This window comes from Ruegeria sp. (assembly GCF_965199275.1).
GTDB lineage: Bacteria > Pseudomonadota > Alphaproteobacteria > Rhodobacterales > Rhodobacteraceae > Ruegeria.
In genome coordinates, this window is the sequence record NZ_CBDAQX010000023.1 from 348,285 (window position 1) to 405,955 (window position 57,671).

The window sequence follows — 57,671 nt, forward strand, 5'->3', positions numbered from 1 at the left end:
ATCCGGGAGAATGCCTTGTTGAACTTTCTTTCCTTGCCCGACAGGATCGCATCGACGGCGGTCGTCATGTTATCGTAGATCCCGTTGATGCAGCCTCCACCAAAGAATTTGAAGGCCTCGTCGTGGGCATCAAAGACCATCTCCTGCGTCTCGCGCGGATAGGCAATGGAGAATGGCATGCGGCTATGGCAAAGTTTGAAATGGGCAACCTTCACGGTCGTGAGTGCACCGTCCATCAAAACCGTCTCCACACTCCAGTCGAACTGGTACGCCTCCCCAGGATCAAAGATCAGCGGGATGAACGCCTGCGCCTGTTGTCGGCCGTGCGCAATGCGCCAATTCTTTGTGTAGCGTCGAACACTGTCATACCCGCCGCCAAAACCATCATCGGAGAGTTCCTTCCAGATTTTGGTCATCCGCTTGCGGTGTTTCTTCGGAAGCGCCTCGTTCTCCTCAAGCGTTTCATCCAGACGCGCGCGCCAAGGCCCGAGCACCGGGTATGGCTGCGATTTGCGCTCATATTTGAACTCCGTCACTCCCGATCGGATTATCTTTCGAACCGTTGCACGGCTCAAATTGAGCGAACGGCAAATTTCCTTGATGCTCTTTTTTTCGATCAGGTGTAAGCGACGCACTTTTCTAATAGTTTCCACGCAAATCATCCCGCTTGCCTCTCCATCGACTGCTCAATGAAAAGGATGTCTACAACCATAGGGAGGGGTCAAATTTGGACGCCGATTTCCCCGCTTAGGGGGTCAAAATTGCACGCTTTTCTACACTCGAATGGTCTGCGCAGTCGATATTCTTTCTATTTGAAGCTGTGTTTGCGGCAAAAGCGCAGACCACAATGCAGAACAAACTGTATGTCTTCCAAGCCCATGAACCGAACGCTGTGTGCAAGGTGCGATGAGCAATAGTTGTATGCACTAAACAGTCTCGCCTACCCAAGTCGCTCTCTTTTTGATTGGCCCTAAGGGAGATCAACGCCGACTGGTCAAAGAGACAGTGTGCCTTCTTAGAAAGTTGAGTAGGTCCCGTGGATTGCCGGCCCGTTTTTCAATCTCGTCTCTCTCGATAGGGTCACCGACGATCGGGCGCTGGGGTTTATCCAAGGCATGCCGCACTTCGTACAAAAGCAACCCTTGGCGCAGCGTGGCGGAGACATTGCTGGCGATTTGATATGCGCGACTGTTGCGTCCGGGAAAGTGAATGGGGACAACTGTGGCCCCAGAGCGCTGGATCAACTTGGCTGTAAAGGGATTCCATTCGCGTTCGACCGCAGGCCCCCACCAACTGTCCGACGAGGCAACAACCCCGGAAGGGAACAATGCGATTAACCCTCCGTTCGCAAGATGCTCCATAGCTTTTCGGCGCATTTCCAGGCTCTTTTCAAGAGCGTCGGGTTCATGATCAAAGGGGACCGGGATCATGAACTGGTCAATCTCAACGACACCCGTCAGCAGAGATCGCGTTAGAATTTTATAGTCGGTTCGGACCTGACCGATCAGTTCGGCCAGGATCATGCCGTCGACAAGTCCGTGCGGGTGATTGGCGACAACCACCACGGTCCCTTTGCTCGGGATTTGACGAATTTCTTCATCGGGTGTTTGCAGCGCGATGCCCATCACCTCAAGGGCCTGCCCCCAGAAGGGTTGCCCAACGGGCACGCCCATTGCCTCGAATTTTCGGATGCGACGCAACAAATGGAATTTGCTTGTAGTCAGCTCAATAGCTTTGATCGCCCATCGCTGAATGTGGACGCATAAGACAAGCGGCGCCGATCATAGGGCTGCTCGCTCAGGTTTGTTCCGTCGCTCTGGCCAAGCAACAGCCGAGTCTCTTTGTCCGGGCGGCCAGTACCGGGTCTTTTGAGGGTCTCCTGACTTCCGACATTTTTTCGTATAAGTCATTGATATTATTATGCCTTGGTTGCCAAAAGGCACTACACGGACTTTTTTCGCCAGCGATTGTTTCGGAGTGTTGAGGGAGCTCAGGCTTTGGTCTGGCCAGTTTTTCGGGTGCGCCCGGGGGGTATCTTGAAAGGGGCTTCGTTCCAGGTCAGGCCGACGCAGGTGAGGATGCGTCTGGCATCGACCGTGGCATGGCTTGGCATGCCGTAGCGGTCAGGGGTGCCTTTGTGGCGCAGGATCGAGAGCTGCAATGCGTTCAACTCGTTGCGGATACGAGCCGGGCTCATCGGGTGTCCGAGCAGGTCCAGATGCTTGCGCAGGTGCTGCAGGCAGCAGAAGGCCATGTAGCAGATGGCGATATGGGCCCGGACCCGACGCGGCGACCAGTGATAGATGGGCCGGATTTTCAGATCGTGCTTGTTGGTGCGGAAGCAGGCTTCGATCTCCCACAACTGGTGATAGCGGGCAATGACGTCCTGTGCCTCCAGTTCGTCCGCACCATGAACAACAATGGCATGCAGCCCGTCCCATTGTGCCGCTGCCTTGATCTTTGCATCATCCAGCGTGACGTCCCCGCTGTCGGGGAAGGCCAGGAAGCGGCCATATCCCCGGCTGCTGAAGCTGCCGGGTTTGCGAGAGCGCTTGAGCTTCTTGTGCAGCTTTTCGATTGCCTTGTCGCGCTTGTGGGCATCATTGCGTGCCCGGGTGGGTGACCAGGTCACAATGACCCGCGCTCCCTCCTGGTCGATCACCTTGTACCAGCCCTTCTCGGTTGCCTCTTCAGAACCGTGTCCAGCCCAAGGCTGGCGTCCCTCCGGGCTCAAAATGTTCGCCTTCACGGCGGCCGGGGCGGACTTCATGCGATAGCCGAGGATGTAGGGCAGACCCTTGTTCTGCAACATCTGCTGGTTGTCCTTGCTGAGCATGGCGGCATCGGCCACGAACGTGACCCTGGCCACGTCGAAGCGTCCCTCCAACGCCTTCAGCGCAGCTTCCAGCGTATGACCTTCCCAGGTGTTTCCCGGGAAGAGTTCATAGCCCACAGGCAGCCCATCGGAGGTGACGATCAGCGCCAGCATGACCTGAGCGCGGTGATGCTTGCCATCCTTGCTGAAGCCCTTGGCCAGAAGATGATCCTGCTCGACCCCGTCCGCATCCTCGGCCGGGTCCTCGCGCTCGGTGTCAAAGGCCAGGGTCGTGCAATCGTAGAACAGCACGGTCACTGGCCCGCCCAGCAACTTCTCTGCCGCCGCGTGAGAGGTTTTGCAAATCCCGTCTATCACCGGCGTATTGATGTAATCCATGCTCCGATAGACCACGTCCAGATTGAGCGTGATGCCTGCCTGGTTCTCCAACGCCTCCACGGTCGCGCGCTTGCTCTCGGGCTGTGCGATCCGCGCCATAACCAGCTCTTTCACAATGCGATTGGCACTTTTACGCGCCGCCCCCAGAAGGGCCCCCCAACCCAGTTGGTCATACATCGTCCCCATGACATCCCGCAGACCCAGAGAGACCCGCGCCTCCTCACGGCACTCGGCAAGATCAACGCCAAGCTTGTCCGGCCGCGGAGCGCGGCGCACCAGCGCCTGCAGATCGGCATATTCCGTGGGCGTGAACAGTTCCATTTGCGGCGAGCGATCAATGCGTAATTGCTCCATCAAGCGGCCCGCCAGACGCTTGATATCCTCAATCTCGCTGTCGTTATGGGCCACACCCACATGGCGCAGGATCTTCTGGCGTACCTTGGAGCCGGTGCGGACGGATTCAACGATCTGGATCCGTGTGCGGTTGAGCTTTGCGTCATGTTTGGTGCGGATGAACATGGGCGAAGAGGTTAGCCATCTGAAGGCCCATGGCAATACTTTTTATAATAATGGGGCACTACAACGCGCCTCTGAGCAACCACACCTGAAAACAAACCAAAAACCCAGTCAGATCAACAAAAAGGTCGGAAGTCAGGAACTTGGCTGTAAAGGGATTCCATTCGCGTTCGACCGCAGGCCCCCACCAACTGTCCGACGAGGCAACAACCCCGGAAGGGAACAATGCGATTAACCCTCCGTTCGCAAGATGCTCCATAGCTTTTCGGCGCATTTCCAGGCTCTTTTCAAGAGCGTCGGGTTCATGATCAAAGGGGACCGGGATCATGAACTGGTCAATCTCAACGACACCCGTCAGCAGAGATCGCGTTAGAATTTTATAGTCGGTTCGGACCTGACCGATCAGTTCGGCCAGGATCATGCCGTCGACAAGTCCGTGCGGGTGATTGGCGACAACCACCACGGTCCCTTTGCTCGGGATTTGACGAATTTCTTCATCGGGTGTTTGCAGCGCGATGCCCATCACCTCAAGGGCCTGCCCCCAGAAGGGTTGCCCAACGGGCACGCCCATTGCCTCGAATTTTCGGATGCGACGCAACAAATGGAATTTGCTTGTAGTCAGCTCAATAGCTTTGATCGCCCATCGCTGTACCGGGTTGCTGAATGTGGACGCATAAGACAAGCGGCGCCGATCATAGGGCTGCTCGCTCAGGTTTGTTCCGTCGCTCTGGCCAAGCAACAGCCGAGTCTCTTTGTCCGGGCGGCCAGTACCGGGTCTTTTGAGGGTCTGAGGCCCCTTGCCTCTCATCGAAGGATGAAGACGGAACACGGCGCGCGGCGCGAAATACGCGACGCCGTTGAGCCCAGAAGATAATCCCGAACGCCAGGCTTGTGAGATCCGACAATAACCAAATCAACATTGCTTTCGCGGGCATACTCCGCGACCTTCAGGCCCGGCTTGCCAGTGATAACTTCGGTCGAGATGTCGTCCGCGCCGCTCGCAAGGCGATCCAGTTCGTCCTTGATACGTGCTGTCAGGTGGTTCTCGGGTTTCGACTCCACGAATTCGGCGACGAAACCGGGTATGTCTTCCAGCACTGTCAACAAGGTCATCCGACCCTCTTCGGCAAGCAAACGCCGGCCAGCGGCGATTTTGTTGGCGACGACGCCTTCATGGTCCAGAGCGACCGGGATGAGAATGTGCTTGTACATAGTCAGTTCCTTTGTCGATTTAGGGGGCGTTTGTGGCGACCGTGCCGCGGGAAACGATCATCTTGGCGGCCTCAGACATTTGCACGCGCGAACTCGCGAGCCAGATCAAGATATTGAGCGTGAACCGTTATACCGTGCACCTGCGCGTGGCTGATCAAGTTTGCCCTCCGATCCCCCGGAAGCCGCGCGCCTTCGAGGCTGTCGATGGCCGTCAGCACCATTTCGAGACGTTCCGTGAAGGCGTCCAGATTGCTTGGGCTCATGGCAATCAGGAACTGCCCGGATCCCGGAGAAGGCCCCTCTGCGTCAAAAAAAGAAGCCACGCCATAGCTGGGGTTTGCACCGGTGAAAACCGACGCGAGAACCTCAACCATCAAGGCAAGCGCGGTACCCTTTGCCCCTCCGGCTGGGGCCATGGAACCAGCCAATGCGGCGGCTGGGTCGGTCGTGGGCTTGCCGTCTTTGTCAAAGGCCCAGTCCGGAGGGATGGGCTGGCCTGTCTTTTTAGCATGCATGACCTTGCCGCGCGCAACATTCGAAAGCGCCAGATCAATCACCAGTGGCGGCGCATTGCGCCGCGGAGCTGCAAAGGCGATGGGGTTGGTGCCAAAAACCGGGCTCGCGGCGCCCCAGGGTGCGATTGCCGGAGGGGCATTGGCAAACATCAAGCCGACAAGACCCTCAGCAGCGAGCCTTTCGACCTGCACCGACAACGTCCCCGCATGATGTGAATTTTTGACCGACATCGTGGCCGTGCCGTATGAACGGGCCACGCTGATGCCCTGTGAAATCGCATGATCCAGTGCCGGGTATGCAAAACCAAAATCGGCGTCCGTGGAAATCGCAGTTTGACTGGTCAGGAGAGAAGTAATGTTTGCGTCCCGGTTTATCTTTCCGCTACGTACCTGCGCGACATAGTCCCCAAGGCGCGACAACCCGTGACCTGCCTGGCCTTCGGCTTCTGCGGCCACCAGTGCATTGGCGACGGATTCAGAGTGTTCCTTGGAAACCCCCTGAGCCATCAATGCACCTGAAATGAGGGCCTTAGCCTCGGAAAGGCTGATGTTTTCCGCGTGTTCCATGGTGTTGTTTTTGTGGCGGGGCGGCACCTTTGGGCCGCCCCTGTCCGACTTAGGCGCTGCGATAGAGCTTGGTCATCGAAAACTCGCGATGGCCAAGCGCTTCGGCGGCTGTGTTGCGGCCGTTGGCAGTGCGGCGGATCATGTCGATCAGTACATCGCCCGCTTCGTCAATGGTCTGTTCCCTGCGCAGGATACCCGACACGTCGACGTCCACGTGCTCGCCCATCGTACGCACGGTCCGAGGGTTCGCGGTGATCTTGATAACCGGAACAATCGGGTTGCCCACCACATTGCCTTGACCCGTGGGGAAGGTGTGGATGACAGCGCCACCGGCCGCCATTAGAGTCACACACTCCGCCGCGGCCGAGGAACTGTCCATGAAGTACAGCCCCGCGCCTGAGCTTGGCGCTTCGGCGGCATCGAGGATGTCGATGTATTGCGAGGTCCGACCGATCTTCTCGAGGTTGCCCAAGGCTTTTTCCTCAATCGTGGTCAGGCCGCCTTCGATGTTACCTTTGGTCGGCTGGGAGTCCGAAAGGTCATCAGTTTGATGCGCGAAGATCACGTCGTCCTGATAGGCTTTCCACATCTTGTACCAACGCTCACCCACTTCTTCGTTAATTGCGCGTTTCTGGCAGATGTGCTCAGCGCCCGTAATCTCCGAAGTCTCACCGAAAAAGCCGGTGATGCCCTCGGGCAGCAGCTTGTCGTACATATTGCCAACCGTCGGGCAGGACCCCAAGCCAGTGGTGGTGTCGGACTCACCGCATTTGGTTGAGATCCATAGTTCGTTCAGCGCGCATTCTTCGCGCTGGTATTCCGAGGTCAGATGCACGAATTCCTTCGCGGCCCAGCTGGCTTGGCGTATGGTTTCAAAATCCCCTTTCTGCTCAATCGAGAATTCGGCCACCGGTTTACCGGTTTCGCGAATGCCATCGGCAATCCGTTTGGTCCAACCGGGCTCAATGCCGATCACGACAACTGCCGCCACATTGGGGTTCGCCCCGGTGCCAATCATGGTTCGGAAGTGAAGCTCTAGATCCGCGCCAAACTGCAGGCGGCCATAGGCATGCGGGATCGCGAGTGTGCCTTTGACATTGTTCGCAACGGCTTCGCACGCCGCGTTCGAGATATCGTCGACCGGCAGGATAACCACGTGGTTTCGAACGCCGACACGGCCATTCTCACGACGGTAAGCATGCACAGACATATTTTTGAAATCGAGTGCCATGAAGAGGACTCCTTACCAGCGCTTTGTTTTGCAGTTGTGAGTGTGGACGTGACCGCCCTTGGGGATGTCGGCGATGATCTTGCCGATGTCCTCGCCGTATTTGATCGCGGTATCGCCGTCCTTGAAGTCTTTCAGCGCGATCTTGTGGCCGATCGGCACATCAGCGCCCGATGTCAGACGGAAGGTCGAATTGTCATGGGTTACGCAGACCAGCATATCGGTGCCGGCCGTCAGGCCCTCGACCACGACAACACCGACATTGTCAGCATGTTCGTGGACGAGCAAGTGGGGGATTTCAGCCATTTGTAGTCTCCTATGATGATTGTCAAGCAGGGCATTGATTTTGTTTGATTTTAAATTCGGCAAAATCGTCGAAGACCCAGCCGTTCTTGAGCGTGTCATAGATGATCTTGAGCAGCTTGCGGGCCGTGGCTATGATCGCCTTGCCCGCGCCACGGCGTTCCTTGATGCGCCGATAATAACTGTTGAGATATCCCGAATAGCGGATCGCGATGAGCGTACATTGCACCAGCGTGGTGCGCATGAGCTTGTTGCCGCGCTTCGTGATCCGCCCGTGATGTTCGGTTTCGTTCGAGTTACTCACCTTGGGCACGATGCCGACATAGGCGGCCAGCTTGTCCGCGTCGGAGAAGTCTTCAACCCTGCCGATCCCCGCCAGCAGGACCGCGGCAGATCGCGCACCGATCCCCTTGATGCTGGTGAGCCCCTCAAAGCCTTTCATGGCCGAGGCGGCCTCCTCGATGGCCTTGTAGATACGGTTCAGGGTCTCGGTCAGGCCGAGCGCCTGGTCCCGCAATGCCGCCAGTTCGACCTGCTCAAGCGGTGTGAAGCGGCTGAGATCCAGGTCGCGCAGGCGCTTCTTGCTGGACAACCCTTCCTTCTTCAGCTTCATGCCGTGACGGACAAACATCGCGTGGATGCCGTTCAGCAGCATGGTGCGCTGTTTGACCAGCATGTCACGCGTCCGGGTCAGCGAGGCCAGTTCGCTTTCCTGAGTGGACTTGAGCCGGGTTTCCGGCAGCATGTCCTTCGACAGGAAGAAGGCCAAAGCGCGCGCATCGTTCTTGTCGGTCTTTTTCACCGATGTGCGGATCACTTTAAACTGGCGCGGGTTGACCACAACGATCCGGCCGACACAGGGTTCCACCTCACCGCAGAACCAGGCCGTGTTGCCGGTGGCCTCGACCGCCAGTTCGTCATCCGCATCAAGGCTCTGACAGAACCGCTCAAGCGCCTGCGCGGACAGATGAAAGGTTTGGAATGTTTCCGATCCGTCCGTCTCACGCCGACAGATCGTGAAGGAATTCGTATGAAGATCGACACCTATGTAAGCCATGGCTATACTCCCTGCTCAAGGAGGCGGAGCCCCCAATGGGGCGTGAACGGCCAAACCAAGCTCCTATGCAGGATCACCGGCCAAAACCGGGCCCTATGGGGGCTGTTCGGAAACAGGCGAAAGCTAAGCTCCTCAACAGGGTCACAATGCCCTAAGACACAATTCAGCCTGAGACCTATCCGCCTCCCCGAATCCTCTAACAGATTCAGGGCGTTTGGCCGATCACAAATCATTCATACCCCCTCCTCAGGCATCAGGTTTTAGAATGATTTTCGGGGCCGCAACGTGCCCTGCCAGAATGTCCTCGAAAGCATGCGCGCCATCTGACAACGGACGGCTTTCCACCCAGTCCAGCGCGCCCAGCCTGCCCTCGAACATGGCTGCGGCGGTGTCGCGGAAATCCTGTGCGGTATAGGTGTAGGTGCCGATGAAGGTGATTTCCTGCAGCGTCATGCGACGAACATCCAAACCGCCTGTGTCTTCACCCAGGCCGATGTGCAGAACCACACCTCCGGGCTTGGCAGCTGCAGAAGCAGCCGCTCTTGTCGCCGCAAATCCGACAGCGTCGACAACAACAGGGAATTCGCCCTGAACCTCTTTGGCGACCTGCATTCCGCAGGTGGCGGCGAGGTATTCTCGGCGGAGGTCATTTCTCTCGACGATTACAACTTCCTCAAAGTCCATCGCTTGAAGAGACAAAGCGGCGGCCACTCCAATTGCGCCGCCACCAATGACAAGCGCTTGGCGCGGTTCCGATGGATGCAGCGCCTCAACGCCAAGCCGGGCCGCATGCCAGCCGACGGCGATGGGTTCGGCCAGTGCCGCTTTGGCCAGTGAAACATCGTCAGGCACTGTGACCAGATTGGCTTCGGGGATCCGCACAAGCTCGGCGAAAGCGCCCTCGCGCGGGGGCATCGAGATGATCTGCCGCGTCGGACACAGGTTTTCACGTCCGGAAACACAGGCCGGACAGGCACCGCAATTGACCAGAGGGTTGATCGTCACACGCTCACCTGCGCGGGGTCCGTCAACGATGATGCCAGCCGCCTCGTGCCCAAGGATAAGAGGGGCCGGGCGGCGGTTGTCGTGACCCAGATAGGCATGCATGTCAGAGCCACAGATGCCCACGCTTTCCACCCGGATCAGCGCCTCGCCCAGCTGTGGGGTTGGGTCCCTGGTCTCTTCGTAAGACAGGGCCTGAACGTCGGTATAAACAAGAGCTTTCATTTGGCGGTGAACCCTCCATCCAGCATCAGGAGTTGGCCGGTCACGTAGCGAGAGGCTTCTGAACACAGAAAGAGCAAAGGCCCATCGAGATCTCCGAGCGCCCCGTTGCGGCCAATGCAAGTTTGAGCCGCGTTTCGTTCGGCACGTTCGGGATCAGCAAAGACCGCCGCAGTCAGTTCGGTCTCAAAAAAGCCCGGGCCAATCGCATTTGTGTTGATCCCCGCAGACGACCACGCCTCGGCCATGTCGCGGGTCATCTGGGCCACGCCACCCTTTGAAGCGCCATAGGGAAGTCCGTTTGGAAAGGCGCGGAAGGATTGTAGCGAGGCAAAGTTGACGATCCGCCCCCAGCCTTCTTCCTTCATGGCCGGAACAAAAGCCTGGCTCAGGAAGAAGGGGGCAGACAAGTTGACCGCGAGGGTCGCGTTCCAAATTTCTGGTGACAGGTCCTCGGCTGGCAATCTTGGGTTGAGACCCGCAGCATGAACAAGAATATCCGGCGCGCCGAACGGAGCAGCTATTTCGCGCACCAGCTCCGGTTGGTTTTCAAGATCGGCCACATCGCCAGCGAGGACGGCAACGTTTCCGCCCATCTGGTCCGCCCAGCTTGCCAAGGCTTCGGCGCGGCGGGCGACGCCCACCACCTTTGCACCGGATTTCGCCAAGATCGTTGCCGCTTGTTGACCGAGGCCTGAACTGGCCCCGGTCACAACGGCCACGTGGCCATCAACGCTGAATAATCGAGAGGAAGACAAGTGTTCTAGCCTTGCGCCGTCAGGTTGAATTCTTCGTCCGGGAAGTATTTCTTCAGGCGGATGTCGGCGGTGCGTGCGTGGCCCTCCATGCCCTCGAGTCGTGCAATCCGTGCGGTCGCTTCAGCGACGGGCTTGGCACCTTCACGGGTCGCGCGCTGCCAGGTCACGATTTTCATGTACTTGTGCACACTCAGGCCACCTGTGTAGCTGGCCGCCCCAGAGGTCGGAAGCACATGGTTCGTTCCCGCCGCCTTGTCGCCAAAGGCCACGGTGGTTTCCTCGCCCAAGAACAGCGAGCCATAGCAACTGAGGCGATCCAGCCACCACTCCAGATCTTCCGCCTGAACCGTCAGGTGTTCGGGTGCATAAGCATCGGAAGTTGCGGCCATTTCCTCACGATCCGCGCAAAGGATTACCTCTGCGTAATCGCGCCAGGCGGCGGTGGCATTGTCGCGGTTCACTTCCGGTAGATCGGCAATCAGCTCTGGCACCAGGCGCATGACTTCTTCGGCCAGGGCACGGTCATCGGTGACCAGCCAGACCGGCGAGTTATAACCATGCTCGGCCTGACCCACGAGATCGGCTGCAACCACCATCGGATCGGCTGTTTTGTCGGCCAGGATCAGGCTGTCGGTCGGGCCAGCAATCATGTCGATGCCGACACGGCCGAACAGCATCCGCTTCGCCTCAGCCACAAACTGGTTTCCCGGACCCACGAGAATATTGGCCTTGGGTAAGCCGAATAGGCCAAACGTCATCGCCGCAACGCCCTGAACACCGCCCATGGCCAAGATTTTATCTGCACCACAGGTATGCGCCGCATAGATGATGGCAGGCGCGATACCTACGTCGGGGCGTGGTGGAGAACACGCGACGATGTGCTTACACCCAGCGACTTTTGCCGTGGTGACGGTCATGATCGCGCTTGCGATATGGCTATACCGCCCGCCGGGCACATAGCAGCCTGCGGCATCCACCGGGATCGCCTTCTGACCGGCGATAAAGCCCGGCACGACCTCGGTTTCAAAGTCCTTGACCGTGCCCAACTGCGCCTCAGCGAACTTCTTAACGTTGGCGTGGCTGAACTGTATGTCCTGCTTCAGCTTTTCGGGCACGAGGGCCGACGCAGCCTCGATGGCCTCAGGTGACAACAGGATTTCACCATCGTAATTGTCAAACTTCCGGGCGTAGGCCATGGCTGCCTCATCCCCGCCGGCCTCGATTTCATCAAGAATGTTGCGGACGATTTTCTTGGTTTCCGAAGCATCGCTTTTCGAGGTCAGCGTCGCTTTTTTGAGATATTCTCTCGGCATTGATTGCTTCCTATTTGTAAATATCTGGCAGAAGAACGGTCGAGATCGTCGGCACGTAAGCGATGAACAGGGTGACGATCAGCATGAACAGGACGAACGGAATGGCGCGATAAGCGATCTTCAGGATCGACTCGCCCGTTATCCCTGCGACCACGAAAAGGTTTAGCCCCAAGGGTGGCGTGATAAAACCAACGCCCAAAGCTGTGATCATCATGATGCAGAACTGGATCTCGTTCATGCCGATGTCATCTGCCAGAGGCTTAAGGATCGGCGCGAGGATCACGATGTTCGGCGTCGTCTCCATCACGCAGCCCGCTGCGATCAGGATGCCGACCATCATCAGGATAAGGACAAGCGGTTCGTCACTGACAGAGGTGGCGGCTGCCACAAAGCCTTGCGGGACGCCAATGATGGCCAGTGCTTCGGCCAAGGGAGCCGAAAAGGCGATGATCGGCAGAATGACCCCGTTCACCTTGGCTGAACTAACCAGCATCGCTGGAAAATCGCTCAGGCTCAGAGTGCGCAGGATGAACCCCATGACGATCGTCACCACCACGGCTGTAGCGCCTGCTTCGGTCGGCGTCAATCGACCCGAAAAGATGCCGTAGAAGATGATGCCGGGCACCAGGAAGGCATACCAACCTGACTTCAGGGCTTTGCCTAGCCGCGAGAAGTATTCTCCCATGCTGATGTTGCCGCCACCTTCCCAGCCCTTGAGGCGGTTCATGATGATGTTGGTGGCAAGAATGGACAGAAGGATCGCGATGCCGGGGATCAGAGCGGCCAGGAACAGTGTCGAGGCAGAAATGCCCAGAACAAGGCCGATGATGATATAGGCGATCGATGGCGGGATCAGGATGCCGGTACAGGCACCCGCCGCAACTAGTGCGCAAGCATATGGCCGGGGATAGCCGGATTCGACCAGTCGGTCGATCGTCATGCGGCCAACAGCTGCTGCCCCTGCGGCGTCCGAGCCCGAAATCGCGGCGAACATACCGCAGACAAGCACCGTGGCTGATCCAAAGCCGCCCTTGGCGAATTGTGTTAGAGCCTCAGCCACATCAAGAAATTTTCGACTGAGCCCCGTTCTGACTAGGACGTCGCCCGTTAAGATAAACAGCGGCACAGCCGTCAGCGCGAAAAAGTCGATGCCAGAGAACAACTTTTCCCCGACGAGGCTCAAAGGCAGAGCCCCTGACCAGACAAGCATCAGGATCGCGGCGGAACCGATGGCGGCCCAGACGGGAACGGCAAGTGCGACAAGGACGACGAACAGGATGACCGGGCCATAAAAATCCCAGCCGAGGATAACGGATTGATCGAGTTGGTTCCAAAGCATGTCCAGCCCCCTCAGTCGAACAGTTTGTCACCTTCGTAGACGGGGCGACCCGCACGAAGGTCCGCGATGTCGCGGAGGATGGATTGGAAGAGGCGAAGCAGAACCAGTGCGAAACCAATTGGAACGGCCATCAGGAACCAGACGCGGCTGATGCGCAGACCGTCTGTCACAGATCCAAATTTTGCGGAAACGTGGACTGTTTCATACGAGTAGTAGAGCGCCACGACTGACACAGCGACCATCACAAAATCGCCAAAGAGATAGAGGAGCGCCTTAATCCGCGGGCTGACGTAGTGCATGATCACGTCAATGCGGATATGTCCGCGTTCACGAACCGCAGCGGCCGCGCCGATCCAGGCGAGGTAGATGAACGAGTAACGGACGATTTCCTCACCCCAGATCGAGGAATAGGACAACAACTCGCGCCGAAGCACTTCGATGAACATCGTCGCCACCAGCATCGTGTAGAACACGAGCAGCAGCCAGCGCTCGGCATTCCGGTTCAGTTCTTGCAGTATTCGTTGCATGCAATCCTCCCGTTCACCGGCACCTCAAGGGCAGCCGGCAGCCGGATTTCCAAGTTGTCGTCAGATTTTTGGGGCGGCCAGTCACCATGCCGCCCCTGAAACGCGACGAGGCGTATCAAGCATCGTGGACGTAGTAGCGCCCTTTTGTGCCAGCCGCTTCTTCCAGCTTGGCAAAGTTGTCCATGGAACCGGCGAGCTCGACCTTGAACTCGTCCCAATCGGACAATTGGTACCCACCAGCGGCTTTCCATTCCGCCAGCTGATCCTCGCTGAGGCTGTGGAACTCGACACCCGCTTTGCGCAATTCCGCCATTGCGTAGGTGCGCGCAGATGGAACTTTGGCCAGGTTCTGATGCGAGGTCAGCTCGCCCGCGAACTCGATGCCTTCCTGCACATCTGCCGGTAGCGAGTTGAACCATTCCAGATTCATCGAGTAAATCTGGCTGTCCGGCACCGCCTGTGTAAAGGTGACATGGCTCAGGATGTCCTTGAAACCAAACACAAAGAGCGCACCAACCGACGGGTCGAGAGCATCCGCAACGCCCTGTTTGATCGCCGAAGGCGTTTCGCCCCAAGCCACCGGCGTCGGGTTCGCGCCGACCATGCGATAGTATTGCTGCAGCATCTTCGAGCCGGGCACGCGGAACTTGACCCCTGCCATGTCGCCGGGCGTGATCACGGCGTTTCCGCCCTTGCGCACGGCCACAACACGTGGGTCGATATTGATGTAGAAAAGCGCCTTGAAACCTGCGGCTTCGATCTTGGGGTGAACTTCGGCTTTCCACGCATCCGAGGTCACAAGGTTGGTGAAGCGCTGGTTCGAGCCGCAGAAATAGGGCATGTTGATCAGGTCAGCCGCGCTCGCATAGGGCGCGAAATTCGACAGGGAATGCTGCGCGCATTGGATGGTGCCAGCCTGCACCGCCTGCACCAAGGCGCCACCGGCCCCGAGCTGACCACCCGGTGCCAGCTTGACATAGACCTTGCCATTGGTGGCGTTCTGGATGTTTTCCTTCAGGTCCAGCTGCATAATCGGATAGCTGCGCGACGCACCCAGGACATAGGCTGTCGCAAGGGTCATCGTGAATTCCGCTGCATCCTCGCGTTCACGCTCTTCCTTGGCGGTTTGTGCCGCAGCCTCGCTAGACCACAAGGTCCCCGCAGCCCCTGCAACCAACGCTGCGGTAAAGCTACCGCTTCCAGCCAGCTTCAAGAAGTTCCGGCGTGAAGCCGAAGCCAATTCCTGCTTTTCACGATCCATGTTTTCCTCCCTATGGGTCATGTCATTTATTGTTTTTTTGATTGTGCAGCCGCCTCTTTCCTTAGCGTGACGACAACGAATGCGAGCGATGCCGCGAAGAGCAACACCATCTCTCCTACGTCGCCCAGGAACTGGCCGTAGCCAAATGCGCCCGCGACGACGTTGATCAGGAACGCCAGAAAAAGCGCAATGGCCGCAAATATGAACATTGCCAAACCCCCTCCTCTCCGATTCGAAGCCACTGTAAGCGCTTACATTTTGCATTGCAAGCGCTTACACTGTACCTAGAAGGGCACGCCAGTTGACCCCGCATTCCGAAGGGCGCAAATGGAGCGCCAAGACCACGAGTGTATTTAAGTAGATGACGAAGGCACCTTTTCCAGACGAGCCAAGCCGGACGTCACCAACGCTGGAAGACGTTGCGCAACGTGCAGGCGTTTCGACGGCCACGGTTTCGAGGTGCCTCAACAATCCCAAAATGGTATCCGAGAAAACGCGCGAGCGGGTCCTCAGCGCGGTTAAAACACTTGGCTATACACCGAATTTCGGGGCTCAAGCCCTTGCCGCCAAGCGCACCAGAACCTTTGGCGCAATTATCCCGACGATGGAAAACGCCATCTTCGCACGTGGCCTCCAAGCGTTTCAGGAAGAGCTTCAGAGGCATGGCATAACCCTCCTTGTCGCCAGCTCTTCATATAACCCTGAGCTTGAGGAAGAGCAGATCCGCAGCCTTGTGGCACGCGGTGCGGATGCGCTTTTGCTGATTGGCTTTGACCGGACCCCACAGGTTTACGAGTTCCTTAAGAAACAACGGATCCCGTGTGTGGTCGCCTGGGTTTATGATCCCAGCCAATCGCACCTGTCCATCGGGTTCGACAACCGAAGCGCCATGCGCGCGCTGACCGAACAGGTACTCGACCTGGGACATCGCGCCATTGCCTTTGTCACAGCCGAGCGGGACGGCAATGACCGGGCTCGGTTGCGCTGTGAGGGCGTGGAACAAGCGATGTTGTCTCGGAACCTTGATGTCGGCAATTTGCACGTCATCGAAGCGCCCTACTCGATCGACAACGGAGCCCGCGCCCTAGAGGCGGCGATGGAATTGGACCCAAGACCGACTGCGATCCTGTGTGGCAACGATGTGCTTGCCGCTGGTGCTCTCAGGCAGGCCCGGAAAATGGGCCTTGAAGTGCCGCGAGATGTGTCCATCACCGGGTTTGATGACATTGAAATAGCCGAGATCGTAACACCAGCTCTAACAACGGTTCATGTTCCGCATCGCAATATGGGTAAAGGGGCCGCTCGTATGCTGGTCGCCTTGCGCAAGGGTGAGGATGCGGGGTCAAGTGTACAGCTCGAAGCCACGACAAAGATACGCGAGTCACTCGGACCTGCGCCTTAGGCCTAGGACACATGGCCACTAGTTGACCCGACCTATCTCTAAAGCATCCGGCCCACCCAGTAAGGGCAGGCCGGACAGGTCGTCGTGAGTGGATGGTCTTAGTCGTACAGAACCGCCGAGATTTTCGGGTCGTCGATATTCGAGGCATCGTAGTAGTAGAAGCCCGTGTCGATCAGGGTCGGTACTTCTTCACCGTTCAGGGCCGAAACGGCGGCTTTTACGGTTTCATAGCCAATGCCAACGGGGTTCTGCGTGATCGCACCCGCCATCAGGCCGCTTTTGATCGCGTCTTTCTGTGCTTTGCCACTGTCATAGCCGATGATGACCAGACCTTCGGTGCCCAGTTCCTGAACGCCATTCACAACACCGATGGCCGAGCCTTCGTTGGTGCCGAAGATACCATTCAGATCCGGGTTTGCAGTCAGGATTGCCTTGGTCACCTCGGTCGATTTCAGGTGATCGCCCTGACCGTATTGAACCGTGACAACTTCGATGTCCGGATATTTCTCGGCGATACGGTTGACGAACCCGTCGCGGCGGTCGATCCCCGTACGGCTGGTCTGGTCATGCGCCACAACAGCGACTTTGCCCTTGCCCCCGATCTTCTCGGCCATCTTGTCCGCAGCCAGACCGGCCGCTGCTAGGTTATCCGTGGTTGCGGTCGAAAGCGGGATGTCGCTGTCGACGCCGCTGTCGAAGGCAATGATCGGAATGCCTTTGTCATTGGCCTGTTTCAGCAGCGGGATCGCCGCCTGGCTGTCCAGCGCGGCAAAGCCGATGGCCTTGGGGTTGTTGGCCAGGGCTGCAGCCAGCATGTCGATCTGACGGTCCACCATTGTTTCGTTGTCAGGGCCTTCGAAGGTGATGGTGACGTCAAACTCATCCGCTGCCTGCTCGGCCCCGGACTTCACCGCCTGCCAGAACTGGTGCTGGAAGCCTTTGGACACCAGCGGGATATAGATTTCTTCGGCAGCCGCCATCGAGGCGGGACCTGCCAGGGTGGCCGCACTCAGCGCCCCCAGAATGAAACGACGTGAAAACATGTTTTCTCCTATGATGATTGTCAAGCATGACATTGATTTTGTTTGATTTTAAATTCGACAAAATCGTCGAAGACCCAGCCGTTCTTGAGCGTGTCATAGATGATCTTGAGCAGCTTGCGGGCAGTGGCTATGATCGCCTTGCCCGCGCCACGGCGTTCCTTGATGCGCCGATAATGGCTGTTGAGATATCCCGAATAGCGGATCGCGATGAGCGTACATTGCACCAGCGTGGTGCGCATGAGCTTGTTGCCGCGCTTCGTGATCCGCCCGTGATGTTCGGTTTCGTTTGAGTTGCTCACCTTGGGCACGATGCCGACATAGGCGGCCAGCTTGTCCGCGTCGGAGAAGTCTTCAACCCTGCCGATCCCCGCCAGCAGGACCGCGGCAGATCGCGCACCGATCCCCTTGATGCTGGTGAGCCCCTCAAAGCCTTTCATGGCCGAGGCGGCCTCCTCGATGGCCTTGTCGAGACGGCTCAGGGTTTCGGTCAGGCCGAGCGCCTGGTCCCGCAATGCCGCCAGTTCGACCTGCTCAAGCGGTGTGAAGCGGCTGAGATCCAGGTCGCGCAGGCGCTTCTTGCTGGACAACCCTTCCTTCTTCAGCTTCATGCCGTGGCGGACAAACATCGCGTGGATGCCGTTCAGCAGCATGGTGCGCTGTTTGACCAGCATGTCACGCGTCCGGGTCAGCGAGGCCAGTTCGCTTTCCTGAGTGGACTTGAGCCGGGTTTCCGGCAGCATGTCCTTCGACAGGAAAAACGCCAGGGCGCGGGCATCGTTGCGATCGGTTTTCTTCACCGATGTGCGGATCACTTTAAACTGGCGCGGGTTGACCACAACGATCCGGCCGACACAGGGTTCCACCTCACCGCAGAACCAGGCCGTGTTGCCGGTGGCCTCGACCGCCAGTTCGTCATCCGCATCAAGGCTCTGACAGAACTGCTCAAGCGCCTGCGCGGACAGTTGAAAGGTTTGGAATGTTTCCGATCCGTCCGTCTCACGCCGACAGATCGTGAAGGAATTCGTATGAAGATCGACACCTATGTAAGCCATGGCTATACTCCCTGCTCAAGGAGGCGGAGCCCCCAATGGGGCGTGAACGGCCAAACCAAGCTCCTATGCAGGATCACCGGCCAAAACCGGGCCCTATGGGGGCTGTTCGGAAACAGGCGAAGGCTAAGCTCCACTACAGGGTCACAATGCCCTACGAAAACATCCAGCCTGAGACCTATCCGCCTCCCCGAATCCTCTAACAGATTCAGGGCGTTTGGCCGATCACAAATCATTCATACCCCCTCCACAGTTGGTCGTTTTGTCGTTAGTTTATTCAGCCGGATTTCTTGCGCCGTGCCATGTCGGCATAGACGGCCAGAATGATGATTGCGCCGGTGACAACCGTCTGCCACTCCTGCGCGACGGACAGGACGCGCAGCCCGTTGGTAAGCACCGCCATGATCAAGGCGCCGATCAATGTGCCAAGGATCGTGCCGCGACCGCCCGACAGCGATGTGCCGCCTATGACAACTGCCGCGATGGCCTCCAGCTCATACCCCAGACCCAAGGCAGGCTGTGCCGAGTTCAGACGCGAGGCGATCAGGATACCGCCAATGCCGCAGATAGCCCCGGCCAGCGCATAGATGCGGATCTTCCACATATCGGTGTTCACACCCGACAGGCGCACGGCCTCTTCGTTCGACCCCAGCGCAAAGGTATAGCGGCCCAGAACTGTACGGCTCAGGATATACGAGGCGGCGATGGCGACGATGAACAGGATCAGAACGCCGTTGGGGATGGGCAGCGCTGGGAAGACCTCTCCGATCAGCGACCCGCGCGAGATTTGGTCAAAGCCCGGCGTGTCGTTGAAGTAGATCGGTCGCGTCCCCGAGATCACCAGCGAAAGACCCTTGAGGATCAGCATCATGCCGAGTGTTGCGATGAAGGGTGGGATTTTCATCTTTGCGACGAATGTTCCCGAACACAGGCCACAGAACGCGCCCGCCGCGATTGCCGCTGCGACACCCAATAGCAACGGCATGCCCAGATAGGTCAGCACCACCCCTGCGATCACCGCGCAGAAGGTCATCAACGTGCCCACCGACAGGTCGATCCCGCCGGTGATGATCACCAAAGTCGCGGCAACCGCCAGCACTCCGTTGACCGAGGTCGCCTGCAAAATCGCAATCATGTTCGAGGTTTGCATGAAGTTCGGCGATGCGATCGAAAAGCCGATCAGCAGCGCTACAAGGCTCGCGAAAGCCAGCATTTTCTGGTAGGCGCCGCTTTCCGACAACCCCCCGAGGGGCTTTTTCTTGTCGATATCCGTAGCTGTGGTCATTACATTGTCCCCGTTACCTGCATCGCCGCCGCCCGCTGCGTGGCGAGATGCATGATCTCTTCTTGTGTGGTGTCTTTTCCGCCGGGCAGAATGCCGGTCAGCCGGCCTTCGCACATCACGGCGATGCGGTGGCTGAGGCGCATGATCTCGGGCAATTCCGACGAGATCACGATGATCGTCTTGCCCTGCTCTGCCAGTTCCTCGAGCAGTTTGTAGATTTCGGATTTTGCGCCCACGTCGATGCCCCGTGTGGGTTCATCGAAGATCAGGATATCGCAATCGCGCAGCAGCCATTTGGCGATGACAACCTTTTGCTGATTACCGCCCGATAGCAGCCGAACCTCTTGCACATCCGATGGTGTCCGAATGCCCAGCTGTGCTATGTAGCCTTTGGCCGTGGTGCTGATTTCACTGTCGTTCAGAACACCGCCGGTGCTTGTGAAAAGATCCATTGAAGCCAGCGCGATATTGTCCCGCACATTCATCCCCGTGGCGAGGCCGAAATGCTTGCGATCCTCAGAGAGATACCCGATCCCAGCCTTGACCGCGTCGGTGGGCGATTTGATCGAAACCACCTGACCATGCACCCGGATTTCACCGGCATCTTTTGGATCAGCGCCGAAGATCGCTCGCGCGACCTCGGTTCGGCCAGCGCCCATCAGACCTGCAAAGCCAAGTATTTCACCTTTCTGAACCGAAAAGCTGACATCTTGAATTTCTTTGTTGCGGCTCAGGCCCGTGACTTGTAGCGAAACCTCGGCATCACCCAGATCGGGAACGTCCAAGGGCTCCTCGTTCACCTCACGCCCCACCATCATTGCTATGATCTGGCTGATTGGGGTCTCTGCGGCACCCACCGTGCCGACATATTCTCCGTCGCGCATGACCGTGACCCGGTCCGAGATCTGCTTCAGCTCATCCATTTTGTGGCTGATATAGACGATGCCCACACCTTCTGCCTTGAGGCGGCGGATGATCACGAACAGCTCGGCGATTTCGGCGTCGTTCAGGGCCGCGGTCGGCTCATCCATGATCAGAACTTTCGACCGGAAGGACAAAGCCTTGGCGATCTCGACCATCTGCTGTTTTGCGATGGTAAGGCTGCCGACCAGCGCCTTGGGATCGAGGTTCAGGTTCATCGAGGCGAAGATCTCGGCCGTTTGCGCATTCAGCGCGGCTTCGTCCAGACGACCAAAGCTTTTGCGCGGTTCGCGTCCGATGAAGATATTCTGCGCGACGGTCAGGTCATTCATCAGGCTCAGTTCCTGATGGATGATGCCAATGCCCAGATCCTGTGCCTCGCGCGGGGTGGTTGGGCTAACGGATTTCCCTTCGATCACCAGTTCGCCGCCGTCGCGCTGATAGATCCCGGACAGGATCTTCATCAGCGTGCTTTTCCCGGCACCGTTCTCGCCCATCAGCGCGTGAACTTCACCCGGAAACAGATCGAATTGCACGGATTTCAGCGCATGCACACCGGGAAAGTGCTTATCAATCCCCGTCATGTCGACCAGTTTCGTCATTTCTCCTCCCATTCTGCCCCTCTCCCCAAGGGCGGTGCGGCTTACATCACCGCGCCGATTTGCCAGGGGACGAACTCCACGCCCCCAAAGCCCAGTTCTTCACTTTTGGTTTTCTCGCCCGAGGCGACACGGATCAGAATTTCGAACAGCTCTTCGCCTTTGGCTTCGATGCTGACGCCATCGGTGACGATGTCGCCACAGTTCAGATCCATGTCGTCTGCCATCCGGGCATACATTTCCGAGTTGGTCGCCAATTTGATGCAGGGTGTTGGCTGATAACCCGACACCGAACCACGCCCGGTGGTGAACACGATCAGGTTCGCGCCTGAGGCCACCTGCCCTGTAACCGAGCATGGATCAAATCCGGGGCTGTCCATGAAGACGAACCCGTGTTTTTCCACCTTCTCGCCGAAGTTATAAACATCGCGCAGCGGTGCCGTGCCGCCTTTGGCGACAGCGCCCAGCGACTTCTCCAGAATGGTCGTCAGCCCGCCGCGCTTGTTGCCGGGGCTTGGGTTGTTGTCCATCTCGCCGCCATTGCGCTCGGTGTAGTCTTCCCACCAGTGAATACGCTCTATGAGCTTTTCGCCCACTTCGATGGTCTCGGCGCGGCGGGTCAAAAGATGTTCGGCCCCGTAGATCTCGGACGTCTCGGACAGGATCGTTGTGCCGCCCCGGCGCACCAAAAGGTCGGATGCATATCCAAGGGCTGGATTGGCCGTGATCCCGGAATACCCGTCCGATCCACCGCATTGCATTCCAACCGTGATTGCACTGATGGGAGCGGGCTCGCGCTCGGCTTGATTGGCCAGTTCGGCTATTCCCCGCAGCTCATCCAAACCGCGTTCGATTGTGCGGCGTGTACCACCCTCGTTCTGGATGGTCATGTAACGCAACGCGCCGTCTGACCGGATCGGGCGTCCTCCGACCAAATCAGCGACCTGCATCACCTCACACCCCAACCCGATCAGCAGGATACCTCCGAAATTCGGGTGCTGCGCGTATCCGGCCAATGTCCGGAACAAAGTGGCGTAGCCTTCGTCCTTGCCAGACATGCCGCAACCCGTGCCATGCACGATCGGCACCACCCCATCGACATTGGGGAAGTCATCCAGAAGCCCAGACTTTTCGGCCGCCTCGGCAATGAACCTTGCAACAGAGCCCGAGCAATTCACGCTGGTCAGGATGCCGATATAGTTGCGCGTCCCTACCCGGCCATCGGCACGATGATACCCGTCAAACGTGCGATCCGCGGCCAGCGCGGGTAGCGGAGCATTGGCGCTGGCATGCGCATAGTCCTGTTGATGCGCGCCCATCCCCAGATTGTGGACATGGATGTGATCCCCCGGTGCGATGTCGCTTTTGGCCTGACCGATGATCTGGCCGTAACGGATCACGTTTTCACCAGCCCGAATCGGCATCGTCGCAATCTTGTGCCCGCGGGCCACTTGCGAGGTCAGAGGTGTCGGCACATGTGACGGCTGCTCGCCCGCCTGCAAGTCACGCAGGGCAATAACAATATTGTCATCAGGGTTCAGCTGAACGACGTCCCGCGCCGCCTTTCCCAGAACATTTATGCCGTCGTGTGCTTGCATCACTTCCCCGCTTGCTTGGTCCATGTTGCTAAGTGGTAGATCTTCTCTTGTCAACTAACATGTTAGAATGTTAAAACCTGGCTATGAACAAGCTCCAAGATATTGATGCCTCTCTCCTGCCCGAGATTGCGACCACCGAAGGATCGCTGGCTCAGCGGGTTCACCACTCTTTGAAAACGGCGATTCTGGCGCTGGACTTTCCACCAGGCGCGAATCTTCGGAAGGCCCCGGTTTGCGAGCGTTTAGGCGTGTCACGCGCGCCTGTTGCGGACGCCATCGCCCGGCTTGCATCTGAAGGTTTGGTGGATGTGGTCCCGCAATCGGGGACGCGTGTGTCCTATTTCTCGATGGACGAAATCCGCGAAGGCGCCTTTCTCCGTGAAGCGCTCGAACTGGCAACCGTCGCCAAAGTGACGCGGGACCTGACCGAAGATCAGCGCAAACGCCTCAGCCGCAATATGCGCCTGCAAGAGCTTTTGATCGAAGATGATGATATTCCCGGCTTCTATCAGGCCGACGAAGAGTTTCACGGCATGCTGATGGACTTCACCGGCTTCCGTCACCTCGCCAACGTTGCGCAGAACGTTTCCCTTCAAGTGAGCCGGGCGCGGATGCTGTTGTTGCCGACCCCCGGCCGGATTGCGGAAACACTGGCGGAACACAAAGCCATTTTTGACGCAATTTGCAGCCGCGACGAACAGACCGCTCAGGACGCCATGCGTGCCCACTTGGGGCAGTTGATGCCGCGTATCGAGGAACTCAAGCAGCAAAAACCCCACATTTTCAACCTCACCCAACAGTCGCATAGCGAGGCAGGATGACCGTTTCACAGACAGAATTGCTCAATAGCCGCACTGCGCGGCCCGTTCCGCTGACCCGGATGGGATTTGGCGGTGCCCCGCTGGGAAACCTGTACCGCAAAGTGTCGGATGAAGACGCGCAGGCCGCGCTTCAGGCCGCCTATGATGCGGGTATCCGTTTCTTTGACACCGCACCGCAATACGGGCTTGGGCGGTCCGAGCGCCGCTTTGGCGAAGCGATTGCCCGCTTTGGCCGCGAGAACATCCAGCTGTCCACCAAGATCGGGCGTCTGCTGCTGGATTGCGAACCACATGAGGTCACGCCCGAAGCATTTGTGGACGTTCCGCAAAAACGGATCGTGTTCGACTATACCTATGACGGGGTGATGCGGTCCTACGAGGCCAGCCGTGAGCGCATCGGGGTCGAAAATGCCGACATCCTTCTGGTGCATGACGTCTGCGTGTTCAGCCAGGGCAGTCAGGAAATGTCCGACGCCAAGGTGCGTGAGCTGTTCGACGGTGGCGGCTACAAGGCACTGGTTGAGCTGCGCGACGCCGGAGAGATTGCCGCCATCGGCGCAGGTGTTAACGAATGGCAGGTGTGTGAAAAGCTGTTGGGTCTGGGTGATTTCGACGGCTTCCTTCTAGCCGGTCGCTACACGCTGCTTGAGCAAGAGGCATTAGACAGCTTCCTGCCCCTTTGTGAAAAGCGCGACGTGGGGATCATTCTGGGCGGGCCTTATAACTCCGGCATCCTCGCAACCGGAGCCGCACCGGGTGCAAAATACAACTATGCCGATGCGCCCGAGGAAATACTGGCGCGCGTCCGCAAGATCGAGGCCGTTTGCGCCGCGCATGACACTCCTCTGATCGCGGCGGCCCTGCAATTTGTTCTGGGTCATCCGTGCGTCAAAACAGTCGTGCCGGGTGCCGTCAGCGCAGCCGAGGTGCAATCCAACGTGGCCCTGCTGGAGCGAGAAGTGCCCCCGGGCCTCTGGTCTGATCTGCGCTCCGAGGGGCTGATCCGTCCGGATGCACCGCTTCCAAGCGAGGCCGCCGATGCTGCGTAACATCGACCCCATTCTATCGCCCGACCTGCTGCATGCGCTCAGGGCCATGGGGCACGGCGATGAAATCGTGATCGCGGATGCGAACTTTCCCGGCACAAGCACCGGCCCGGAGTGTATCCGTGCGGATGGGTCGACCGCCAGTGAGGTGCTGCAAGCTGTGCTGTCCGTGATGCCTCTGGATACATTCGTGACCGACCCGGCCCTGACTATGCAGGTGGTAGGTGATCCGGACGCAATTCCCGAAGCCGTCGCCGATTTTCAGGAGATCATCGACACGACTGCGGACAACCCTGCTAAGATTCAGGGGCTCGAGCGGTTTGCCTTCTATGAGCGTGCGGCGAACGCTTTTGCAATCGTTCAAACGGGTGGGCGTAGGCTCTATGGCAATATCATGCTGAAAAAGGGCGTGATCGCATGAGGATTGACGCGCACCAGCACTTCTGGGCCGTAGCGCGGGGGGATTATGGCTGGCTGACGCCTGACTTGGACGTGATCTACCGCGACTTTACCGCCGACGATCTAGCCCCGATGCTGAACGACGCCGGCATTGAAGGCACCGTGCTGGTGCAGGCGGCACCAACGGTGGCCGAGACGGAATACATGCTGTCCCTGGCCGACGAGACCCCATTTATCAAAGGTGTTGTAGGTTGGGTCGATTTCGAAGCCTCGGATGCGGCGACCCAGATCGCTGCGTTGGATGCTCACCCAGCGCTGGTTGGGCTTCGTCCGATGATCCAAGACATTGCCGACCCCCAATGGATGCTCGGCGACGCACTGACCCCTGCATTTACCGAACTTATTGCGCGGGGTCTGACATTCGACGCATTGACCTTGCCGCAGCATTTAGGGCCGCTCAGAAAGCTGCTGGCCCGTCATCCGGACATGAAGGTTGTCATTGATCACGGCTCCAAGCCGCTGATCCGGGACGCAATAATTGAGGGTTGGGCCGCCGATATGGCAGCGCTAGCCAGTGAGACCAACGCATGGTGTAAACTGTCCGGCCTAGTCACCGAAGCCGCACCCGATTGGACTGTCGATGATCTGCGCCCTTACGTGGACCACCTGCTGAACAGCTTCGGCCCGTCCCGCCTGATCTGGGGCAGCGACTGGCCGGTTTGCACCTTGGCCAGCAGTTATGAACGCTGGCTAGAAACCACAGACCTTTTGCTGAGCCAGCTCAGCCGCTCGGAAAGAGATGCCGTCATGGGTGGCAACGCCGCGCGGGCCTATAACCTAAGGGATTGATATGACTCTACCAAATCTGGACTCCAACGGGCTGTGGCTCGGACGTATTGAGCGCGCCGGGATTGGCCCCTGTGTTGTAACCCTACGCGACGGCCACGTGGTCGACGTCACATCGAAAACCGCGCCAACCGTTCGGGATATTCTTGAGCGGGACGATGCAGCGGATTACGTCCGCGCGGCGCAGGGTGAAGACCTTGGTCCGTTTGACGCGGATCATCAGTGGCTCGCGCCGTGTGACCTGCAAGCGGTTAAAGCCTGCGGCGTCACATTTGCCGGTTCCATGGTCGAGCGCGTGATCGAGGAACAGGCCGCAGGCGATCCAGCCAAAGCCGACGCGATACGGTCGCGCATCGGCGCGCGGATTGGCGACAGCCTGTCCAATATCACGCCCGGCTCGGATGAGGCCGCCAAGGTCAAAGAGGCGCTGATCGAAGAAGGCCTTTGGAGCCAGTACCTAGAGGTCGGGATCGGACCGGATGCCGAGGTATTCTCCAAGGCGCAGGTTCTGTCTTCCGTCGGCGCGGGCGCGGATATCGGGCTGCACCCGATTTCCACCTGGAACAACCCCGAACCCGAGGTGGTTCTGGCCGTAACCTCACAAGGTGAGATCAAGGGCGCGACCTTGGGCAACGATGTGAACCTGCGCGATGTCGAAGGGCGCTCGGCCCTGTTGCTCAGCAAGGCCAAGGACAACAACGCCTCATGCGCGATCGGGCCGATGATCCGACTGTTCGACGATGGCTTCACCCTTGACGACGTGCGCAAGGCCGCGTTGACGCTGACCGTCACCGGGCCCGATGGGTTTGTTCTGAACGGCGCGTCATCGATGTCCCAGATCAGCCGCGATCCGGCGGATCTTGTGAAACAAACCATCGGGCGGCACCACCAATATCCCGACGGGCTGATGTTGTTTCTGGGCACGCTGTTCGCCCCAACCCAGGACCGCGACACGCCCGGAGGCGGCTTCACACATAAACTGGGCGATATCGTTACCATCGCCAACAGCCAGCTTGGGGCACTGACAAACACGGTGCGCCTGTCCACAGAATGCCCTGAATGGAGTTTCGGGGCCTCACACCTGATGCGAAACCTCGCCCAACGCGGCCTGCTTTAAGAGAGAACCAATATGTTGACTGGAAAACACCTGATTGCTGGCGAATGGGTCGGCGCAGACGCCACTTTCGCATCGGAACCGGCCCATGGTCCCAGCCATGACTTTGCAGTGGGCACGCCCGCGCTAGTTGACCTTGCCGTAGACGCTGCCGAGGAGGCCTTTGCCTCGTTCGGATGGTCGACTCGTGCCGAGCGCGCCGCATTGCTGCGCAAGATCGCCGACGAGATTGATGCGCGTGGCAATGCGATCACTGAAATCGGAACGCAAGAAACCGGCCTACCCGAGGCCCGTTTGCAAGGCGAACGTGGCCGTACCGTCGGTCAGCTGCGCCTTTTTGCCGATCATATTGAGGCGGGCGACTATCTGGACATGCGTCACGACCTGGCCATGCCCGACCGCGCCCCCCTGCCCTGCCCCGACCTGCGCATGATCCAGCGTCCTCTGGGGCCAGTGGCCGTGTTCGGCGCGTCCAACTTCCCGCTGGCCTTCTCGGTCGCGGGGGGCGATACGGCTGCGGCTTTGGCCGCAGGCTGCCCCATCGTGGTCAAGGGCCATTCGGCACATCCGGGTACGGGTGAAATCGTCGCGCAGGCCATCGACGCCTCCATCAAGGCGACTGGCGTTCATCCCGGTGTGTTCTCATTGGTGCAAGGCGGCAAGCGGGACGTGGGAACGCGTCTGGTAAAGCACCCTCTGATCCGGGCGGTTGGGTTTACCGGCAGTCTGGCTGGAGGTCGCGCCCTGTTCGATCTATGTGCGCAACGCGACGAACCAATCCCGTTCTTCGGTGAGCTTGGCTCGGTCAATCCAATGTTCATCCTCCCGCAAGCCGCCGCCGCGCGCGGGGCTGAGATCGGGACCGGCTGGTCTGGCTCATTGACAATGGGAGCAGGTCAGTTCTGCACCAATCCCGGCATCGCGGTTGTCATTGACGGCCCCGAAGCGGATGAATTCCAATCAGCCGCTGAAACTGGCCTATCCTCTGTGGCCGAGCAGACCATGCTGACCGATGGTATTGCAGAAGCCTACCGTCAGGGGGTTTCTCGAGTTGCAGCGGGCACCGGAGTCGCCCAGATCATGGGCACCAGCTGCGCGACGCGTGATGCGGCCCCCTACCTGTTCACGGTGTCTGGTGATGACTGGCTGGCCGACCACAAACTGCAAGAAGAGGTCTTTGGCCCGCTCGGCATCGTCGTCCGCGTCCGCGATACAGCTCAGATGCAGCAGATTGCACGCGCCATCGAAGGCCAGCTGACCTGCACGTTGCATCTAGACCCGGGCGACAAATCCGACGCACAGGCGTTGCTGCCGCTGCTCGAACGGAAAGCGGGACGCCTGCTGGCCAACAGCTTTCCCACTGGGGTCGAGGTTTGCGACAGCATGGTTCATGGCGGCCCCTACCCGGCATCGACAAATTTCGGCGCGACATCGGTTGGCACTCTGTCGATCCGTCGTTTTCTGCGGCCTGTCTGCTACCAGGACATTCCCACTGATCTGCTTCCCGAGGATGTGTAAAGCCGCCGGATGCGACCCTCGGGCGATGTCATCAGAAATACCTTCGAACAGCAGTTTGCCCTTGGCGACAGCTGAACGATCCAAGCAACGAAGGAACTCGATATGAAACTGCTCCTATGATGATTGTCAAGCATGACATTGATTTTGTTTGATTTTAAATTCGACAAAATCGTCGAAGACCCAGCCGTTCTTGAGCGTGTCATAGATGATCTTGAGCAGCTTGCGGGCAGTGGCTATGATCGCCTTGCCCGCGCCACGGCGTTCCTTGATGCGCCGATAATGGCTGTTGAGATATCCCGAATAGCGGATCGCGATGAGCGTACATTGCACCAGCGTGGTGCGCATGAGCTTGTTGCCGCGCTTCGTGATCCGCCCGTGATGTTCGGTTTCGTTTGAGTTGCTCACCTTGGGCACGATGCCGACATAGGCGGCCAGCTTGTCCGCGTCGGAGAAGTCTTCAACCCTGCCGATCCCCGCCAGCAGGACCGCGGCAGATCGCGCACCGATCCCCTTGATGCTGGTGAGCCCCTCAAAGCCTTTCATGGCCGAGGCGGCCTCCTCGATGGCCTTGTCGAGACGGCTCAGGGTTTCGGTCAGGCCGAGCGCCTGGTCCCGCAATGCCGCCAGTTCGACCTGCTCAAGCGGTGTGAAGCGGCTGAGATCCAGGTCGCGCAGGCGCTTCTTGCTGGACAACCCTTCCTTCTTCAGCTTCATGCCGTGGCGGACAAACATCGCGTGGATGCCGTTCAGCAGCATGGTGCGCTGTTTGACCAGCATGTCACGCGTCCGGGTCAGCGAGGCCAGTTCGCTTTCCTGAGTGGACTTGAGCCGGGTTTCCGGCAGCATGTCCTTCGACAGGAAAAACGCCAGGGCGCGGGCATCGTTGCGATCGGTTTTCTTCACCGATGTGCGGATCACTTTAAACTGGCGCGGGTTGACCACAACGATCCGGCCGACACAGGGTTCCACCTCACCGCAGAACCAGGCCGTGTTGCCGGTGGCCTCGACCGCCAGTTCGTCATCCGCATCAAGGCTCTGACAGAACTGCTCAAGCGCCTGCGCGGACAGTTGAAAGGTTTGGAATGTTTCCGATCCGTCCGTCTCACGCCGACAGATCGTGAAGGAATTCGTATGAAGATCGACACCTATGTAAGCCATGGCTATACTCCCTGCTCAAGGAGGCGGAGCCCCCAATGGGGCGTGAACGGCCAAACCAAGCTCCTATGCAGGATCACCGGCCAAAACCGGGCCCTATGGGGGCTGTTCGGAAACAGGCGAAGGCTAAGCTCCACTACAGGGTCACAATGCCCTACGAAAACATCCAGCCTGAGACCTATCCGCCTCCCCGAATCCTCTAACAGATTCAGGGCGTTTGGCCGATCACAAATCATTCATACCCCCTCCACTATGGTCCGAAGGGCGCTGAGAAACCTGCACTGCTGGATGCCGAAGGTACGATCCGCGATCTCTCGGGGGAAGTTAACGACATTTCGGGCGAGGCGCTGGATCATGTCGCGGGCTACTGCGTGGTCAACGATCTGTCGGAACGCGACTTCCAGCTGCACCGCTCGGGGCAGTGGGTCAAAGGCAAGTCCGCCGACACGTTTGGCCCCATCGGCCCATGGCTGGTGACGCGCGACGAGGTGCCGGACCCGCAGAACCTGCCGATGTATCTTGAGGTGAACGGGCATCGCTATCAGGACGGCTCAACTAAGACGATGCATTTCGGGGTTGCGACGGTGATCTCGCACCTGTCGCAATTCATGTCGCTGCAACCGGGTGATGTGATCTCGACCGGGACGCCTCCGGGCGTGGGTATGGGGCAAAACCCGCAGACCTACCTCAAGCCAGGCGACCAAATGGAGCTTGGGATCGAAGGGCTGGGCGTGCAACGGCAAAGTGTCGTCGCCGGATAACCGACGGTGCCCTTTCTACGGGGTCCTACTCTATCAACAAAAAAGCGCCGCCCTTTTGGGCGGCGCTTGGATTGTTTGGGTTTAGGTGCGTTTATTCTGCGGCCTGCGTTGTGGCGGCGTGTTTGTCACGTTGGCCATCGCGGAACAGCGCCTTGGCGAGGGAGACCATCATCAGGCCCATCACCATGGTAAACGGCAGTGCGCCGATGATCATCGCGTTGCGCAGAGCGTCCAGCGGGTTGTTGTCCCCCGCCGCAAGGATCAGCGCGCCGATCACAGCTGTCAGGATCAGACCCCAGATGATGCGGTGCTTGATGCCCGTCTCCTGGCTGCCGCCCGACATGATCGTGTTCATCACCAGGATGCCCGAATCCGCCGAGGTCACCAGGAAGGTCATGATCAGCACAACGCACATCACGTTCAGCATCGACAACAGACCACCGTCGATCATGTAGGACAGCGTCACGAACAGCTTGTTGGTGTTCGATGCCCCGATGATCGCGCCTCCGGCTTCACCGGCCAGTTCCAGATCGATCGCGGTGCCACCCAGAACGGTCATCCAGGCAAAGCAGACCAGCGCCGGTGCGAAGACGCAGCCCAGGATGAACTCGCGAACCGAACGGCCCTTGGAGATGCGCGCCAGGAACAGGCCAACAAAGGGCGAGAACGCAATCCACCAGGCCCAGTAGAACGTGGTCCAGCCAGCTTGCCAGCCAAACTGACGACCCTGCTCACCGGCGGCATAGGCCGCGGCCAGAGTGGCCTCGTCGAGTTCCGCTGCCGCGCCTTCCAGACCGCTCTTGAAGCCGTCAAAGCTGCCCCAGGCATTGGTCGCGCCACCCATCAGGGCATCCGCATGGGCCTGAGCCTCGGCCGGCAGAGCCGCCGCAAACGCCTCGGTCGAGAGCGGGCCATAGGCGTTAAAGCTCAGCGACAGGAAGTGCAGGATGTAATCCACCATCGCGGTGCCATAGGTGGTCATCGCAAAGATGAACGAGCCGAAGACGACAAATGTGCCCAGCAGGATGATCGACAGCACCAGGTTCAGGTTCGACAGGTACTTAACACCGCGGCCAACACCCGACACAGCCGAGATGATCGACAGGCCCATGATCACCAGCAGACCTGCAATCAGGCCAACCTTCGACGGGGTCGGCACTTCGCCGCCCAGATCCATGACCCACTCCATCCCGGTGATCGCATAGACACCGTCGATGAACTGGCTGATGCCATAGCCGATGGTCACCGACACACCCAGGATCGTTGCCACAACGCCCAGAACGTCGACCACATGGCCCAGGAAGCCGTTCATCAGCTTGCCGAACAGCGGCGTCAGCGCCGAGCGGATGGTCAGCGGCATGTTGCGCGTATAGGCGTAATAGGCCAGCGACAGGCCGGTCACCACGTAGATCGCCCAGGCGTGGAAGCCGTAGTGCAGATAGGTGTAGCGATAGGCCGACTGGACCGCCTCGGGCTCATTGCCAGGCACGTCGCCCGCAACAACCACAGGGTTCGAACCCCACAGGCCCAGAGGCTCGGCGGTGGCGAACACCATCAGGCCCACACCCAGACCGGCGCCAAACATCATCGAGAACCACGAGAAGTTCGAGAACTCGGGCTTTTCGCCGGGCGTGCCCATCACCCGCTTGCCGGTGGACGGAAGCAGCGCAACGATGGCCAAAAAGAAGAAGAACAGGCCCACAATGATGATGTAAAAGCTGTTGAAGACCTCCAGAAGCTGAGAGTTCCAGCTGCCCAGAGTGCTGTTCGCGTTCGCCGGAAAAATCAGCGCCCAAAGCACAAGGGCTACCATCACACCCTTACTGATCAGCGCAATCGGAACGCTGTTATTCTCATAAAAACCGCTATCCGCAGTCTTAATGTCCAAATCCGTAAACGGTTCTTTAATCGACATCAATTTCCTCCCATTTTTCGTTTCTTGCAGCCGTTGCACCCCGGACCATCCGGCATGCAACGGCACTGTTCTTAAAGTGCTAGGACCAGACGGTCCGATTTCGCCCTGGAGACACAGGTACACAGAAAGCTGTTCGAGGCTTGCTCCTCGGGAGTCAGAATGCCGTCCCGGTGATCTACCTCACCTTCGACGACGTCCACCATGCACGATCCGCACAGACCTTCGGAGCAACCGAAATCCACATGAACTCCGTTGGTTCTTAGGACGTCGAGAATGGTTTCATTCTTCAACACCTTGTAGACGGCTCCAGTCGACTGGACCTCGACTTCAAAGCTGTCGTTGGGCGCGTGTTCGATATCGGAAGCAGCGGCAAAACGCTCAAAGTGGATGGCCCCTCCGCGTAGAGCGCTACCAGACTCGAGGACCGCGTTCAGCATCGGTTCCGGACCGCAGGTATAGACATCAGCGCCCATCGGCATGGATTGCATGACGGCGGTCAAATCGAACTGCCCGTCTGTGTCGTCGCAATGCAGATGGTACCACTCATCCAGACCCAAAGCGCGAAACTTGTCATCCATCGCGGCTAGATCTTTGGATCGGACCAAGTAATAGACCCGGAAATCCTGGCCCCGATTCAGCAGCTCACGCGCCATCGCGACCATCGGGGTGGCACCAATACCGCCCGCGATAAGGGTCACGTGGCGATCATGGCTTTCAAGCTTGAAGTGGTTGCGCGGACCTCCGATGGCGACCTCAACCCCCTCGTCCAATGCGTGCATGGTCAGCGACCCCCCGCGACCACCATCCTCACGCTTGACGGCGACGTTGAGGGTGCGACCGTCCTGACTCCAACTCCAGAGAGAATACTGACGCACCAGATCGTCACCAAGGTGGATATCCACGTGCGCGCCGGGTTCAAGTCCGGTGAAACGCCCCTGTTCAATTTCGAAGCAGAAATCCGAAGTGTCCGAGCTGAGTTCAGTTTTTCGGATCAGACGCGCTTTCTGAGTGTTCATCGGGCTACTCATCTTATCTTGCGCCGAAAAGAACCGCAGAAAGGCGGTCGTTGTGTCGGCCTTGGTGTTGACTACTACCTGGCTTGGGTCGGGGCGCGCCTCGTAGGGACGGCAAAGAACTGCAATACCGCCCTTCGAGAAAGGCGGAACTTCATCGGGCGCAAAACTGCAGAAAAAAAGATAGTTTTCAATTGCAATATTTTTCGCACTCAGGTGAAGGTAGCTCAATCAAAAACCTCAGAGCCACGTATCCCTCATGTCGCGACGCCACTACAATCTGCCTCCGCTTGCCTCGCTTTCTGCCTTCGAGGCTGCCGCCCGGCACCTCAGTTTCAAGGTTGCTGCAAGCGAATTGTCCGTCACGCCCGGCGCTGTTAGTCATCAGATCAAAGCATTAGAGACCGAGCTGGCATCCCCGCTTTTCATACGTAAGCATCGCGGTGTTGAACTGACCGAGGATGGCGCTGCGCTGCTAGAGGCACTGGGAAGCTCTTTCCTGAAAATCTCAAAAGTTCTTGAGCAGATTCGCAGTGGGGATTCAGACAATCATGTCACCGTAGGGTCCACTACAGCAGTTGCTGCCTTGTGGCTTTCCCCGTCGGTCATTCGGTTTTGGCAGGACCATCCGCACGTAAAAGTGAACCAAATGGCCGAGGACACGTACTTCGCAGATCGCTCTGACGTCGACTTTTTCATTCGATATGGCAAAGACCCGAATACCTCTCTGCCGCATACCAAGCTGTACCGGGATATCCTGACACCGGTTTGCAGCCCCGAACTGGCGGAAGAGCTTAAAGGGGCCAGCCTCAGGGACCTGACAGAACACCGCCTGATTCACCTTGCAACCAAACACAGCAACTGGACCACATGGACGGACTGGTTTCAGGCGTTAGGGTTTAATGAAAGTATTCAGACGCAAGCGCGTGTCAGCAGCTATGCTCTGGCCCTACAAGTCGCCAGAAAGGGTGCTGGCGTCGCTCTCGGCTGGAAGCGTCTGCTAAAACCCATGCTGGATTCCGGAAAACTTGTGGCTTTAGAGGACTTCAACATACCTGCGCCGCATAACTTCTATCTGGTTGAACGGGAAAACGATAGCCTGTCAGAAGGGGCGCTGGCCTTGAAAGAATGGCTGCTGAATGAGCTTGAGGAGAATTCGGTTTAGCTCCCCTCATCTAGCGGTTAGGATTTTTAGTATTGAATGCAGGGCTTCTGCGCTGCCAATGGAGACCAGAAAAACGCCAATTCAAAAGTCTTAGGAGTGACCGATGAACAAGCATGCACCGCTTTCGTCTGTTCTGACCCCGGTAAACACAGCAAAGGGGCTGCCGAACGCGCATTATATCGACCCTGAAGTGTTTACCGAGGAACGCGACTCGGTCCTGTTTGCGAACTGGTCCGGGATCGGCTTCGGCAAGGACATCCCTGAAGCAGGGGATGCCTATCCCATTGATTTCCTTGGCATGCCCCTGTTGATGGTCCGTGATCGCGACGGTCAGATTGGCGTGTTCCAGAACACCTGCCGCCACCGCGGCATGATCTTGGTCGACAAGCCTCAAAAAATCCGCGGCGCGATCCGTTGCCCCTACCACAGCTGGTGCTACGGCCTGAATGGTGAGCTGCGCACCGCTCCTCATGTCGGCGGCCCCGGTCAGAATACCCACGAAGATCTGGATTTCTCGGAACTGGGTCTGATCCGCATCCGCTCCTACGTCTGGCGCGACGTGATCTTTGTGAACGTCGACGGCAACGCCCCCGAGTTCGAAGAAGTTCACGGCGAGCTGATGGAGCGCTGGAAAGAGTTCGAACAGCCTATGTATCACGGCGGCGCTGGCGCGTCGGTCCGGCTTGAGCTGGATTCGAACTGGAAATTGGCGGTCGAAAACTTCTGCGAAAGCTACCACCTGCCCTGGGTTCACCCAGGTCTGAACAGCTATTCCCGTCTGGAAGACCATTACAACATCAACGAGCTGGGTAAATACTCGGGTCAGGGCACCCTTGTATATCGTCAATTCGAAGGGGAAGACGGCTCGAAACTGGCGGACTTTGATGGCCTGAGCGAAAAGTGGCACGAAGGCGCGGAATACATCGTGGTCTACCCCAACACCCTGCTGGGCGTTCAGCGTGACCACGGTTTTGCCTTCATCATCGACCCAATCAATCATGAGCGGTCGAACGAGCGGATTGAGCTGTACTATGCTCAGAAACCCGAAGACAGCCCAGAACATGAAGGCCTGCGCGCGCAAAACGCGGCGCTTTGGAAAACCGTGTTTGAAGAGGACGTCTTCGTGGTCGAAGGCATGCAGAAAGGCCGCCATGGCATCAAATTTGACGGTGGTCGCTTCTCGCCTGCAATGGACGGCCCCACCCATTGCTTCCACCACTGGGTCGCAACGCAGATCGAAAAGGCACGCGCGGAGGCATGACCACTTTTCTGAACGACGGCTTGGCCAGGAATTTCTTGGCCGGGTCGTGGGTGGAGGGCGACAAGGGCGCCTCCATCGCGGTGGAAGATCCCGGCAATCAGGATCACGTGGCGGACTGCGCACAAGCCAGTGAGGCATCGCTGGCTCAGGCGCTCGAAACCGCACGCGCATCATTCGATCGCGGTGATCTGGCAGACATGAACCCGGCCGAGCGTGGCCGCCTGCTGATCCGCATCGCGCAGGAAATCCGCAACCTCGCGGATGAAGGGGCCGACTTGCTGTGCCGTGAAAGCGGCAAAACACTGGACGCGGCCCGGGATGAGTTCATCGAGGCGGCTCAGTATTTCGAATATTACGGCGGCGTCGCGGACAAGATCGAAGGCAAGTCGATCCCTCTGGGTCCCGACTATGCTGATTTCACCGTATTCGAACCCTACGGCGTGTCGGCGCAGATCGTTCCGTGGAACTTCCCTGTTTCTATCGCCGGTCGTTCGCTCGCGCCGTCTATGGCGGCGGGAAACTCGACCATCATCAAATCGCCCGAGCTGGACCCGCTTGCGCTGGCGATGCTAGGCACCGCGCTGGAACGCGCCGAGGTGCCTGCCGGTGCGGTGTCGATCCTGAACGGTATCGGCTCAGATCTGGGCGCCAAACTGGTGGCGAGTTCGCAGGTGGATCAGATCGTCTTCACCGGATCGGTGTCGACAGGCCAGCATATCCTGCGCTCGGCTGCCGACAACGTGGTGCCGTCGCTGATGGAGCTTGGCGGCAAATCCGCCGCTGTCGCCTTTGACGACGCGGATCTGGATACGCTGATGTCTAGCCTTCAAAGCGGTATTTTCTACAATGCCGGTCAGGTTTGCTCTGCCATGGCCCGCGTGCTGGTGCATCGCTCGATCTACGATCAGGCCGTGGAACGTGCGGCTGCGCTGGCCAATGGCCTAAGCGTCGGTCACGGGCTTGAGAACCCCGATCATACGCCGGTCGTGTCCAGCCTGCAGCTGCAGCGCGTGGAAGAGATCACCTCGAACGCCCGTCAGGACGGTGCGCGGGTCGCAGCCGGTGGTGCGCGACTGGATCGCGAAGGGTATTTCATGGCTCCGACCATTCTGGCCGATGTCGACTCCGCCAGCCGCATCGCGCAGGAGGAGGTCTTTGGCCCCGTCACGTGTTTCACGCCTTTCGATTCCGAGGAGGAAGCCGTCGCCATGGCCAATGGCACCGAATTCGGTTTGGTTGCGGGCATCTTCACGCGCGATCTCGCCCGTGCCCATCGGGTGGCGCGCAAATTGCGGGCGGGGCAGGTTTTTGTCAACGAATGGTTCGCCGGAGGTGTCTCGACCCCGTTTGGTGGCGTCGGCAAATCCGGCTTCGGTCGCGAAAAGGGGTTTGAGGCGCTCTACAACTATGTTCGCACCAAAAACATCGCCATTTCGCTAAAGGGATAGCCATGGATCGCGAAGCCTTAGACCGTGAACTGCTAGAGGCACATGCCAATTGCGACCAAGAGGCGCTTGTGCGCCTGTATACGATTGCTGCCGACGAACGAGAGCTGGCACAGGACATTGATGCCGCCTGTTTCTATCTAACTCACGCCTTCGTCTTTGCACTGGAATCCGGCCACCCAGAAGCAAGCAATCTGAACAAACGGCTGGCTGACTATGGCCGCGCCCACAGACTGGAGTTCTGAGCAATGTCGGCAAAGTCCAAGTGAAATAAAACGCGGTACCCGGCGGTGCCCCGTATCCCCAAGAAGTGAATGCAGGCTGTGTCTCTGGTCAAACCGGGTTCTCAGTTGACGCGTTTAGAACAGTTATGGGTCTGAATCGACATATTCTTAACGAAAGACCGGTTCTGACATGACACAGCAAATCAGGAAGATGAAATGCGCGAAGAAGCACAGGCGGTAGTTATCGGCGGCGGGGTGATCGGTTGCTCGATCCTCTACCATTTGGCCAAATTGGGATGGTCCGACGTGGTCCTGCTGGAGCGGGATGAGTTGACCTCTGGCTCAACCTGGCATGCGGCAGCCAACATTCACGGTCTGCATGACAGCACCAATATCAGCCGCATCCAGCACTATACGATGAATCTCTATAACGCGCTGGAGGAAGAAACCGGCCAAAGCTGCGGTGTCTTCCAGCCCGGCTCGCTTTATCTGGCCCAGACGGAAGAGCGGGAACATCAGCTCAAGCTGCAGGCGGCCAAAGCCAAGCTTTACGGCATGAACTTCTACGAGATCAGCATTGAAGAGGCGCAGAAGCTGAACCCGCTGGTCAATTACGAAGGCATCCGTTGCGTGATGTTCGAACCCGATGGCGGCAACGTTGACCCGTCGGGCGTGACCAACGCATACGCGGTCGGTGCCCGCCAGCGCGGGGCCGAGATCCATCGTTTCACCCCCGTCACCGCGACCGAGCAGCAGGAAGACGGCACCTGGATCGTCAAGACCCCCAAAGGTGACATCAAAACGCCTTGGGTCGTAAATGCCGCCGGTCTGTGGGGACGTGAGGTCGCGAAGCTGGCTGGCATTGAGTTGCCGCTGCAGCCCACCGAACACCAGTATTTCGTGACCGAGGCAATGTCTGACGTTGAAGGCCACGGCACCCGCCTGCCCTCTGTCTCGGACCGCGATGGTGAGTACTATCTGCGTCAGGAAGGCAACGGCCTGCTGGTCGGCGCCTATGAGAAGGATATGAAGTTCTGGGCCGAGGAAGGCACGCCGCTGGACTTCGCCCATGACCTGTTCCCCGACGATCTGGAGCGGATCGAAGAGAACATGATGAACGCCATCGAACGCCTGCCCGCCGTGGGTGAGGCCGGGATCAAGCGTGTCATCAACGGCCCGATGATCTGGTCTCCGGACTCCAACGTGCTGATGGGCCCGGTGCCCGAGGTGGATGGCTATTTCTGCTGCAACGGCATCATCCCCGGCTTCTCGCAATCGGGCGGCATGGGCCTGATGGCGGCGCAGTGGATCATCGAAGGTGAAACCGAATATGACATGTTCGCCTGGGACATGGCGCGTTTCGACACCTGGGCCACGAAAGAGTTCACCAAAGCCAAGGTGCAGGACCAATACGCGCACCGTTTTGCCATTCACTTCCCGAACGAAGAACGCAGCGCAGGCCGTCCGGCCCGCGTGCGCCCGATCTACGAAACGCAGAAAGCCATGGGTGCTGTCTTTGGCCTGAACGTCGGCTGGGAACACCCGCTGTGGTTCGCGGATGAGCCGGGCACCGTGGATACAAACGGTTTCACTCGTCAGAACTGGTGGGGTCCGGTTGGCGAAGAATGCAAGATGCTGCGCGAACGCGCGGGGATCATCGATATTTCGAACTTTGCCAAATACATCTGCAAAGGCCCCGGCGCTGCGGATTGGTTGAATGCGGTCTTCGCCAACAACATGCCCAAGGCGGTTGGCCGGTCCTGCCTGACCCCGCTGATCTCAAAACGCGGTGGCATTGCTGGGGACTTCACCGTCACCCGCGTCGCCGAGGATGAGTTCTGGATCATCGGATCGGGTATGGCAGAGCGCTATCACAAGCGCTTCTTCAAGCAGGTCCCTCTGCCCGAAGGCACCACATTCGAAAGCCATACCGAGGCCATGTGCGGCTTCAACGTCGCCGGTCCGAAATCGCGTGAGATCCTGCAGCGGATGACCAACACGTCGCTGGCAAATGAGGACTTCCCCTTCATGCGTTCCGCCAAGATCGAGCTGGCAGGCGTTGAGCTTCTGGCCCTCCGTGTCTCCTTCACCGGCGATCTGGGGTGGGAGCTGCACTGCAAGACCGAAGATCAGGCGCGCCTCTACGATGCTCTGCTTGAGGCGGGCAAAGAATTCGGCGCAGGCCCGGTTGGCAGCCGTGCCCTGATGTCGATGCGCGTGGAAAAGGGTTATGGCTCGTGGAGCCGCGAATACAGCCCCGAATACTGGCCGCATGAGGTGGGTCTGGATCGTCTGTGCAAGTTCGAGAAGGATTTCCTCAACAAGGACGCCGCCCAGAAAATGCTGGAAAACCCCGCACGTGAACAGTTGGTCTTGTTGCACCTGGATGAGGCCGACGTGACGGCCTCCAACGCGGACGCCACTGGCGGTGAGCCGATCTTCAAGGACGGCGAAGGCATCGGTCGGGTCACCTCGGGCACCTATGGCTATACCGTCGGTATGTCGCTGGCTTTGGGTTACGTCAAAAACGCCCAGCCCGGAGACGAGGTTGAGGTTATGGTTCTGGGCCAACCTCACAAAGCCACCATCCTGCACGAGCCGCCCTTTGACGCAGCGGGTAAAGTCCTTCGGGGCTAAACGTCGAACAATCAAGTTTAAGCCAGTCCTTCTCTGGGCTGGCTTTTTCATTTCTGCACTAATGTCGCGTGGCACTGCAAAGGCGCATTCAACCCAGCTAAGCGCAAGCAGATTTCAGATGTAGAAAAGCGTGCAATTTTGACCCCCTAAGCGGGGAAATCGGCGTCCAAATTTGACCCCTCCCTATGGTTGTAGACATCCTTTTCATTGAGCAGTCGATGGAGAGGCAAGCGGGATGATTTGCGTGGAAACTATTAGAAAAGTGCGTCGCTTACACCTGATCGAAAAAAAGAGCATCAAGGAAATTTGCCGTTCGCTCAATTTGAGCCGTGCAACGGTTCGAAAGATAATCCGATCGGGAGTGACGGAGTTCAAATATGAGCGCAAATCGCAGCCATACCCGGTGCTCGGGCCTTGGCGCGCGCGTCTGGATGAAACGCTTGAGGAGAACGAGGCGCTTCCGAAGAAACACCGCAAGCGGATGACCAAAATCTGGAAGGAACTCTCCGATGATGGTTTTGGCGGCGGGTATGACAGTGTTCGACGCTACACAAAGAATTGGCGCATTGCGCACGGCCGACAACAGGCGCAGGCGTTCATCCCGCTGATCTTTGATCCTGGGGAGGCGTACCAGTTCGACTGGAGTGTGGAGACGGTTTTGATGGACGGTGCACTCACGACCGTGAAGGTTGCCCATTTCAAACTTTGCCATAGCCGCATGCCATTCTCCATTGCCTATCCGCGCGAGACGCAGGAGATGGTCTTTGATGCCCACGACGAGGCCTTCAAATTCTTTGGTGGAGGCTGCATCAACGGGATCTACGATAACATGACGACCGCCGTCGATGCGATCCTGTCGGGCAAGGAAAGAAAGTTCAACAAGGCATTCTCCCGGATGTGTTCTCATCATCTGGTGAACCCGATCGCCTGTACGCGCGCGGCCGGTTGGGAGAAGGGTCAGGTTGAGAATCTGGTCAAGGAGAGCCGCGCCTATAGTTTTACACCGCGTCTGGAGGTGGCCGACTTCGATGAATTGAATGCCCGGCTGCAAAAAGACGCGATCAAACGCGCAAAAGAACTGCGGCATCCGGAAAACCTGGAGGTGACGGTCTGGGAGGTGTTCCAGCAGGAAAAGCCGCTGCTGACGCATCTGCAGAAGCCCTTCGTCGGGTTCCGTGAAAAGACGGTCGCCGTGAGCCGAACCTGCCTGATCAACTTCGAAAGAAACAAATACAGCGTTGAGGCAAGAGCTGTTGGACGTCAGGTCCAGTTGCAGGTCTACGCCACGCGGATTGTCCTGCGCCAAGACGGTGAGATTGTCGGAGAGCACGAACGGTGCTTCGGCCGAGGAAAAACGATCTTCAACCCTTGGCACTATGTGCCCGTCCTCAAGCGCAAGCCTGGCGCTCTGCGCAATGGAGCACCGTTCCGTGACTGGGACCTACCACCGGCAATGACGCAGATCTGGACCCATCTGCGGGGCACATCCGACGGAGACCGGCAACTTGCCGATATTCTTTTCGCTGCTTACCAGCACGACATTGATGTGGTCGAGGCTGCCTGCGAAGAAGCTCTAAAATCTGGCCTGCGCAAGGCCGATGCGATCCTGAACATTGTCTCTCGGCGCACCAATCCCCCGCCGCCAAAGGCGATTGAGCCGCCTGCCCACCTGCAGCTGAAAATGGCACCGATCGCGGATTGCGCTCGCTATGACAGGCTTGGAGGCTCCCATGCAACTGCGTAAGGAAATTCTCGAACTTGCCCGTCAACTGAAGTTGCCAGGCATCGTCAACTGCTTTGACGAAGTGATGCAGGCCGCAGCCAAAAACAACTGGCGGCCCCAACAGGTCGTGGCCGAACTCCTCACGGCCGAACTGGCCGAAAAGACTGCGCGCTCGATCCGGTATCAGATGGGTGCCGCAAAGTTCCCGGTCTGCAAGTCCTTACCTGAGTTCGACTTCACGGTCAGCCCCGTCAACGAGGAAGTCGTGCGCAATCTTCATGACGGCGATTTTATGGACCAGGCCAGGAATGGCGTGCTGGTCGGTGGAACCGGATCGGGCAAAACGCATCTCGCAACAGCGATCGGGGGCCACGCGGTCAATAACCGCCGGCGGGTCAGGTTCTTCAGCGCTGTGGATCTCGCGAACAAGCTGGAGGCTGAACATCGCGAAGGCAACGCCGGGCGGCTCAGCGAGCAGCTGATCCGCGTCGACCTCGTGATTATAGACGAACTCGGTTATCTGCCGTTCGCAGAGTCTGGTGGACGATTACTCTTCCATCTCATCAGCAAACTGTACGAGCGAACGTCTATTCTGCTAACAACCAACCTCGCATTTGCTGAATGGCCGAGTGTGTTCACAGATGCCAAAATGACCACTGCTCTCCTGGATCGACTGACACACCATTGCGATATCATCGAAACCGGGAACGAAAGCTGGCGAATTAACCACCGCGACTAACCTCGAAATCGGGGAATAAATTCAAAACAGACAGCAGGTCAAACCTTCAGTCGAGCTACGCTCTCTTTTCCTGACTTCCGACCTTTTTGTTGATCTGACTGGGTTTTTGGTTTGTTTTCAGGTGTGGTTGCTCAGAGGCGCGTTGTAGTGCCCCATTATTATAAAAAGTATTGACATGGGCCTTCAGATGGCTAACCTCTTCGCCCATGTTCATCCGCACCAAACATGACGCAAAGCTCAACCGCACACGGATCCAGATCGTTGAATCCGTCCGCACCGGCTCCAAGGTACGCCAGAAGATCCTGCGCCATGTGGGTGTGGCCCATAACGACAGCGAGATTGAGGATATCAAGCGTCTGGCGGGCCGCTTGATGGAGCAATTACGCATTGATCGCTCGCCGCAAATGGAACTGTTCACGCCCACGGAATATGCCGATCTGCAGGCGCTGGTGCGCCGCGCTCCGCGGCCGGACAAGCTTGGCGTTGATCTTGCCGAGTGCCGTGAGGAGGCGCGGGTCTCTCTGGGTCTGCGGGATGTCATGGGGACGATGTATGACCAACTGGGTTGGGGGGCCCTTCTGGGGGCGGCGCGTAAAAGTGCCAATCGCATTGTGAAAGAGCTGGTTATGGCGCGGATCGCACAGCCCGAGAGCAAGCGCGCGACCGTGGAGGCGTTGGAGAACCAGGCAGGCATCACGCTCAATCTGGACGTGGTCTATCGGAGCATGGATTACATCAATACGCCGGTGATAGACGGGATTTGCAAAACCTCTCACGCGGCGGCAGAGAAGTTGCTGGGCGGGCCAGTGACCGTGCTGTTCTACGATTGCACGACCCTGGCCTTTGACACCGAGCGCGAGGACCCGGCCGAGGATGCGGACGGGGTCGAGCAGGATCATCTTCTGGCCAAGGGCTTCAGCAAGGATGGCAAGCATCACCGCGCTCAGGTCATGCTGGCGCTGATCGTCACCTCCGATGGGCTGCCTGTGGGCTATGAACTCTTCCCGGGAAACACCTGGGAAGGTCATACGCTGGAAGCTGCGCTGAAGGCGTTGGAGGGACGCTTCGACGTGGCCAGGGTCACGTTCGTGGCCGATGCCGCCATGCTCAGCAAGGACAACCAGCAGATGTTGCAGAACAAGGGTCTGCCCTACATCCTCGGCTATCGCATGAAGTCCGCCCCGGCCGCCGTGAAGGCGAACATTTTGAGCCCGGAGGGACGCCAGCCTTGGGCTGGACACGGTTCTGAAGAGGCAACCGAGAAGGGCTGGTACAAGGTGATCGACCAGGAGGGAGCGCGGGTCATTGTGACCTGGTCACCCACCCGGGCACGCAATGATGCCCACAAGCGCGACAAGGCAATCGAAAAGCTGCACAAGAAGCTCAAGCGCTCTCGCAAACCCGGCAGCTTCAGCAGCCGGGGATATGGCCGCTTCCTGGCCTTCCCCGACAGCGGGGACGTCACGCTGGATGATGCAAAGATCAAGGCAGCGGCACAATGGGACGGGCTGCATGCCATTGTTGTTCATGGTGCGGACGAACTGGAGGCACAGGACGTCATTGCCCGCTATCACCAGTTGTGGGAGATCGAAGCCTGCTTCCGCACCAACAAGCACGATCTGAAAATCCGGCCCATCTATCACTGGTCGCCGCGTCGGGTCCGGGCCCATATCGCCATCTGCTACATGGCCTTCTGCTGCCTGCAGCACCTGCGCAAGCATCTGGACCTGCTCGGACACCCGATGAGCCCGGCTCGTATCCGCAACGAGTTGAACGCATTGCAGCTCTCGATCCTGCGCCACAAAGGCACCCCTGACCGCTACGGCATGCCAAGCCATGCCACGGTCGATGCCAGACGCATCCTCACCTGCGTCGGCCTGACCTGGAACGAAGCCCCTTTCAAGATACCCCCCGGGCGCACCCGAAAAACTGGCCAGACCAAAGCCTGAGCTCCCTCAACACTCCGAAACAATCGCTGGCGAAAAAAGTCCGTGTAGTGCCTTTTGGCAACCAAGGCATAATAATATCAATGACTTATACGAAAAAATGTCGGAAGTCAGGAGATGGGTGCCGCAAAGTTCCCGGTCTGCAAGTCCTTACCTGAGTTCGACTTCACGGTCAGCCCCGTCAACGAGGAAGTCGTGCGCAATCTTCATGACGGCGATTTTATGGACCAGGCCAGGAATGGCGTGCTGGTCGGTGGAACCGGATCGGGCAAAACGCATCTCGCAACAGCGATCGGGGGCCACGCGGTCAATAACCGCCGGCGGGTCAGGTTCTTCAGCGCTGTGGATCTCGCGAACAAGCTGGAGGCTGAACATCGCGAAGGCAACGCCGGGCGGCTCAGCGAGCAGCTGATCCGCGTCGACCTCGTGATTATAGACGAACTCGGTTATCTGCCGTTCGCAGAGTCTGGTGGACGATTACTCTTCCATCTCATCAGCAAACTGTACGAGCGAACGTCTATTCTGCTAACAACCAACCTCGCATTTGCTGAATGGCCGAGTGTGTTCACAGATGCCAAAATGACCACTGCTCTCCTGGATCGACTGACACACCATTGCGATATCATCGAAACCGGGAACGAAAGCTGGCGAATTAACCACCGCGACTAACCTCGAAATCGGGGAATAAATTCAAAACAGACAGCAGGTCAAACCTTCAGTCGAGCTACGCTCTCTTTTCGGTTTGACCTGCTGTCCACCCCCTCCTGAATCAACCTAAACACGACCCCCTCAACGCCCCTCTTAGCTCCAAGGGGGGTCAAATTTGGACGCCGATGGGGGGTCATTATTCAATGCCGATTGACAATTTCAGACAAACAAATGGCCAGCACCCCAAATGCTGGCCATTTTCGAGTGAGTGATAGGCCCGAAGGCCTCACCGGTGAATCTCTTGTCTTGGACAAGTTATCAAGCGGGGACGGATCAGTGTATTGGGGGAATCCCGTAGATCATGCAGTTTTAGTCACGTCTCGCGGGAAAAGTTTCGCAACAGTCTGAAGCGAAAGGAAAAACCGGTCAGGTTTCCGCACCAGTGGGAAAGACCCGCGCCACTAAGGCGCGGGTCGTTTTCTTAGCCGATGATGGCGTTCAGCGTCGCACTCGGACGCATCACAGCCGCTGTTTTGGCAGGGTCGGTGTGGTAGTACCCACCTAGATCGGCAGCCCCACCCTGGGCCGAGGCAAGCTCACCCAGAATTTGCTCTTCCTTGTCCGCCAGAGAAGTTGCAAGCGGGGCAAATTCAGCTGCCAGTTCCGCATCATCCGACTGCGCGGCCAGCGCTTCGGCCCAATAGCGCGCGAACCAGTAATGGCTGTCACGGTTGTCCGGCTGGCCAACCTTACGGCTGGGGGACCGGTTGTTGGCTAGAATGCCCTGCGTTGCCGCCTCGGCCGCAGCACCCAGAACACCTGCTTTGGCGTTGCCCTTGCTGTCGGCGAGGAAGTTCAGAGATTCACCCAGCGCACAGAATTCGCCCATCGAATCCCACCGCAGGTGGTTTTCTTCAACCAGTTGTTGCACGTGCTTTGGAGCGGACCCACCTGCGCCGGTCTCGAACAGACCACCGCCGTTCATCAGTTTGACGATCGACAGCATCTTGGCCGAGGTGCCCAGTTCCAGGATTGGGAACAGGTCGGTCAGATAGTCCCGCAGCACGTTGCCGGTGATGGCGATGCTGTCATTTCCGGCGGTAATAGTCTCCAGCGACTGACGCGTTGCTTCACGCGGAGCCATGATCAGGAATTTATCAGCAACACCAGCCGCTTCCAGCGCGGGCTTAACATAATGGATCAACTCGGCATCATGCGCGCGGTTTGCGTCCAGCCAGAAGATCGCCTCGGACCCGGTCAGGCGCTGACGGTCCATCGCCAGTTGGATCCAGTTCTCGATGGGCGCTTTCTTCACTGTGCAGGCCCGCCAGATATCTCCGGCCTCGACCTCATGCGAATGCAGCGTTTCACCATTGGCCAGTACCACACGGATTGTGCCATCTGCGGGTGCCTGGAACGTGGTCGGGTGCGAGCCGTACTCTTCGGCCTTTTGCGCCATCAGGCCAACGTTGGCCACCGCACCGGCAGTGGCCGGGTTCAGAGCGCCATTGGCTTTGAAGAAGTTGATGGATTCGTCATAAACCGACGCGTAGCAGCGATCAGGGATCACGCAATTGGTGTCGCCTTTGGCTCCGGTCTCATCCCAGCCTTTGCCGCCTGCGCGGATAACGGCGGGCATGGAGGCGTCGATGATCACATCGGACGGGACGTGCAGGTTGGTGATGCCACGGTCCGAGTCGACCATATACATGGACGGACGGTCACCCTTGATCGCGTCGATGGCGGCCACGATGTCGGCATTGTCCTTCACGCGCTCCAACAGATCCCCCAAACCTGAATTCGGGTTAACACCCAGCGCCTCAAGCTCTGCGCCGAATTTTTCGAACACAGGAGCCAGCCACGCACGCACGGCATAGCCGAAGATGATCGGGTCGCTGACCTTCATCATCGTCGCCTTCATGTGCAGCGAGAACATGGTGCCGTCTTTCTTGGTGTCCTCGATGGCATCGGCCAGGAAGGCCGACAACGCTTTGACCGACATGAAGGTCGCATCGGCAACGGTGCCCTCTTCCAACGGCCAGCCGTCTTTCAGCACGGTCACGCTGCCGTCTTTGCCGACAAATTCGATCTTCGCGTCACCGGCTTGTGCCGCTGTGATCGTCGCCGATTTCTCATTGGCGTAGAAATCGTTGCCGGACATCGAGGACACTTTGGTCTTGCTGTCCGACACCCATTCCCCCATCGAATGAGGGTTCTTCTGGGCGTAGTTCTTCACCGCCCGCGCCGCACGGCGGTCGCTGTTGCCTTCGCGCAGAACCGGGTTCACCGCCGAGCCTTTGATCGCATCATAGCGCGCGCGGATCGCCTTCTCTTCGTCATTCGAAGGCTCTTCGGGGTAGTTGGGGATGTCGTATCCCTGCGACTGCAGCTCTTCGATTGCGGCCACAAGCTGAGGCACGGAGGCCGAGATGTTGGGCAGTTTGATTACGTTGGCGTCGGGCGTTTTCACCAGATCGCCCAATGCCGCCAGATCATCGGTGATGCGCTGCGCGTCGGTCAGCTTTTCCGGGAAGGTCGAAATGATACGGCCTGCAAGCGAAATATCTTTGGTGCCAACGCTGACACCCGCCGCCGAGGCGAATTTGCGAATGATGGGCAGGAATGAGGCGCTGGCCAGCTCGGGCGCTTCGTCTACAATGGTATACAATATGTCGAAGTTCGATTTATCTGCCATATTCTTTCACCTTTTTTAAGCCTTTAAGGGGCAATCGCTGCAAGAGTTCGGGCCGCTTCATTGCGGCGCGGGAGGGGCGCGAATGACATAACACCCCTGAGTGACTCTGATTTGACAGGGCTTCCCTTAAATCAGGTTTGCGTTGGGATCAATCATCTACTGGGGGCGCAAATTGCCACGGTTGGGGAAAAACACGCCAACGGGCCTATGATTGCGTGCCTTTCAGCGCCCAACGCCCCAGGTATCACTTAGCCGATATCCGCCAGGCCATGGGTCATCCGGGTCCAACATGTGCTGATGAACGCCGGTGATCCAACCTCGGCCGCTGATCTCGGGGATGATGGCTGCGCGGTCCGCGACCTTGGTTTCTTCGACAATCCGGCCGGTGAAACGCGATCCAATGATTGAAACGGCCTCGAAGGATTGACCAACCTTCATCTGGCCCTTCGCGGCCATCAGGGCCATGCGCGCCGAGACCGCCGTTCCGGTTGGCGAGCGATCAACTTTGCCGGGCTGGATCGCAACGGCGGATTTCCCTGTGAGTCCGGTTTCGGTTGTCTTCAAGGGCCCGCAAAAAGCGCAGAAAGAGATGTGGTTCCAAGCCGCGTTTTGCGGATGGGTAAAGCCAAGCTGATCATTGGCGGCATTGGTGATGGCAACGCCCAGACGGGCGATATCGCGGGCCTCGGCATCGACAATTTCGAACCCCAAGGCCTCGGCATCGACCACCACGAAACTATCCCCTCCATAGGCCGTATCCACGGTAAGGGTGCCCAAGCCCGGCACTTCCAGAGGTACCGCAATCTTGTCTGCAAAGCTTGGCAGGTTTTGCACATAGATACGCTGGACTTTACCGTCCCGACACTCCGCCCGGACCCGTACCAAACCGCCGGGCGCCTCAAGTGTCATATGCGTTTCCGGCTCCTGCATGGGTATGATGCCGCTGTCCAAGAGGACAGTGGAGACGCAGATCGAGTTTGACCCCGACATGGGCGGCGTGTCCTCCGGCTCCATGATGATGAACGCCGCATCCGCCTGCGGATGTTTCGGAGGGACCAGCAGGTTGACATGGCGAAAGACGCCGCCTCGGGGTTCATTCAGCACGAAATTGCGCAAATTCTGATCCTGCGCAATGAATGTGCGTTGATCCCACAGGGTGTCTCCGGGTGGTGGCTGCACGCCACCGACGATGACGTCGCCCACCTCGCCTTCCGCATGGGCCGAGATCACGTGGATGGTTTTAACGCTGCGCATGGGGCCTCTCTACTCGCAATGAGTCGGGCCAACTGGCCTCGGTTGGGCCAGTTCAGAGAACGACCCATGTTCGGTCAAGCCTAATCCTGTGCTCAAAACACTCCGGTTGAACTTCAAATGCTGCTACCGAAACCGAACGCCAGTCTCTGGGTCGAACACCATGGCACGCTCGGGATGGACGGTGATCCCGATCTTCTCGCCTGTCGTGCTGCGTTGGTCATCCCGTTCTTCAACGATCAGCTTGTCGCTATTCGGGGTCAGAAGATAGGAATAGGACACGCCCCCAAGCGCCTCGGTCAAATCAACGGTGCAGGTGTCGGCACTGCGGTCGATCTGCATGTGTTCGGGCCGCATGCCAAGGGTCACCTTGTTTACCCCAGCCGGAACTTGGGCCGATACCGGCAACGGCTGACTAAGGGCCGGATGCGTGACGTGGCCGTCTGCATAGTCGCATTCGAGAAAGTTCATCGCTGGCGAGCCGATGAAGCCCGCCACAAAGCGGTTATCCGGATCGCGGTAAAGGTCCATCGGAGCGCCCACCTGCTCGATCCGGCCATCGCGCAGCACGACGATTTTGTCGGCCATTGTCATCGCTTCGACCTGATCGTGGGTCACATAGATCATGGTGGCGCCAATCTCCTGATGGAGGCGCGCGATTTCGACCCGCATCTCAACCCGAAGCTCGGCATCGAGGTTGGAGAGCGGCTCGTCAAACAAGAACACTTCGGGGCCGCGCACGATCGCGCGCCCAATGGCGACTCGCTGACGTTGACCACCGGACAAGGCCTTGGGCTTGCGTTTCAGGTATTGATCCAGTTTCAGAATGCCGGAGGCGTCCTGAACCTTCTGGTCGATCTCTGCCTTTGGAACGCCATTCATACGCAGGCCAAAACCCATATTCTCGGCGACCGTCATATGCGGGTACAAAGCATAGGTCTGGAACACCATCGCCACGCCGCGTTTTGCAGGATCCATATGGGTCACTTCGCGCGCGCCAATGTGAATTTGGCCTTCCGAGGTTTCCTCAAGCCCCGCGATCATCCGCAGCAGCGTGGACTTACCGCAGCCCGAGGGGCCGACGAACACACAGAATTCACCATCTTCGATTTCCAGATCAATCCCGTGGATCACCTGAGTCTGGCCGTAGCGTTTGATCGCCTGATTGAGCGTTACACCTGTCATGTCGATTGCATCCTGTTGTTCTGTCCATTCGGGCGGGTTTCAGGGAACCGCCAAGCCTGCGCCTCAGTCGCGATCTGGTCGGCAACGCGCCGCACCCGAGGGACCCAGGCCTCTAGTTGATTGAAATCCATCCGTCCGGTTGAACCTGTTACGGAAATTGCGCCCAAAACGCGCCCGCCCGAGGTCAAAACCGGACAGGCAACGCAGATAATGCCGGGTTCGTGCTCTTCGTCGTCGATCGCGTAGCCGCGTCTGCGAATCTGTTCCAGATCCGCCCGCAAAGCCGCCTCCGAGGTCAGCGTCTTGTCCGTGAAACGGTGATAGCTTTGCTGGGATACGGCGCGATCCAGGGCAGGCCCATCCAGAAACGCCATCATCGCCTTGCCTACGCCGGTGCAATAGGCCGGGCCGACCTTGCCGGCCTGCGAATACATCTCAACTGGCTGCGCCGCGTTGCGTTTGTCGACATACAGCACCTGATTGGAGTCCAGCTGCGCCAAATGCACCGTTTCACCTGTCTCGGAGCTGAGTGTATCCAGAAACGGCCGAGCGATAGGGGCCAGAGAGCTTTGCGTCCACGCCGTATGCGCCAGACGGACCAGCCGCAAACCCGGCGAATAGGTCTGCCTGTCAGGCTCATAGGCCAGCATGCCCTGATTGGTCAGCGATTGCAGAAAGCGATATAGCGTCGCTTTGGGAAAGCTGCTGCTCTCCAGCAGTTCGGCAAACCGCACCGGGCGCTCGAACGAGGCCACGTGCTCCAGCACATCACATGCTTTGCCTATTGTTCCGTCACCAGCCACGGGTGTGTGTTCTCCTCCGTTTGACCCCCGTTCAACCACGGTGTTTGCACGAGGGTCTTGACAAGACTAGCCGAGTCGATGTGTAGTTTTCAATATATAAAACACGGTTTCACTATTTGGAACTAAAATGGAAGCTAAGGGAGGACACCATGCATTCCATGTTCAAGCGCACCGCTGCCGCTCTGGCGGCGAGTGTGGCACTAGCTGCACCCGTTGCCGCCGAACTGACCGGCGAACTGCGCATCTTTCTTGACACCTCGAACCCGGCGCCTCGTGCGACGATGGAAGCAATGATCGAACAGTTTCAGGCCCAGCACCCGGATCTGGCCATCGAAACCACAGTGATCGACCGCGAGGCGTATAAGACGCAGATCCGCAACTTCCTGACGGCTGATACGCCGGATGTTGCGACATGGTATGCCGCAAACCGCATGAAGCCTTATGTTGAGGCGGGTTTGTTCGAAGATGTTTCGGACCTGTGGGCAGAGCCTGAGATCGCCGAGAATCTGGCCTCGACCAAAGGCGCGATGACCCTTGATGGTAAGCAGTGGGGCGTGCCCTATACCTACTATCAGTGGGGCGTTTACTACCGCAAAGACATCTTTGATGAGCTGGGCCTGACCGAGCCGACCACCTGGGAAGAAGAACTGGCGAACTGCCAGAAGATCATCGACTCGGGCCGCGCCTGCTATACCATCGGGACCAAGTTCCTGTGGACCGCCGGTGGCTGGTTCGACTATCTGAACATGCGCACCAACGGTTTCGACTTCCACAACCAGCTCGCCAATGGCGAAATCAGCTGGGAAGACGACCGGGTCAAGCAGACCTTCGCCAACTGGAAACAGCTGGTCGACATGGGTGCTTTCATTGACAACCACCAGACCTATAGCTGGCAGGAAGCCCTGCCCTTCATGGTGAACGGAGACGCCGCCGCCTATCTGATGGGTAACTTTGCCGTTGCGCCTCTGCGCGAAGCGGGTCTGACCGACGATCAGTTGGACTTCTACCAGTTCGTCGCGATCAACCCTGATGTTGAACTGGCCGAGGACGCCCCGACCGATACGTTCCACATCCCGGCCAACGCTTCGAACAAGGAAGCCGCGCGCGAGTTCCTGCGCTTCGTCGTGTCTCCGGACGTCCAGACCGAAATCAACAATGGCTCAAACCTGGGTCAGCTTCCGGTCAACGCGCAATCCTCGGTGGATGACGACAAGTTCCTGCAGCAAGGGTTCACCATGCTGTCCTCGAACAGCCCCGGCGGTGTCGCACAGTTCTGGGATCGTGACGCTCCGGCGGAAATGGCCAAGGTCTCTATGGAAGGCTTCCAGGAATTCATGGTCAAGCCCGACAATCTGGACAAGATTCTGGCCAAGCTGGAACGCGCTCGTAGCCGTATCTACGACAACTGATCTGGCAGGGGCCGGGTAGAAAACCCGGCCTACGCCTTCCTCAATTGCAAGGCGGGCTGAAGCTCGCCTTCGCCCCCAGATCCGAGATAGCCCATGTCAGCCGTCGACACACCGAAACAGGAAAGCTGGTTCCATCGTAACCAACAACGCATCGCGCCTTGGCTCTTCCTTGCGCCGGGCCTGTTGTTCTTCATGGTCTATGTGATCATCCCGGTCTTTCAGTCCTTCAACCTGTCACTCTACGAATGGGATGGGCTTGGCGCCGCAGAATATGTAGGGTTCCGCAACTACGAGGACCTGTACTGGGAGTGGGTTGACCGCGACGCGTTCTACATCTCACTCAAGAACAACCTGATCTGGTTGATCCTGTATTTGGCAGCGATCCCGGCGGGCCTGTTCATCGCCCTGTTCCTGAACCAGACGGTCTGGGGCATTCGACTCTACAAGTCTCTGTTTTTCTTTCCGTTCGTGATCTCTCAGGTCGTTGTCGGGCTGGTTTTCACATGGTTCTACGATCCGACATTCGGGCTACTGAACGAATTCCTCAGTTTCTTTGGTCTTGGCCCGCTGAATGTGCTGGGAGATGAAAAACTGGTCACTTACGGCATCATCGTCGCTGGCCTGTGGCCGCAGACGGCCTATTGCATGATCCTGTATCTCACCGGCTTGAACGCCGTGGACCCCGAACAGATCGAGGCCGGACGTCTGGACGGTGCAAAAGGCGGGCGGATGTTGTGGCACATCATCCTGCCGCAACTGCGCCCGGCGACGTTTATCGCCTTTGTCGTGACAATCATTGGCGCTCTGCGGTCCTTCGACCTGATCTCAATCATGACGCAGGGCGGGCCGTTCGGGTCGTCGCGCGTGCTAGCCTATTACATGTTCGAGGTCGCCCTGTCCGAATACGGCTTCCGCATGGGATATGGCGCCGCCATCGCTGTGATCCTGTTCCTCATCATGCTGTGCTTCATCGCCTACTTCCTGTGGTCGATGTACCGCGAAGAAAGGGGGCACTGAGATGTTTCCCAAACCCATCGAAAAACAACCCCGCGCGGCGCAGATCACCTATCAGGCCATGCTGCCCATTGCCCTGCTGCTGTGGCTCGGTCCCTTGCTTGCTGTCGCCTTGTTCTCAATCAAACCCGAGGCGGATTTCACCAACGCAAACTACTGGGGCCTGCCGTCCCGGTTTGAGGGCGCGGTTAATTACGGGCAGGTCTTCTTCAACTCGGACATGCCGCGATATCTGCTGAACTCATTCATGATCACCATCCCGACGGTGATCGGAGCGGTTGCGCTCAGTTGCATGACCGGGTTCGCGCTGGGGATCTACAAATTCAAGTCGAACCTGTGGATCTTCTTCATGTTCGTGGCGGGCAACTTTGTCCCCTTCCAGATCCTTATGGTTCCAGTCCGCGACCTGACTTTGGAACTTGGCCTCTACAATACTAAAACCGGGCTGGTTCTGTTCCACATCGCGTTCCAGACCGGGTTCTGTACACTGTTCATGCGAAACTTCATCCGTGCGCTGCCTTTTGAGCTAATCGAAGCCGCCCGGGTCGAGGGCATCAGCGAGGTCCGTATCTTCTGGTACGTGGTCCTGCCGCTGATGAAACCCGCCATCGCGGCGCTGAGCGTGTTGATCTTCACCTTCATCTGGAACGACTATTTCTGGGCCGTTGTCCTGACCCAAGGGGCCGAAAGCCAACCTGTGACGGCTGGGATCACCAGCTTCAACGCTCAGTACCGCGCGGCCTATCAATTGATGAGCGCGGGTTCCCTCGTTGCCGCCTTGCCGCCTGTGGCCATGTTCTTCCTGATGCAGAAACACTTCATCGCGGGTTTGACCCTTGGAGCTGTTAAATAACGCCAAACGAGAGTTTTGCAAAATGACCAAAATCACCTTTATCGGCGCGGGTTCCACGATCTTCATGCGCAATATCGTGGGCGACGCGCTGCTGACCCCTGCCCTCGCCGACAGCCATTTCGCGCTTATGGATATCGACCCGCAGCGCCTGGCCGAAAGTGAAACCGTGGCGCGGGCCATGATCCGTTCGGTCGGCACCGGAGCAACGGTGACCACCCACACCGACCGCCGCGCGGCGTTAGAGGGGGCTGATTTCGTCATCACCGCCTTTCAGGTCGGCGGGTATGAACCCTGCACGGTGACGGATTTCGAGATCCCCAAGCAATACGGGTTGCGCCAGACAATTGCAGACACGCTCGGGATCGGAGGGATAATGCGCGGGCTGCGCACCGTCCCAGTACTGTGGAGCGTGGCACAGGATATGATGCAGCTCCGCCCCAACGCGACGCTGTTGCAATATGTGAATCCGATGGCGATCAACACCTGGGCTCTGGCCGAGCAATTCCCGGACCTGAAACATGTCGGCCTGTGCCATTCGGTCCAGAATACAGTCGAAGAACTTGCCCATGATCTGGACCTGCCCAAGGATGAGATCCGCTACAAGGTCGCAGGCGTGAACCATGTGGCCTTCTTCCTGCGGCTGGATCATCAGGGCCGCGACCTCTACCCGGCCTTACGCCGGGGCTACGCGCACGGTACTCTGCCGAAACCACCTCTGTTGATGCCACGCTGCCCCAACAAGGTGCGGTACGAGGTGATGGACCACTTAGGCTATTTCTGCACCGAGAGTTCGGAACATCTGGCCGAATATGTGCCGTGGTTTATCAAGGACGGACGGCCCGACCTGATCGAACAATTCTCGATTCCGCTGGATGAATACCCAACCCGCTGTGTCGAGCAGGTCGCGGATTGGAAAGAACAGGCTAAGACACTTACAGACGGGCGCGATGTCTCGGTTATTCGCAGCCACGAATTCGCGGCGGACCTGATGAACGCCGTCGTCACGGACACGCCCTATACGGCCTATGGAAACCTGCCCAACACGGGTCAGATTCCGCAATTGCCCTTGGGGGCTGCGGTGGAAACCCCCTGTTTGGTCGATTCAAACGGCGTCCAACCCTCGGTCGTTACCGACATCCCGCCGCAACTGGTGGCGCTGATGCGCACCCAGATCAACGTGCAAGAACTGACCGTCCGGGCGCTGACCGAGCAAAACGCCGAGTACATCTACCATGCCGCGATGATGGACCCACACACCGCGGCGGAACTGGACCTGCGCCAAATCCGAAGCCTTGTCACGGACCTTCTGACTGCACATTCGGACTGGCTGCCCGACTGGTGCCGCCCGCTCCGCGCCGCATGATCTTCAATTTTTCATGAACCGCAATTCTAACGCCAGCTAAAGAACCAAAGCCAGAATGACAAAGAAACGCCGCTCATCGCATTGGTACGGAAAACTCGACAAAGACGGGTTCATCCACCGTTCCTGGATGAAAAACCAAGGCTTCCCCGATCATGCCTTTGATGGGCGACCCATCATTGGCATCTGCAACACCTGGTCGGAACTGACGCCCTGCAACTCGGGCTTGCGAGATCTGGCCGAAGGCGTGAAGCGCGGTGTGTGGGAGGCTGGGGGCTTCCCGGTCGAATTCCCGGTCATGTCGCTGGGCGAGACCCAGATGAAGCCCACCGCCATGCTGTTCCGCAATCTGCTGGCCATGGATGTTGAGGAATCCATCCGCGCCTACGGCATTGACGGCGTTGTTCTGCTGGGCGGATGTGACAAGACCACGCCAGGGCAGCTGATGGGCGCGGCCTCGGTCGATCTGCCCTCAATCGTGGTCAGTTCCGGGCCGATGCTGAACGGCAAGTTCAAGGGCAAGGATATCGGATCGGGCACCGATGTCTGGAAGTTCTCGGAAGAGGTCCGTGCGGGCGAGATGACCCTGCAGGATTTCATGAACGCTGAATCCGGAATGTCGCGCAGCGCCGGGGTTTGCATGACGATGGGTACGGCCTCGACCATGGCCTCGCTGGTCGAAGCGATGGGCATGTCCCTGCCCACCAACGCCGCCCTGCCCGCCGTTGACGCACGGCGCATGGCGCTGGCACACCTGACCGGCAAACGGATTGTCGAGATGGTAGACGAAGACCTCAAACCCTCGGACATCCTGACTAAGGAAGCATTTGAGAATGCCATTCTGGCCAATGCCGCTGTGGGTGGCTCGACCAACGCCGTAGTCCACCTGCTAGCGCTGGCGGGTCGAGTTGGTGTCGATCTGACGCTGAAAGACTTTGAAATCGGCTTTGAGATTCCCTTGCTGGTCAACTGCATGCCGTCTGGTAAGTACCTGATGGAGGATTTCTGCTATGCCGGTGGCGTGCCCGCGGTGCTGAATGAACTCAAGTCTTTCTTGCGCCCTGCCAAAACGGTTCTGAACAAAGATATCTCGGCTCACTACGAGGGGGCAGAGTGCTACAATCGCGACGTGATCAGGCCCTTCGGTGACCCGGTGAAGCCCGCAGCCGGTCTGCGCGTTCTGCGCGGCAACCTTGCCCCGAACGGAGCCATCGTGAAACCCTCGGCAGCGACGGATGAATTGCTGGAAACCGAAGCCGAAGCCTTTGTTTTCGAAAGCATCGAAGACCTGAAGGCCAATATCGACCGCGAAGACCTGCCTGTGACGCCTGAGACCATTCTGGTTCTTAAAGGGTGTGGACCCAAGGGCTATCCCGGCATGCCCGAGGTCGGCAACATGCCGGTCCCGGCGAAACTGGTGAAAGAAGGCGTGCGCGACATGATCCGCCTTTCGGACGCGCGCATGTCCGGCACAGCCTTCGGCACTGTCATCCTGCATATCAGCCCTGAGGCGCAGGCCGGTGGCACATTGGCACTGGTCAAAACCGGCGACCGCATCCGTGTCTCCGCAAGTAAGGGAGAGCTTGAACTGCTGGTCGATCAGGCGGAACTCGACACCCGCCGCGCGGCTTGGCAACCAGAGGCGCCGCATTACACGCGCGGTTACGCCCGACTTTACATCGACCACGTGCTGCAAGCCGATCAAGGCGCTGACCTTGATTTCCTTGTCGGCAAAGACACACGCCTCGTTACAAGAGAGAGCCACTAATGGACCAACCTGCTGTATTCCAGGAC

General features: G+C 58.4%; 50 protein-coding genes and 2 pseudogenes (2 of these 52 cut by a window edge). 24 read left to right on the forward strand and 28 right to left on the reverse strand.

The features are described from left to right. The 3 genes from istA (ACOERD_RS24435) to ACOERD_RS24445 all read right to left on the reverse strand — a co-directional run. Positions 1–662, reverse strand: the 5' end (the start) of a protein-coding gene (gene istA, locus ACOERD_RS24435) for an IS21 family transposase (protein WP_419737605.1). The gene continues 847 nt to the left of window position 1, outside the view; only the first 662 of its 1,509 coding nucleotides appear in the window; it begins with the start codon at positions 660–662; its stop codon lies off the left edge, out of view. A 318-nt stretch (positions 663–980) separates the two neighbouring features. Continuing rightward, entirely contained in the window at positions 981–1,703 is a 723-nt protein-coding gene (locus ACOERD_RS24440; RefSeq protein WP_419740776.1) for a lysophospholipid acyltransferase family protein, read from the reverse strand. Between the two features lie 287 nt (positions 1,704–1,990). Continuing rightward, positions 1,991–3,733, reverse strand: coding sequence for an IS1634 family transposase (locus tag ACOERD_RS24445; RefSeq protein WP_419737624.1), 1,743 nt, complete (start codon positions 3,731–3,733; stop codon positions 1,991–1,993). Here ACOERD_RS24445 and ACOERD_RS24450 point away from each other — a divergent pair. Continuing rightward, positions 3,726–3,965, forward strand: coding sequence for a hypothetical protein (locus tag ACOERD_RS24450; protein ID WP_419740777.1), 240 nt, complete (start codon positions 3,726–3,728; stop codon positions 3,963–3,965). The two genes, ACOERD_RS24445 and ACOERD_RS24450, sit on opposite strands and share 8 nt — an antisense overlap. A gap of 569 nt (positions 3,966–4,534) precedes the next feature. Here ACOERD_RS24450 and ACOERD_RS24455 read toward each other — a convergent pair. From ACOERD_RS24455 to ACOERD_RS24510, 12 genes are all read right to left on the reverse strand, one after another. Next, the gene (locus ACOERD_RS24455) at positions 4,535–4,942 is read right to left on the reverse strand and encodes a universal stress protein (protein WP_419740778.1); all 408 of its coding nucleotides are present in this window, start codon (positions 4,940–4,942) and stop codon (positions 4,535–4,537) included. A 71-nt stretch (positions 4,943–5,013) separates the two neighbouring features. Next, positions 5,014–6,024, reverse strand: coding sequence for an Ldh family oxidoreductase (locus ACOERD_RS24460; protein WP_419740779.1), 1,011 nt, complete (start codon positions 6,022–6,024; stop codon positions 5,014–5,016). 49 nt (positions 6,025–6,073) lie between these two features. Beyond that, entirely contained in the window at positions 6,074–7,255 is a 1,182-nt protein-coding gene (locus tag ACOERD_RS24465) for a UxaA family hydrolase (protein WP_419740780.1), read from the reverse strand. Between the two features lie 12 nt (positions 7,256–7,267). Further along, positions 7,268–7,558, reverse strand: a complete 291-nt coding sequence (locus ACOERD_RS24470; protein WP_170378184.1) for a UxaA family hydrolase — start codon at positions 7,556–7,558, stop codon at positions 7,268–7,270. A gap of 22 nt (positions 7,559–7,580) precedes the next feature. After that, positions 7,581–8,612 carry an IS110 family transposase gene (locus tag ACOERD_RS24475; protein ID WP_419740781.1) on the reverse strand — a complete coding sequence of 344 codons (1,032 nt, stop codon included), beginning with the start codon at positions 8,610–8,612 and terminating at the stop codon, positions 7,581–7,583. 246 nt (positions 8,613–8,858) lie between these two features. After that, positions 8,859–9,839 (reverse strand): zinc-dependent alcohol dehydrogenase, encoded by a 981-nt coding sequence (locus ACOERD_RS24480; RefSeq protein ID WP_419740782.1) that lies wholly within the window; start codon positions 9,837–9,839, stop codon positions 8,859–8,861. Beyond that, complete coding sequence (locus ACOERD_RS24485) at positions 9,836–10,558, reverse strand: SDR family NAD(P)-dependent oxidoreductase (RefSeq protein ID WP_419740783.1); 723 nt, start codon at positions 10,556–10,558, stop codon at positions 9,836–9,838. The genes ACOERD_RS24480 and ACOERD_RS24485 overlap by 4 nt, the downstream gene beginning before the upstream one ends. A gap of 41 nt (positions 10,559–10,599) precedes the next feature. Then, positions 10,600–11,907, reverse strand: coding sequence for a histidinol dehydrogenase (hisD, locus tag ACOERD_RS24490; RefSeq protein ID WP_419740784.1), 1,308 nt, complete (start codon positions 11,905–11,907; stop codon positions 10,600–10,602). Positions 11,908–11,917: 10 nt separating this feature from the next. After that, on the reverse strand, positions 11,918–13,246 hold the full coding sequence (locus ACOERD_RS24495; protein WP_170643943.1) for a TRAP transporter large permease: 1,329 nt from the start codon (positions 13,244–13,246) through the stop codon (positions 11,918–11,920). A gap of 11 nt (positions 13,247–13,257) precedes the next feature. Then, a complete protein-coding gene (locus tag ACOERD_RS24500) occupies positions 13,258–13,773 on the reverse strand; it encodes a TRAP transporter small permease (protein ID WP_170378174.1) in 516 nt (171 codons plus the stop codon). A 115-nt stretch (positions 13,774–13,888) separates the two neighbouring features. Then, the gene (locus ACOERD_RS24505) at positions 13,889–15,034 is read right to left on the reverse strand and encodes a TRAP transporter substrate-binding protein (RefSeq protein WP_170467626.1); all 1,146 of its coding nucleotides are present in this window, start codon (positions 15,032–15,034) and stop codon (positions 13,889–13,891) included. 26 nt (positions 15,035–15,060) lie between these two features. After that, positions 15,061–15,243 carry a hypothetical protein gene (locus ACOERD_RS24510; protein WP_170467628.1) on the reverse strand — a complete coding sequence of 61 codons (183 nt, stop codon included), beginning with the start codon at positions 15,241–15,243 and terminating at the stop codon, positions 15,061–15,063. A gap of 152 nt (positions 15,244–15,395) precedes the next feature. Here ACOERD_RS24510 and ACOERD_RS24515 point away from each other — a divergent pair, with 152 nt between their 5' ends. Next, positions 15,396–16,436, forward strand: a complete 1,041-nt coding sequence (locus tag ACOERD_RS24515) for a LacI family DNA-binding transcriptional regulator (RefSeq protein ID WP_419740785.1) — start codon at positions 15,396–15,398, stop codon at positions 16,434–16,436. A 98-nt stretch (positions 16,437–16,534) separates the two neighbouring features. On the opposite strand, the gene ACOERD_RS24520 is transcribed toward ACOERD_RS24515, so the two are convergent. The 5 genes from ACOERD_RS24520 to ACOERD_RS24540 form a co-directional block, all read right to left on the reverse strand. Further along, the gene (locus tag ACOERD_RS24520; protein ID WP_170689178.1) at positions 16,535–17,479 is read right to left on the reverse strand and encodes an ABC transporter substrate-binding protein; all 945 of its coding nucleotides are present in this window, start codon (positions 17,477–17,479) and stop codon (positions 16,535–16,537) included. 20 nt (positions 17,480–17,499) lie between these two features. Next, complete coding sequence (locus ACOERD_RS24525) at positions 17,500–18,531, reverse strand: IS110 family transposase (RefSeq protein ID WP_419737763.1); 1,032 nt, start codon at positions 18,529–18,531, stop codon at positions 17,500–17,502. Between the two features lie 274 nt (positions 18,532–18,805). Beyond that, positions 18,806–19,813 carry an ABC transporter permease gene (locus ACOERD_RS24530; protein WP_419740786.1) on the reverse strand — a complete coding sequence of 336 codons (1,008 nt, stop codon included), beginning with the start codon at positions 19,811–19,813 and terminating at the stop codon, positions 18,806–18,808. Next, positions 19,813–21,336: a sugar ABC transporter ATP-binding protein gene (locus tag ACOERD_RS24535; RefSeq protein WP_419740787.1), complete on the reverse strand. Its 1,524-nt coding sequence runs from the start codon at positions 21,334–21,336 to the stop codon at positions 19,813–19,815. The genes ACOERD_RS24530 and ACOERD_RS24535 overlap by 1 nt, the downstream gene beginning before the upstream one ends. A gap of 41 nt (positions 21,337–21,377) precedes the next feature. Continuing rightward, complete coding sequence (locus tag ACOERD_RS24540; RefSeq protein ID WP_419740788.1) at positions 21,378–22,931, reverse strand: UxaA family hydrolase; 1,554 nt, start codon at positions 22,929–22,931, stop codon at positions 21,378–21,380. A gap of 83 nt (positions 22,932–23,014) precedes the next feature. Here ACOERD_RS24540 and ACOERD_RS24545 point away from each other — a divergent pair, with 83 nt between their 5' ends. From ACOERD_RS24545 to ACOERD_RS24570, 6 genes are read left to right on the forward strand one after another with little or no spacing between them, the layout of a single operon-like run. Further along, entirely contained in the window at positions 23,015–23,752 is a 738-nt protein-coding gene (locus ACOERD_RS24545) for a GntR family transcriptional regulator (protein ID WP_419740789.1), read from the forward strand. Beyond that, on the forward strand, positions 23,749–24,801 hold the full coding sequence (locus ACOERD_RS24550) for an aldo/keto reductase (RefSeq protein ID WP_419740790.1): 1,053 nt from the start codon (positions 23,749–23,751) through the stop codon (positions 24,799–24,801). The genes ACOERD_RS24545 and ACOERD_RS24550 overlap by 4 nt, the downstream gene beginning before the upstream one ends. Then, positions 24,791–25,219: an RbsD/FucU family protein gene (locus ACOERD_RS24555; RefSeq protein WP_419740791.1), complete on the forward strand. Its 429-nt coding sequence runs from the start codon at positions 24,791–24,793 to the stop codon at positions 25,217–25,219. The genes ACOERD_RS24550 and ACOERD_RS24555 overlap by 11 nt, the downstream gene beginning before the upstream one ends. Next, on the forward strand, positions 25,216–26,046 hold the full coding sequence (locus tag ACOERD_RS24560; protein ID WP_419740792.1) for an amidohydrolase family protein: 831 nt from the start codon (positions 25,216–25,218) through the stop codon (positions 26,044–26,046). The genes ACOERD_RS24555 and ACOERD_RS24560 overlap by 4 nt, the downstream gene beginning before the upstream one ends. 1 nt (position 26,047) lies before the next feature. Continuing rightward, positions 26,048–27,160 carry a fumarylacetoacetate hydrolase family protein gene (locus ACOERD_RS24565; protein WP_419740793.1) on the forward strand — a complete coding sequence of 371 codons (1,113 nt, stop codon included), beginning with the start codon at positions 26,048–26,050 and terminating at the stop codon, positions 27,158–27,160. Positions 27,161–27,172: 12 nt separating this feature from the next. Then, positions 27,173–28,675 (forward strand): aldehyde dehydrogenase (NADP(+)), encoded by a 1,503-nt coding sequence (locus ACOERD_RS24570; protein WP_419740794.1) that lies wholly within the window; start codon positions 27,173–27,175, stop codon positions 28,673–28,675. 126 nt (positions 28,676–28,801) lie between these two features. Here the strand turns inward: ACOERD_RS24570 and ACOERD_RS24575 are convergent, their stop codons facing one another. Beyond that, positions 28,802–29,833 (reverse strand): IS110 family transposase, encoded by a 1,032-nt coding sequence (locus tag ACOERD_RS24575; RefSeq protein ID WP_419737763.1) that lies wholly within the window; start codon positions 29,831–29,833, stop codon positions 28,802–28,804. A gap of 254 nt (positions 29,834–30,087) precedes the next feature. Here ACOERD_RS24575 and ACOERD_RS24580 point away from each other — a divergent pair. Then, a pseudogene (locus ACOERD_RS24580) lies at positions 30,088–30,591 on the forward strand (fumarylacetoacetate hydrolase family protein); the annotation flags it as partial. Between the two features lie 91 nt (positions 30,592–30,682). Here the strand turns inward: ACOERD_RS24580 and ACOERD_RS24585 are convergent. Both ACOERD_RS24585 and ACOERD_RS24590 read right to left on the reverse strand, forming a co-directional pair. Further along, positions 30,683–32,506: a BCCT family transporter gene (locus tag ACOERD_RS24585; RefSeq protein ID WP_419740795.1), complete on the reverse strand. Its 1,824-nt coding sequence runs from the start codon at positions 32,504–32,506 to the stop codon at positions 30,683–30,685. A gap of 71 nt (positions 32,507–32,577) precedes the next feature. Continuing rightward, a complete protein-coding gene (locus ACOERD_RS24590; protein ID WP_419740796.1) occupies positions 32,578–33,750 on the reverse strand; it encodes a PDR/VanB family oxidoreductase in 1,173 nt (390 codons plus the stop codon). 28 nt (positions 33,751–33,778) lie between these two features. On the opposite strand from ACOERD_RS24590, the gene ACOERD_RS24595 reads away from it, so the two are divergent. The 7 genes from ACOERD_RS24595 (at position 33,779) to istB (ACOERD_RS24625) (ending at position 42,713) form a co-directional block, all read left to right on the forward strand. After that, positions 33,779–34,684, forward strand: a complete 906-nt coding sequence (locus tag ACOERD_RS24595; protein ID WP_419740797.1) for a LysR substrate-binding domain-containing protein — start codon at positions 33,779–33,781, stop codon at positions 34,682–34,684. A gap of 103 nt (positions 34,685–34,787) precedes the next feature. Then, positions 34,788–35,945, forward strand: coding sequence for an aromatic ring-hydroxylating oxygenase subunit alpha (locus tag ACOERD_RS24600; RefSeq protein ID WP_419740798.1), 1,158 nt, complete (start codon positions 34,788–34,790; stop codon positions 35,943–35,945). Further along, the gene (locus ACOERD_RS24605) at positions 35,942–37,393 is read left to right on the forward strand and encodes an aldehyde dehydrogenase family protein (RefSeq protein ID WP_419740799.1); all 1,452 of its coding nucleotides are present in this window, start codon (positions 35,942–35,944) and stop codon (positions 37,391–37,393) included. The genes ACOERD_RS24600 and ACOERD_RS24605 overlap by 4 nt, the downstream gene beginning before the upstream one ends. 2 nt (positions 37,394–37,395) lie before the next feature. Further along, entirely contained in the window at positions 37,396–37,635 is a 240-nt protein-coding gene (locus ACOERD_RS24610; RefSeq protein WP_170463900.1) for a hypothetical protein, read from the forward strand. A gap of 195 nt (positions 37,636–37,830) precedes the next feature. After that, positions 37,831–40,251: a GcvT family protein gene (locus ACOERD_RS24615; protein ID WP_419740800.1), complete on the forward strand. Its 2,421-nt coding sequence runs from the start codon at positions 37,831–37,833 to the stop codon at positions 40,249–40,251. A 235-nt stretch (positions 40,252–40,486) separates the two neighbouring features. Then, positions 40,487–41,995, forward strand: a complete 1,509-nt coding sequence (istA, locus tag ACOERD_RS24620; protein ID WP_419738672.1) for an IS21 family transposase — start codon at positions 40,487–40,489, stop codon at positions 41,993–41,995. Next, a complete protein-coding gene (gene istB, locus ACOERD_RS24625) occupies positions 41,982–42,713 on the forward strand; it encodes an IS21-like element helper ATPase IstB (protein WP_419737606.1) in 732 nt (243 codons plus the stop codon). The genes istA (ACOERD_RS24620) and istB (ACOERD_RS24625) overlap by 14 nt, the downstream gene beginning before the upstream one ends. A gap of 55 nt (positions 42,714–42,768) precedes the next feature. Here istB (ACOERD_RS24625) and ACOERD_RS24630 read toward each other — a convergent pair whose 3' ends face one another. Then, complete coding sequence (locus tag ACOERD_RS24630) at positions 42,769–42,927, reverse strand: hypothetical protein (RefSeq protein WP_419740801.1); 159 nt, start codon at positions 42,925–42,927, stop codon at positions 42,769–42,771. On the opposite strand from ACOERD_RS24630, the gene ACOERD_RS24635 reads away from it, so the two are divergent. Together ACOERD_RS24635 and istB (ACOERD_RS24640) are read left to right on the forward strand one after the other, a co-directional pair. Next, a complete protein-coding gene (locus ACOERD_RS24635; RefSeq protein WP_419737624.1) occupies positions 42,920–44,662 on the forward strand; it encodes an IS1634 family transposase in 1,743 nt (580 codons plus the stop codon). The genes ACOERD_RS24630 and ACOERD_RS24635 overlap by 8 nt on opposite strands. A 111-nt stretch (positions 44,663–44,773) precedes the next feature. Beyond that, positions 44,774–45,328 (forward strand): annotated as a pseudogene (istB, locus tag ACOERD_RS24640) (IS21-like element helper ATPase IstB); the annotation flags it as partial. Positions 45,329–45,788: 460 nt separating this feature from the next. On the opposite strand, the gene ACOERD_RS24645 reads toward istB (ACOERD_RS24640), so the two are convergent. From ACOERD_RS24645 to ACOERD_RS24660, 4 genes are all read right to left on the reverse strand, one after another. Continuing rightward, the gene (locus tag ACOERD_RS24645) at positions 45,789–48,002 is read right to left on the reverse strand and encodes an NADP-dependent isocitrate dehydrogenase (protein WP_419740802.1); all 2,214 of its coding nucleotides are present in this window, start codon (positions 48,000–48,002) and stop codon (positions 45,789–45,791) included. Positions 48,003–48,224: 222 nt separating this feature from the next. Continuing rightward, positions 48,225–49,256 (reverse strand): trans-3-hydroxy-L-proline dehydratase, encoded by a 1,032-nt coding sequence (locus tag ACOERD_RS24650; protein ID WP_419740803.1) that lies wholly within the window; start codon positions 49,254–49,256, stop codon positions 48,225–48,227. Between the two features lie 123 nt (positions 49,257–49,379). After that, on the reverse strand, positions 49,380–50,438 hold the full coding sequence (locus ACOERD_RS24655; RefSeq protein WP_419740804.1) for an ABC transporter ATP-binding protein: 1,059 nt from the start codon (positions 50,436–50,438) through the stop codon (positions 49,380–49,382). Further along, positions 50,435–51,241, reverse strand: coding sequence for an IclR family transcriptional regulator (locus ACOERD_RS24660; RefSeq protein ID WP_419740805.1), 807 nt, complete (start codon positions 51,239–51,241; stop codon positions 50,435–50,437). Before ACOERD_RS24660 ends, ACOERD_RS24655 begins: the two co-directional genes overlap by 4 nt. A gap of 149 nt (positions 51,242–51,390) precedes the next feature. On the opposite strand from ACOERD_RS24660, the gene ACOERD_RS24665 reads away from it, so the two are divergent. From ACOERD_RS24665 to ACOERD_RS24690, 6 genes are all read left to right on the forward strand, one after another. After that, positions 51,391–52,650, forward strand: a complete 1,260-nt coding sequence (locus tag ACOERD_RS24665) for an ABC transporter substrate-binding protein (RefSeq protein ID WP_170472615.1) — start codon at positions 51,391–51,393, stop codon at positions 52,648–52,650. A gap of 93 nt (positions 52,651–52,743) precedes the next feature. Then, positions 52,744–53,667 carry a carbohydrate ABC transporter permease gene (locus ACOERD_RS24670; RefSeq protein WP_419740806.1) on the forward strand — a complete coding sequence of 308 codons (924 nt, stop codon included), beginning with the start codon at positions 52,744–52,746 and terminating at the stop codon, positions 53,665–53,667. Position 53,668: 1 nt separating this feature from the next. Continuing rightward, complete coding sequence (locus ACOERD_RS24675) at positions 53,669–54,517, forward strand: carbohydrate ABC transporter permease (protein ID WP_170377452.1); 849 nt, start codon at positions 53,669–53,671, stop codon at positions 54,515–54,517. Positions 54,518–54,539: 22 nt separating this feature from the next. Continuing rightward, positions 54,540–55,880, forward strand: coding sequence for an alpha-glucosidase/alpha-galactosidase (locus ACOERD_RS24680; RefSeq protein ID WP_419740807.1), 1,341 nt, complete (start codon positions 54,540–54,542; stop codon positions 55,878–55,880). A 55-nt stretch (positions 55,881–55,935) separates the two neighbouring features. Next, positions 55,936–57,645: an IlvD/Edd family dehydratase gene (locus tag ACOERD_RS24685; protein ID WP_419740808.1), complete on the forward strand. Its 1,710-nt coding sequence runs from the start codon at positions 55,936–55,938 to the stop codon at positions 57,643–57,645. Then, positions 57,645–57,671, forward strand: partial view of an SDR family NAD(P)-dependent oxidoreductase gene (locus tag ACOERD_RS24690; protein ID WP_419740809.1) — the start only. 738 nt of this gene lie beyond the right edge of the window; the window shows 27 of its 765 coding nt (coding positions 1–27); its start codon is at positions 57,645–57,647; its stop codon lies off the right edge, out of view. Before ACOERD_RS24685 ends, ACOERD_RS24690 begins: the two co-directional genes overlap by 1 nt.

Bases quoted from the DNA above. Each gene is read 5' to 3' on its own strand.
- ACOERD_RS24510 (WP_170467628.1), bottom strand. From the start codon at position 15,243: ATGTTCATATTTGCGGCCATTGCGCTTTTTCTGGCGTTCCTGATCAAC.
- ACOERD_RS24610 (WP_170463900.1), top strand. From the start codon at position 37,396: ATGGATCGCGAAGCCTTAGACCGTGAACTGCTAGAGGCACATGCCAAT.
- ACOERD_RS24560 (WP_419740792.1), top strand. From the start codon at position 25,216: ATGAGGATTGACGCGCACCAGCACTTCTGGGCCGTAGCGCGGGGGGAT.
- ACOERD_RS24630 (WP_419740801.1), bottom strand. From the start codon at position 42,927: ATGAACATGGGCGAAGAGGTTAGCCATCTGAAGGCCCATGTCAATACT.
- ACOERD_RS24545 (WP_419740789.1), top strand. From the start codon at position 23,015: ATGAACAAGCTCCAAGATATTGATGCCTCTCTCCTGCCCGAGATTGCG.
- ACOERD_RS24535 (WP_419740787.1), bottom strand. From the start codon at position 21,336: ATGACGAAACTGGTCGACATGACGGGGATTGATAAGCACTTTCCCGGT.
- ACOERD_RS24585 (WP_419740795.1), bottom strand. From the start codon at position 32,506: ATGTCGATTAAAGAACCGTTTACGGATTTGGACATTAAGACTGCGGAT.
- ACOERD_RS24540 (WP_419740788.1), bottom strand. From the start codon at position 22,931: ATGCAAGCACACGACGGCATAAATGTTCTGGGAAAGGCGGCGCGGGAC.
- ACOERD_RS24445 (WP_419737624.1), bottom strand. From the start codon at position 3,733: ATGTTCATCCGCACCAAACATGACGCAAAGCTCAACCGCACACGGATC.
- ACOERD_RS24500 (WP_170378174.1), bottom strand. From the start codon at position 13,773: ATGCAACGAATACTGCAAGAACTGAACCGGAATGCCGAGCGCTGGCTG.
- ACOERD_RS24565 (WP_419740793.1), top strand. From the start codon at position 26,048: ATGACTCTACCAAATCTGGACTCCAACGGGCTGTGGCTCGGACGTATT.
- ACOERD_RS24570 (WP_419740794.1), top strand. From the start codon at position 27,173: ATGTTGACTGGAAAACACCTGATTGCTGGCGAATGGGTCGGCGCAGAC.
- ACOERD_RS24555 (WP_419740791.1), top strand. From the start codon at position 24,791: ATGCTGCGTAACATCGACCCCATTCTATCGCCCGACCTGCTGCATGCG.
- ACOERD_RS24450 (WP_419740777.1), top strand. From the start codon at position 3,726: ATGAACATGGGCGAAGAGGTTAGCCATCTGAAGGCCCATGGCAATACT.
- istB (WP_419737606.1), top strand. From the start codon at position 41,982: ATGCAACTGCGTAAGGAAATTCTCGAACTTGCCCGTCAACTGAAGTTG.
- ACOERD_RS24480 (WP_419740782.1), bottom strand. From the start codon at position 9,839: ATGAAAGCTCTTGTTTATACCGACGTTCAGGCCCTGTCTTACGAAGAG.
- ACOERD_RS24470 (WP_170378184.1), bottom strand. From the start codon at position 7,558: ATGGCTGAAATCCCCCACTTGCTCGTCCACGAACATGCTGACAATGTC.
- ACOERD_RS24475 (WP_419740781.1), bottom strand. From the start codon at position 8,612: ATGGCTTACATAGGTGTCGATCTTCATACGAATTCCTTCACGATCTGT.
- ACOERD_RS24460 (WP_419740779.1), bottom strand. From the start codon at position 6,024: ATGGAACACGCGGAAAACATCAGCCTTTCCGAGGCTAAGGCCCTCATT.
- ACOERD_RS24530 (WP_419740786.1), bottom strand. From the start codon at position 19,813: ATGACCACAGCTACGGATATCGACAAGAAAAAGCCCCTCGGGGGGTTG.
- ACOERD_RS24645 (WP_419740802.1), bottom strand. From the start codon at position 48,002: ATGGCAGATAAATCGAACTTCGACATATTGTATACCATTGTAGACGAA.
- ACOERD_RS24455 (WP_419740778.1), bottom strand. From the start codon at position 4,942: ATGTACAAGCACATTCTCATCCCGGTCGCTCTGGACCATGAAGGCGTC.
- ACOERD_RS24575 (WP_419737763.1), bottom strand. From the start codon at position 29,833: ATGGCTTACATAGGTGTCGATCTTCATACGAATTCCTTCACGATCTGT.
- ACOERD_RS24495 (WP_170643943.1), bottom strand. From the start codon at position 13,246: ATGCTTTGGAACCAACTCGATCAATCCGTTATCCTCGGCTGGGATTTT.
- ACOERD_RS24605 (WP_419740799.1), top strand. From the start codon at position 35,942: ATGACCACTTTTCTGAACGACGGCTTGGCCAGGAATTTCTTGGCCGGG.
- ACOERD_RS24650 (WP_419740803.1), bottom strand. From the start codon at position 49,256: ATGCGCAGCGTTAAAACCATCCACGTGATCTCGGCCCATGCGGAAGGC.
- hisD (WP_419740784.1), bottom strand. From the start codon at position 11,907: ATGCCGAGAGAATATCTCAAAAAAGCGACGCTGACCTCGAAAAGCGAT.
- istA (WP_419738672.1), top strand. From the start codon at position 40,487: ATGATTTGCGTGGAAACTATTAGAAAAGTGCGTCGCTTACACCTGATC.
- ACOERD_RS24685 (WP_419740808.1), top strand. From the start codon at position 55,936: ATGACAAAGAAACGCCGCTCATCGCATTGGTACGGAAAACTCGACAAA.
- ACOERD_RS24680 (WP_419740807.1), top strand. From the start codon at position 54,540: ATGACCAAAATCACCTTTATCGGCGCGGGTTCCACGATCTTCATGCGC.
- ACOERD_RS24595 (WP_419740797.1), top strand. From the start codon at position 33,779: ATGTCGCGACGCCACTACAATCTGCCTCCGCTTGCCTCGCTTTCTGCC.
- ACOERD_RS24635 (WP_419737624.1), top strand. From the start codon at position 42,920: ATGTTCATCCGCACCAAACATGACGCAAAGCTCAACCGCACACGGATC.
- ACOERD_RS24505 (WP_170467626.1), bottom strand. From the start codon at position 15,034: ATGGATCGTGAAAAGCAGGAATTGGCTTCGGCTTCACGCCGGAACTTC.
- ACOERD_RS24675 (WP_170377452.1), top strand. From the start codon at position 53,669: ATGTTTCCCAAACCCATCGAAAAACAACCCCGCGCGGCGCAGATCACC.
- ACOERD_RS24665 (WP_170472615.1), top strand. From the start codon at position 51,391: ATGCATTCCATGTTCAAGCGCACCGCTGCCGCTCTGGCGGCGAGTGTG.
- ACOERD_RS24465 (WP_419740780.1), bottom strand. From the start codon at position 7,255: ATGGCACTCGATTTCAAAAATATGTCTGTGCATGCTTACCGTCGTGAG.
- ACOERD_RS24655 (WP_419740804.1), bottom strand. From the start codon at position 50,438: ATGACAGGTGTAACGCTCAATCAGGCGATCAAACGCTACGGCCAGACT.
- ACOERD_RS24670 (WP_419740806.1), top strand. From the start codon at position 52,744: ATGTCAGCCGTCGACACACCGAAACAGGAAAGCTGGTTCCATCGTAAC.
- ACOERD_RS24525 (WP_419737763.1), bottom strand. From the start codon at position 18,531: ATGGCTTACATAGGTGTCGATCTTCATACGAATTCCTTCACGATCTGT.
- ACOERD_RS24600 (WP_419740798.1), top strand. From the start codon at position 34,788: ATGAACAAGCATGCACCGCTTTCGTCTGTTCTGACCCCGGTAAACACA.
- ACOERD_RS24520 (WP_170689178.1), bottom strand. From the start codon at position 17,479: ATGTTTTCACGTCGTTTCATTCTGGGGGCGCTGAGTGCGGCCACCCTG.
- ACOERD_RS24550 (WP_419740790.1), top strand. From the start codon at position 23,749: ATGACCGTTTCACAGACAGAATTGCTCAATAGCCGCACTGCGCGGCCC.
- ACOERD_RS24515 (WP_419740785.1), top strand. From the start codon at position 15,396: ATGACGAAGGCACCTTTTCCAGACGAGCCAAGCCGGACGTCACCAACG.
- ACOERD_RS24615 (WP_419740800.1), top strand. From the start codon at position 37,831: ATGCGCGAAGAAGCACAGGCGGTAGTTATCGGCGGCGGGGTGATCGGT.